The organism is Jiangella gansuensis DSM 44835, from assembly GCF_000515395.1.
GTDB classification, from domain to species: Bacteria; Actinomycetota; Actinomycetes; order Jiangellales; family Jiangellaceae; genus Jiangella; species Jiangella gansuensis.
Window position 1 is genome coordinate 2790843 of record NZ_KI911782.1, and the last position, 56775, is coordinate 2847617.

Annotated in this window: 53 protein-coding genes and 2 pseudogenes (2 of these 55 running past the window's edge); 39 read left to right on the plus strand and 16 right to left on the minus strand. The window is 71.6% G+C overall.

The genetic code is table 11. From position 1 onward, the window contains the following. The 15 genes from hisS to JIAGA_RS0113545 all read left to right on the plus strand — a co-directional run. Positions 1 to 430, plus strand: partial view of a histidine--tRNA ligase gene (gene hisS, locus JIAGA_RS0113475; RefSeq protein WP_425402786.1) — the 3' end only. It extends 770 nt beyond the left edge of the window; the window shows 430 of its 1200 coding nt (coding positions 771-1200); the start codon falls outside the window, past its left edge; its stop codon occupies positions 428 to 430. Positions 431 to 467: 37 nt separating this feature from the next. Then, positions 468 to 1994: an Rv2578c family radical SAM protein gene (locus tag JIAGA_RS35260; RefSeq protein ID WP_051426055.1), complete on the plus strand. Its 1527-nt coding sequence runs from the start codon at positions 468 to 470 to the stop codon at positions 1992 to 1994. A 227-nt stretch (positions 1995 to 2221) separates the two neighbouring features. Beyond that, a complete protein-coding gene (gene aspS / locus JIAGA_RS0113485; protein ID WP_026876068.1) occupies positions 2222 to 3982 on the plus strand; it encodes an aspartate--tRNA ligase in 1761 nt (586 codons plus the stop codon). Positions 3983 to 4205: 223 nt separating this feature from the next. Next, positions 4206 to 5843, plus strand: coding sequence for an ABC-F family ATP-binding cassette domain-containing protein (locus tag JIAGA_RS0113490; protein ID WP_026876069.1), 1638 nt, complete (start codon positions 4206 to 4208; stop codon positions 5841 to 5843). Between the two features lie 379 nt (positions 5844 to 6222). Then, on the plus strand, positions 6223 to 6957 hold the full coding sequence (locus JIAGA_RS29625) for a 23S rRNA (adenine(2058)-N(6))-methyltransferase Erm(C) (protein WP_425402787.1): 735 nt from the start codon (positions 6223 to 6225) through the stop codon (positions 6955 to 6957). A gap of 87 nt (positions 6958 to 7044) precedes the next feature. Continuing rightward, entirely contained in the window at positions 7045 to 8295 is a 1251-nt protein-coding gene (locus JIAGA_RS0113500; RefSeq protein WP_026876070.1) for a sugar ABC transporter substrate-binding protein, read from the plus strand. A gap of 31 nt (positions 8296 to 8326) precedes the next feature. Then, complete coding sequence (locus tag JIAGA_RS29630; RefSeq protein WP_051426057.1) at positions 8327 to 9232, plus strand: carbohydrate ABC transporter permease; 906 nt, start codon at positions 8327 to 8329, stop codon at positions 9230 to 9232. Further along, a complete protein-coding gene (locus tag JIAGA_RS0113510) occupies positions 9229 to 10107 on the plus strand; it encodes a carbohydrate ABC transporter permease (protein WP_035812510.1) in 879 nt (292 codons plus the stop codon). Before JIAGA_RS29630 ends, JIAGA_RS0113510 begins: the two co-directional genes overlap by 4 nt. 8 nt (positions 10108 to 10115) lie before the next feature. Then, positions 10116 to 10844: an amidohydrolase family protein gene (locus JIAGA_RS33115; protein ID WP_026876072.1), complete on the plus strand. Its 729-nt coding sequence runs from the start codon at positions 10116 to 10118 to the stop codon at positions 10842 to 10844. 97 nt (positions 10845 to 10941) lie between these two features. Next, a complete protein-coding gene (locus JIAGA_RS29640) occupies positions 10942 to 11739 on the plus strand; it encodes an amidohydrolase family protein (protein WP_051426058.1) in 798 nt (265 codons plus the stop codon). Then, entirely contained in the window at positions 11736 to 12938 is a 1203-nt protein-coding gene (locus JIAGA_RS0113525; RefSeq protein WP_026876073.1) for a DegT/DnrJ/EryC1/StrS family aminotransferase, read from the plus strand. The genes JIAGA_RS29640 and JIAGA_RS0113525 overlap by 4 nt, the downstream gene beginning before the upstream one ends. 146 nt (positions 12939 to 13084) lie before the next feature. Continuing rightward, positions 13085 to 13222, plus strand: coding sequence for a hypothetical protein (locus tag JIAGA_RS34560; protein ID WP_157553129.1), 138 nt, complete (start codon positions 13085 to 13087; stop codon positions 13220 to 13222). Between the two features lie 134 nt (positions 13223 to 13356). Next, the gene (locus JIAGA_RS0113535) at positions 13357 to 14319 is read left to right on the plus strand and encodes a type IV toxin-antitoxin system AbiEi family antitoxin domain-containing protein (RefSeq protein WP_035812512.1); all 963 of its coding nucleotides are present in this window, start codon (positions 13357 to 13359) and stop codon (positions 14317 to 14319) included. Positions 14320 to 14448: 129 nt separating this feature from the next. Then, positions 14449 to 15465 carry an NAD-dependent epimerase/dehydratase family protein gene (locus JIAGA_RS0113540; RefSeq protein WP_026876075.1) on the plus strand — a complete coding sequence of 339 codons (1017 nt, stop codon included), beginning with the start codon at positions 14449 to 14451 and terminating at the stop codon, positions 15463 to 15465. Then, complete coding sequence (locus tag JIAGA_RS0113545; protein ID WP_026876076.1) at positions 15465 to 16505, plus strand: dihydrodipicolinate synthase family protein; 1041 nt, start codon at positions 15465 to 15467, stop codon at positions 16503 to 16505. The genes JIAGA_RS0113540 and JIAGA_RS0113545 overlap by 1 nt, the downstream gene beginning before the upstream one ends. Here JIAGA_RS0113545 and JIAGA_RS0113550 read toward each other — a convergent pair. After that, on the minus strand, positions 16502 to 17734 hold the full coding sequence (locus JIAGA_RS0113550; protein ID WP_026876077.1) for a response regulator: 1233 nt from the start codon (positions 17732 to 17734) through the stop codon (positions 16502 to 16504). The two genes, JIAGA_RS0113545 and JIAGA_RS0113550, sit on opposite strands and share 4 nt — an antisense overlap. Before the next feature lie 80 nt (positions 17735 to 17814). Between JIAGA_RS0113550 and JIAGA_RS0113555 the strand changes: the two genes are divergently transcribed. The 4 genes from JIAGA_RS0113555 to thyX all read left to right on the plus strand — a co-directional run bounded on the left by JIAGA_RS0113555 (position 17815) and on the right by thyX (position 21422). After that, positions 17815 to 19059, plus strand: a complete 1245-nt coding sequence (locus JIAGA_RS0113555; protein ID WP_211239648.1) for a DegT/DnrJ/EryC1/StrS family aminotransferase — start codon at positions 17815 to 17817, stop codon at positions 19057 to 19059. Continuing rightward, positions 19056 to 19772, plus strand: a complete 717-nt coding sequence (locus tag JIAGA_RS29645) for an amidohydrolase family protein (protein ID WP_051426059.1) — start codon at positions 19056 to 19058, stop codon at positions 19770 to 19772. Before JIAGA_RS0113555 ends, JIAGA_RS29645 begins: the two co-directional genes overlap by 4 nt. Beyond that, the gene (locus tag JIAGA_RS0113565) at positions 19769 to 20503 is read left to right on the plus strand and encodes an amidohydrolase family protein (protein WP_051426060.1); all 735 of its coding nucleotides are present in this window, start codon (positions 19769 to 19771) and stop codon (positions 20501 to 20503) included. Before JIAGA_RS29645 ends, JIAGA_RS0113565 begins: the two co-directional genes overlap by 4 nt. A gap of 133 nt (positions 20504 to 20636) precedes the next feature. Then, positions 20637 to 21422: an FAD-dependent thymidylate synthase gene (gene thyX, locus JIAGA_RS0113570; protein ID WP_026876079.1), complete on the plus strand. Its 786-nt coding sequence runs from the start codon at positions 20637 to 20639 to the stop codon at positions 21420 to 21422. A 111-nt stretch (positions 21423 to 21533) separates the two neighbouring features. Here thyX and JIAGA_RS33120 read toward each other — a convergent pair whose 3' ends face one another. Both JIAGA_RS33120 and JIAGA_RS29655 read right to left on the minus strand, forming a co-directional pair. Beyond that, the gene (locus JIAGA_RS33120) at positions 21534 to 22289 is read right to left on the minus strand and encodes an NAD-dependent epimerase/dehydratase family protein (RefSeq protein WP_026876080.1); all 756 of its coding nucleotides are present in this window, start codon (positions 22287 to 22289) and stop codon (positions 21534 to 21536) included. A 42-nt stretch (positions 22290 to 22331) separates the two neighbouring features. Then, positions 22332 to 24749, minus strand: coding sequence for a ligand-binding sensor domain-containing protein (locus JIAGA_RS29655; protein ID WP_051426061.1), 2418 nt, complete (start codon positions 24747 to 24749; stop codon positions 22332 to 22334). 197 nt (positions 24750 to 24946) lie between these two features. On the opposite strand from JIAGA_RS29655, the gene JIAGA_RS0113585 reads away from it, so the two are divergent. The 3 genes from JIAGA_RS0113585 to JIAGA_RS0113595 are packed head-to-tail and all read left to right on the plus strand — an operon-like array spanning position 24947 to position 29749. Next, positions 24947 to 27379 carry a ligand-binding sensor domain-containing protein gene (locus tag JIAGA_RS0113585; RefSeq protein ID WP_026876081.1) on the plus strand — a complete coding sequence of 811 codons (2433 nt, stop codon included), beginning with the start codon at positions 24947 to 24949 and terminating at the stop codon, positions 27377 to 27379. 34 nt (positions 27380 to 27413) lie between these two features. Continuing rightward, positions 27414 to 28364: a dihydrodipicolinate synthase family protein gene (locus JIAGA_RS29660; RefSeq protein WP_157553131.1), complete on the plus strand. Its 951-nt coding sequence runs from the start codon at positions 27414 to 27416 to the stop codon at positions 28362 to 28364. 35 nt (positions 28365 to 28399) lie between these two features. After that, entirely contained in the window at positions 28400 to 29749 is a 1350-nt protein-coding gene (locus JIAGA_RS0113595; RefSeq protein WP_026876082.1) for a replication-associated recombination protein A, read from the plus strand. A gap of 7 nt (positions 29750 to 29756) precedes the next feature. On the opposite strand, the gene JIAGA_RS0113600 is transcribed toward JIAGA_RS0113595, so the two are convergent. The 3 genes from JIAGA_RS0113600 to JIAGA_RS0113610 form a co-directional block, all read right to left on the minus strand. Next, on the minus strand, positions 29757 to 30635 hold the full coding sequence (locus JIAGA_RS0113600; RefSeq protein ID WP_169738864.1) for a Gfo/Idh/MocA family protein: 879 nt from the start codon (positions 30633 to 30635) through the stop codon (positions 29757 to 29759). Positions 30636 to 30811: 176 nt separating this feature from the next. Next, positions 30812 to 32617, minus strand: coding sequence for an HNH endonuclease signature motif containing protein (locus JIAGA_RS0113605; RefSeq protein WP_026876084.1), 1806 nt, complete (start codon positions 32615 to 32617; stop codon positions 30812 to 30814). 148 nt (positions 32618 to 32765) lie between these two features. Beyond that, on the minus strand, positions 32766 to 33743 hold the full coding sequence (locus JIAGA_RS0113610) for a helix-turn-helix transcriptional regulator (protein WP_026876085.1): 978 nt from the start codon (positions 33741 to 33743) through the stop codon (positions 32766 to 32768). A 95-nt stretch (positions 33744 to 33838) separates the two neighbouring features. Between JIAGA_RS0113610 and JIAGA_RS29665 the strand changes: the two genes are divergently transcribed. From JIAGA_RS29665 to JIAGA_RS29685, 9 genes are all read left to right on the plus strand, one after another. Then, a complete protein-coding gene (locus JIAGA_RS29665; RefSeq protein ID WP_051426062.1) occupies positions 33839 to 34312 on the plus strand; it encodes a VOC family protein in 474 nt (157 codons plus the stop codon). Beyond that, a complete protein-coding gene (locus JIAGA_RS0113620; protein ID WP_026876086.1) occupies positions 34309 to 34878 on the plus strand; it encodes a YdeI/OmpD-associated family protein in 570 nt (189 codons plus the stop codon). Before JIAGA_RS29665 ends, JIAGA_RS0113620 begins: the two co-directional genes overlap by 4 nt. Before the next feature lie 79 nt (positions 34879 to 34957). After that, the gene (locus JIAGA_RS35655; protein ID WP_026876087.1) at positions 34958 to 35362 is read left to right on the plus strand and encodes a DUF948 domain-containing protein; all 405 of its coding nucleotides are present in this window, start codon (positions 34958 to 34960) and stop codon (positions 35360 to 35362) included. Continuing rightward, a complete protein-coding gene (locus tag JIAGA_RS35660) occupies positions 35359 to 35670 on the plus strand; it encodes a DUF6167 family protein (protein WP_245597179.1) in 312 nt (103 codons plus the stop codon). Before JIAGA_RS35655 ends, JIAGA_RS35660 begins: the two co-directional genes overlap by 4 nt. Before the next feature lie 2 nt (positions 35671 to 35672). Next, on the plus strand, positions 35673 to 38354 hold the full coding sequence (gene alaS / locus JIAGA_RS0113635) for an alanine--tRNA ligase (RefSeq protein ID WP_026876088.1): 2682 nt from the start codon (positions 35673 to 35675) through the stop codon (positions 38352 to 38354). Continuing rightward, positions 38351 to 38818 (plus strand): Holliday junction resolvase RuvX, encoded by a 468-nt coding sequence (gene ruvX, locus JIAGA_RS29675; protein ID WP_084469665.1) that lies wholly within the window; start codon positions 38351 to 38353, stop codon positions 38816 to 38818. The genes alaS and ruvX overlap by 4 nt, the downstream gene beginning before the upstream one ends. After that, entirely contained in the window at positions 38811 to 39959 is a 1149-nt protein-coding gene (mltG, locus tag JIAGA_RS29680; protein WP_051426063.1) for an endolytic transglycosylase MltG, read from the plus strand. The genes ruvX and mltG overlap by 8 nt, the downstream gene beginning before the upstream one ends. Beyond that, a complete protein-coding gene (locus JIAGA_RS0113650) occupies positions 39953 to 40795 on the plus strand; it encodes a shikimate dehydrogenase (protein WP_026876089.1) in 843 nt (280 codons plus the stop codon). Before mltG ends, JIAGA_RS0113650 begins: the two co-directional genes overlap by 7 nt. Beyond that, positions 40792 to 41460: a prepilin peptidase gene (locus JIAGA_RS29685; protein WP_051426065.1), complete on the plus strand. Its 669-nt coding sequence runs from the start codon at positions 40792 to 40794 to the stop codon at positions 41458 to 41460. Before JIAGA_RS0113650 ends, JIAGA_RS29685 begins: the two co-directional genes overlap by 4 nt. Here JIAGA_RS29685 and JIAGA_RS0113660 read toward each other — a convergent pair whose 3' ends face one another. The 3 genes from JIAGA_RS0113660 to JIAGA_RS0113670 all read right to left on the minus strand — a co-directional run bounded on the left by JIAGA_RS0113660 (position 41461) and on the right by JIAGA_RS0113670 (position 44517). Next, positions 41461 to 41940, minus strand: a complete 480-nt coding sequence (locus JIAGA_RS0113660; protein ID WP_026876090.1) for a phosphatase domain-containing protein — start codon at positions 41938 to 41940, stop codon at positions 41461 to 41463. Continuing rightward, positions 41937 to 42767 (minus strand): polysaccharide deacetylase family protein, encoded by an 831-nt coding sequence (locus JIAGA_RS29690; protein ID WP_051426066.1) that lies wholly within the window; start codon positions 42765 to 42767, stop codon positions 41937 to 41939. The genes JIAGA_RS0113660 and JIAGA_RS29690 overlap by 4 nt, the downstream gene beginning before the upstream one ends. An 85-nt stretch (positions 42768 to 42852) precedes the next feature. Beyond that, positions 42853 to 44517, minus strand: a complete 1665-nt coding sequence (locus tag JIAGA_RS0113670) for a substrate-binding domain-containing protein (protein WP_026876091.1) — start codon at positions 44515 to 44517, stop codon at positions 42853 to 42855. Positions 44518 to 44719: 202 nt separating this feature from the next. On the opposite strand from JIAGA_RS0113670, the pseudogene JIAGA_RS36130 reads away from it, so the two are divergent. Beyond that, positions 44720 to 45565: pseudogene (locus tag JIAGA_RS36130) on the plus strand (helix-turn-helix domain-containing protein). Positions 45566 to 45631: 66 nt separating this feature from the next. Beyond that, complete coding sequence (locus JIAGA_RS0113680; protein ID WP_026876092.1) at positions 45632 to 46213, plus strand: dihydrofolate reductase family protein; 582 nt, start codon at positions 45632 to 45634, stop codon at positions 46211 to 46213. 85 nt (positions 46214 to 46298) lie between these two features. Here JIAGA_RS0113680 and JIAGA_RS0113685 read toward each other — a convergent pair whose 3' ends face one another. Together JIAGA_RS0113685 and JIAGA_RS0113690 are read right to left on the minus strand one after the other, a co-directional pair. Beyond that, positions 46299 to 47153, minus strand: a complete 855-nt coding sequence (locus tag JIAGA_RS0113685) for an ABC transporter permease (protein WP_051426068.1) — start codon at positions 47151 to 47153, stop codon at positions 46299 to 46301. Continuing rightward, a complete protein-coding gene (locus JIAGA_RS0113690; RefSeq protein ID WP_051426069.1) occupies positions 47150 to 48124 on the minus strand; it encodes an ATP-binding cassette domain-containing protein in 975 nt (324 codons plus the stop codon). The genes JIAGA_RS0113685 and JIAGA_RS0113690 overlap by 4 nt, the downstream gene beginning before the upstream one ends. 96 nt (positions 48125 to 48220) lie before the next feature. Here JIAGA_RS0113690 and JIAGA_RS0113695 point away from each other — a divergent pair, with 96 nt between their 5' ends. From JIAGA_RS0113695 to JIAGA_RS33820, 3 genes and pseudogenes are all read left to right on the plus strand, one after another. Beyond that, the gene (locus tag JIAGA_RS0113695; protein ID WP_026876095.1) at positions 48221 to 48991 is read left to right on the plus strand and encodes a TetR/AcrR family transcriptional regulator; all 771 of its coding nucleotides are present in this window, start codon (positions 48221 to 48223) and stop codon (positions 48989 to 48991) included. A 113-nt stretch (positions 48992 to 49104) separates the two neighbouring features. Next, a complete protein-coding gene (gene gndA / locus JIAGA_RS0113700) occupies positions 49105 to 50547 on the plus strand; it encodes an NADP-dependent phosphogluconate dehydrogenase (RefSeq protein WP_026876096.1) in 1443 nt (480 codons plus the stop codon). A gap of 158 nt (positions 50548 to 50705) precedes the next feature. Continuing rightward, positions 50706 to 51502 (plus strand): annotated as a pseudogene (locus JIAGA_RS33820) (alpha/beta fold hydrolase). A gap of 53 nt (positions 51503 to 51555) precedes the next feature. Here JIAGA_RS33820 and JIAGA_RS0113710 read toward each other — a convergent pair. Beyond that, complete coding sequence (locus tag JIAGA_RS0113710) at positions 51556 to 52437, minus strand: NAD(P)-dependent oxidoreductase (protein WP_026876098.1); 882 nt, start codon at positions 52435 to 52437, stop codon at positions 51556 to 51558. Positions 52438 to 52553: 116 nt separating this feature from the next. Here JIAGA_RS0113710 and JIAGA_RS0113715 point away from each other — a divergent pair, with 116 nt between their 5' ends. After that, on the plus strand, positions 52554 to 52901 hold the full coding sequence (locus JIAGA_RS0113715; RefSeq protein ID WP_026876099.1) for a winged helix-turn-helix transcriptional regulator: 348 nt from the start codon (positions 52554 to 52556) through the stop codon (positions 52899 to 52901). A 172-nt stretch (positions 52902 to 53073) separates the two neighbouring features. On the opposite strand, the gene JIAGA_RS0113720 is transcribed toward JIAGA_RS0113715, so the two are convergent. Beyond that, positions 53074 to 53559 (minus strand): MarR family winged helix-turn-helix transcriptional regulator, encoded by a 486-nt coding sequence (locus tag JIAGA_RS0113720; RefSeq protein ID WP_169738866.1) that lies wholly within the window; start codon positions 53557 to 53559, stop codon positions 53074 to 53076. A gap of 93 nt (positions 53560 to 53652) precedes the next feature. Here JIAGA_RS0113720 and JIAGA_RS0113725 point away from each other — a divergent pair, with 93 nt between their 5' ends. Continuing rightward, on the plus strand, positions 53653 to 54042 hold the full coding sequence (locus JIAGA_RS0113725) for a cupin domain-containing protein (RefSeq protein WP_026876101.1): 390 nt from the start codon (positions 53653 to 53655) through the stop codon (positions 54040 to 54042). Positions 54043 to 54188: 146 nt separating this feature from the next. On the opposite strand, the gene JIAGA_RS0113730 is transcribed toward JIAGA_RS0113725, so the two are convergent. From JIAGA_RS0113730 to JIAGA_RS0113740, 3 genes are all read right to left on the minus strand, one after another. After that, complete coding sequence (locus JIAGA_RS0113730) at positions 54189 to 55118, minus strand: glycine betaine ABC transporter substrate-binding protein (protein ID WP_211239652.1); 930 nt, start codon at positions 55116 to 55118, stop codon at positions 54189 to 54191. A gap of 350 nt (positions 55119 to 55468) precedes the next feature. Continuing rightward, positions 55469 to 55879 carry a VOC family protein gene (locus tag JIAGA_RS0113735; RefSeq protein ID WP_026876103.1) on the minus strand — a complete coding sequence of 137 codons (411 nt, stop codon included), beginning with the start codon at positions 55877 to 55879 and terminating at the stop codon, positions 55469 to 55471. Between the two features lie 5 nt (positions 55880 to 55884). After that, complete coding sequence (locus tag JIAGA_RS0113740; protein WP_157553135.1) at positions 55885 to 56343, minus strand: helix-turn-helix transcriptional regulator; 459 nt, start codon at positions 56341 to 56343, stop codon at positions 55885 to 55887. Between the two features lie 175 nt (positions 56344 to 56518). Here JIAGA_RS0113740 and JIAGA_RS29700 point away from each other — a divergent pair, with 175 nt between their 5' ends. Further along, positions 56519 to 56775, plus strand: partial view of a TetR/AcrR family transcriptional regulator gene (locus JIAGA_RS29700; protein WP_084469668.1) — the 5' end (the start) only. It continues 331 nt past the right edge of the window; 257 of the gene's 588 nt are visible here — the first part of the coding sequence; the start codon lies at positions 56519 to 56521; its stop codon lies off the right edge, out of view.

The following is a 56775-nucleotide window of genomic DNA, read 5'->3' on the forward strand; positions in this document are numbered from 1 at the left end:
GGCGGTGGGTGGCGGCGGGCGCTACGACGGCCTGTCCGAGCTGCTCGGCGGCCCCCGGCTGCCCGGTGTGGGCTGGGCGCTCGGCGCCGACCGGACGCTACTGGCGATGGAGGCGGAGGGGCTCCCGCTTCCCGGCCGTCCCGGCGTCGACGTGTACGCCGTCCCGCTGGGCGACGAGGCTGCCCGCCGTGCGTTCGGTCTGGTGACCTCGTTGCGCCGGACCGGGGTGGCCGCCGACGTGGCCACCGGCGGCCGTGGGCTCAAGGGCGCGATGAAGGCCGCTGACCGCAGCGGCGCGCGGTACGCCGTCGTCCTCGGGGCGCGCGATCTCGAAGAGGGCGTCGCCCAGGTCAAGGACCTGGGTTCGGGCGAACAGGAGCCGGTGGCGCTCGACCGGCTCGTCGAGCACGTGGCGGCGCTGCTGGCGTGAGTTGACATGCGGGCCGAACGAATGTTCGAATTGCGTCATGCGCTGGGAAGGACAGGAGCTGGCCGTCGCCGACGGCGCGGCCCTGCCGGGTCTGCAGCGCATCGCCGGGCTGGTCCGCAGTGTGCGTACGCCGGAGTTCGAGGGCATCACCTTCCATGAGGTGACGGCCAGGTCGGCGCTGAACAAGGTGCCGGCGGCGTCGCAGGTGCCGTTCCGCTGGACGGTCAATCCGTACCGCGGGTGCAGTCACGCCTGCGCGTACTGCCTGTCCGGTCATGCGCCCATCACCATGGCCGACGGCAGCGTGATTCCGCTCGCCCGGGTGCGAGCGGGGGACCAGGTGCTGGGCACCCGCAGCGACGGCGTCAGCAGGCGGCTGGTGCGCACCGAGGTGCTCGACCACTGGCGCACAGCCAAGGTCGCGTATCGCGTCGAGCTCGACGGCGGCACCTCCATCGTCGCCAGCGGCGAGCACCGCTTCCTGACCGCGAACGGCTGGAAGCACGTGGCGCCGGCGCCCGACGGCGAGCCGGCACGGCCGCACCTCACCACCACCGACCAACTCGTCGGCGTCCGCCGGGGCGTCGTGGGGGCGGTCGTCCGCGAGCACGAGCGGTTCACCGTGAGCTATGTGCGGCCCATGGACGCCACCCTGCCGATGTACGACATCACCACCGGCACCGGCGACTTCATCGCGCACGGGGTGGTGAGCCACAACTGCTTCGCCCGCAACACCCACACCTACCTCGACTTCGACGCCGGCGACGACTTCGACCGTCAGGTGGTGGTCAAGGTCAACCTCGCCGAGGTGCTGCGCCGAGAGGTCGCCCGCCGCTCCTGGAGCCGTGAGCACGTCGCCATGGGCACCAACACCGACCCGTACCAGCGGGCAGAGGGCCGCTACCGGCTGATGCCCGGCGTCATCGAGGCGCTGGCCGGTTCCGGCACGCCGTTCAGCATCCTCACCAAGGGCACCCTGCTGCGCCGCGACCTGCCGCTGCTGACCCGGGTGGCCGAGGACGTCGAGGTCGGCGTGGGTGTGTCGCTCGCGCTGCTCGATGACGGGCTGCACCGGTCGGTGGAGCCGGGGACGCCCACGCCGCGGGCCCGGCTCGACCTCATCCGCGCGGTCCGCGCCGCCGGGCTGCCGTGCACGGTGCTGATCGCTCCCGTCCTGCCGGCGCTCACCGATTCCGAGGAACACCTCGCCGCCCTGGTCGCCGCCTTGGCCGACGCCGGCGCCACCGGGGTCAGCTACATCCCGCTGCATCTGCGCCCTGGCGCCCGCGAGTGGTATCTACGGTGGCTCGGCACGGAGCGGCCCGACCTGGTGCCCACCTATCAGCGGCTCTACCAGCGTGGCGCGTACGCCGACCAGCGCTACCGGCACTGGCTGAAAGCACGCATGGAGCCGCTGCTTCGCCGGCACGGCCTGCGTTCCCGCGACGACGAGCCCGACGAGCGCACCAGTCCGCTGCGGCGGCGCCGTTGGGGCACGCGCCTCACGGTCGGCGGCGATGCGCCCCTCGCCGGTCCCGCGGCCGCCCAGGACACCCTCTTCTGATCGCACTATCCCGGAAATGATCACGTTCGGCATGGGTGCACCCGCTGCACCAGGAATGCTTGCCTGGTGAAGCGGGAACTCGCCCAGGGTGTCACTGGCTGGGCGCGCCGGCACCGCCGCATCGTCCCGCCAGGGGGAATCACCTCGCACCCGCGCGAGCGCGTTACGTAGGATCGCTGGGTCACGCGCGTATCGCGACGCCACCGACCGATCCGAGAGGAACATCCGTGCTCCGCACCCACGAGGCCGGCACCTTGCGCGCCGGCCACGCCGGCCAGACCGTCACCCTCACCGGCTGGGTGGCCCGCCGTCGCGATCACGGGGGAGTGGCGTTCCTGGATCTTCGTGATGTGTCGGGTGTGGCGCAGGTGGTGGTGCGGGACGAAGAGGTGGCGCACGAGCTGCGCAACGAGTACTGCATCAAGGTCACCGGCCAGGTCGGGCGGCGCCCGGTGGGGAACGAGAACCCAAACCTGCCGACCGGTGAGATCGAGGTCGTCGCCGACGATGTCGAGGTGCTCAGCGAGGCCGAGCCGCTGCCGTTCCAGATCGACGAGCACGTCGACGTCGGCGAGGAGGTACGGCTCAAGTATCGCTACCTCGACCTGCGCCGCAGCGGCCCGGCCGCAGCGATCCGGTTGCGCAGCGATATCAACCGGGCCGCCCGCGACGTGCTGCTGTCCGAGGGCTTCGTCGAGGTCGAGACGCCGACGCTGACCCGCTCCACGCCGGAGGGCGCCCGTGACTTCCTGGTGCCGGCCCGGCTGCGCCCCGGCTCCTGGTATGCGCTGCCGCAGTCGCCGCAGCTGTTCAAACAGCTGCTCATGGTGGCCGGGTTGGAGCGATACTTCCAGATCGCGCGGTGCTACCGCGACGAGGACTTCCGTGCCGACCGGCAGCCGGAGTTCACCCAGCTCGACATCGAGATGAGCTTCGTCGAGCAGGACGACGTCATCGCGCTGGCCGAGCGGGTGCTCACGGCACTGTGGGCGTTGGTCGGTCACCAGATCACCACGCCGATCCCGCGGATGACCTACCTCGACGCCATGGACCGCTTCGGCTCGGACAAGCCGGACCTGCGGTTCGGTCAGGAGCTCACCGAGGTCACCGAGCACTTCGCGAACACCGGGTTCAGGGTCTTCCAGGCGCAGTACGTGGGTGCCGTGGTCTACCCTGGCGGCGCATCGCAGACCCGCAAGGAGCTCGACGGCTGGCAGGACTGGGCCAAGGCCCGCGGCGCCCGCGGCCTGGCCTATGTGCTGGTCGGCTCCGACGGCGAACTGTCCGGCCCGGTTGCCAAGAACCTGTCCGACGACGAGAAGGCCGGCCTGCCGAAGCTGGTCGGCGCCGTGCCGGGCGACGCGATCTTCTTCGCCGCCGGCGCTCGTCGCGGGTCGCAGGCGCTACTGGGCGCGGCCCGGCTCGAGATCGGCCGCCGCGCCGGGCTGATCGACGAGTCCGCGTGGTCGTTCACCTGGGTGGTCGACTCGCCACTGTTCGAGCCGGCCGCCGAGACCGACGACGTCGCCGTCGGCTCCGGGGCGTGGACGGCGGTGCACCACGCGTTCACCTCGCCGAAGCCGGAGTCGCTCGACACCTTCGACACCGACCCGGGCAGCGCGCTGGCCTACGCCTACGACATCGTCTGCAACGGCAACGAGATCGGCGGCGGGTCCATCCGTATCCACCGCCGCGACGTGCAGGAGCGGGTGTTCCAGGTGATGGGCCTCGGGCCGGAGGAAGCGCAGGAGAAGTTCGGCTTCCTGCTCGACGCGTTCAAGTACGGCGCCCCGCCGCACGGCGGCATCGCGTTCGGCTGGGACCGCATCGCCGCGCTGTTGGCCGGATCGGACTCCATTCGCGACGTCATCGCCTTCCCGAAGACCGGTGGCGGCTACGACCCGCTGACGGCGGCACCCGCGCCCATCACCGCGCAGCAGCGCAAGGAGGCCGGCATCGACGCCGTTGCGGAGCAGCCGCCGGCCTGACGCCGACCCTCGGTGTGCACCCGCTCCACCAGGCATGCATGCGTGGTGGAGCGGGTGCACCCATGCCGAACGTGATCATTTTCGAAGGGGCGATGGAAATTACGTTGCGCTGACCGGACGGGCACTGAGAGAATCGTCAGCGATGTGATCTGACGCGTGACTCCAGCCCGCGACCGAGGTGTGTACCCGGCGGGCTTCCATCGATCCTCGTCGAGGTCGTCACGTGTCTCTTCTCTCTGTTCGCGCACTGTCCATCGCCTATGCCGGCCGTCAGGTTCTCGATGGTGTCAGCTATGACGCCGGCCCAGGGGAGCGGCTGGGCATCGTCGGCGAGAACGGGGTCGGGAAGTCGACGCTGCTGCGGCTGTCCGCCGGAGCCGAAGCACCCGATTCCGGCACCGTCGAGCGGCGCGGCAGCCTCGGCCACCTCACCCAGGAGCCGGACCTGCCGGCCGGGATGACGGTCGACGGCGCCGTCGACGCCGCGCTGGCGGATTTCCGCGACATGGAGCAGCGCATGCGCGCCGCCGAGGCGAAGCTCGCCGACGGCGATCAGTCGGTGCTGGACGCCTACGGTGATCTGCTCGCGGAGTACGAGTTGCGCGACGGGTGGTCCGCCGATGCCCGCGCGGCCCGGGCGCTGGGCGGGCTGGGACTGGGCGACGTCGCGGGGGACCGGTCGGTCGACACCCTGTCCGGTGGGCAGCGCTCCCGGCTGGCGCTGGCGCTCGCGCTGGTCGAGGCGCCGGACGTCCTGCTGCTGGACGAGCCGACCAACCATCTCGACGACGACGCGATCGCCTTCCTCGAGGAGTCGTTGCGCGGTTACCGGGGCGCCGTCGTCATCGTGTCGCACGACCGCGCGTTCCTGGACGGTGTCGCCACGTCGGTTCTCGACCTGGACCCGGTGCTGACGGTGGAGCGCGACGGCACCCCGCACGTCGGGCCGGCGCGCTACACCGGCGCCTACACCGACTACCTGGCGGGCAAGGCGGCCGCACGCGTGCGGTGGGAGCAGGCCTACGCCACCTGGTCCGACGACGTCGATGAGGCGCGCGCCGCGATCAAACAGGACGCCCGCCGGATCGGCCACGAAGGCCGGGGCCGGCGCGACAACGACAAGTTCGTCGCCCATTTCCTCAGCCAGAAGGTCGACGCGGCGGTGTCACGGCGGGTGCGGGACGCGGAGAACCGACTGCGCCGGCTCGAGGAGTTGCGCATCCCCAAACCGCCGCGGCTGCTCCGGTTCGACGCGGTGCTGGGCGCGGACGTTCCCGACGGCGTGTTGATCGCGGTGCGCGAGGCCACGGTTCCGGGCCGCATCACGGCCCGCGCGTTCGACCTCACCGCCGACACCCGGTTGATGATCACCGGCCGCAACGGTTCGGGGAAGTCGTCGCTGCTGGCGATGCTGGCCGGCGAGCTGGAGCCGAAGAGCGGCGAGGTGTCGCGTTCGCGCCGGTTGCGGATCGGCTGGTTGCCGCAGACCGGGAGCTTCCCGGACCCGTCGCTCACCGCGGTGCAGGCTTTCGCCGCGGGCCGTCCCGGCCCGCCGGAGGAATACCAGGCCGAGCTGGCCGGTCTCGGCCTGCTGCCCGGCCCGGCGCTCGCCACACCGGTGGGGCGGCTCTCGGTCGGCCAGCAGCGGCGGCTGGCCCTCGCCCGGCTGCTGGTGAGCCGCCCGCAGGTGCTTCTGCTGGACGAGCCCACCAACCACCTGTCGCTGGGTCTGGTCGAGGAGCTCGAGGCCGCCGTCGACGCGTCCGGGCTGGCCGTCGTCGTCGTCACCCACGACCGGTGGGCGCGACGGCGCTGGCAGGGCGAGACCGCCGTCGTCGTGAACGGCGAGCTGCGGACGTAATCGGCCACGGCCCGCGACGCGGCAGAAACCCGATGGTGCCCGCGTGGGGCACCCCGATACAATGCGGGGCATGGGAGCGATAGGTATTGCCGCTGTGGCGTTCTGGCGGCCCCGCCTCGACGTCACGGCGTAACCCCGTTCTTCACCGGCTGAGTCCGACGCGTTCCGCGTCGCCGCCGGTTCGCGGGAGCACGCCGCAGCCGCCCGTCCCTCAGTGACACCACCTGAGGCGACGGCGCGGCTCTTCAGCGTTCACTGACGACTCCCGCACCCCGATTGGTCGTGATGGCCGATGCCTCGCCACGCCCGAAATCACTCCCGTACGACGAGCCGCGGTCGCGGCACGAAGACCGCCGAACCCAACCACGGCGGCATTCATCTGCTCCGAGACAGTTCCGTCAGCCGGCGCCTGGTGCGATCGTCCGGCGCCGGCCCCGGCGACCTCGTCGTCGAGCTCGGCGCCGGCACCGGCGCGCTGACCGGTCCGCTGGCGTCGACCGGCGCGCGCGTCATCGCCGTCGAGCGGCATCCGCGCTTCGTGGCCGCCCTGCAGCGGCGCTTCGCCGACCAGCCCGCGGTCCGCGTCGTCGCCGGGGACGCCCGCACCGTGATGTTGCCGCGCCGGTCGTTCTCGGTGGTCGCGAACATCCCGTACGCGATCTCCACCGCGCTGCTGCGCCGGCTGCTGGATCCGGAGGATACCTCGGTCGTCGGCGCGGACCTCCTGGTCCAATGGGGCTTCGCGAAGCGGATGACCGCCTCCCACCCGCGCGATCTGGAGGTGGCCTGGTGGCAGGCCCGGTTCGAGCTGAGCATCGCCGGGCGGGTCCGGCCGGCGAGCTTCGATCCCGCGCCGTCGGTCGATTCCGCACATCTGGTGGTTCGTCGTCGCGCCGACGTGTCCCGGCGTACGGCCCGGGCGGCGCGCCGGCTGTTGCAGGATCGGTACCGGACGCCCAGCCGGCCGGCTCGTGAGGTCCTGGCCGCGCACGTGCCGAAGAAGCGGGCGCACCGGTTGCTGACGTCGACCGGGATCGACCCGCCGGCGGCGGCCGATACAGTCCCGACCGGGGTCTGGCTGGACCTGGCCCGGGAAGTGTCGGCCGAATCGTGACCTCGGCGTGCCTTGACGCGTTGAACTGTCAGCTATAGTTTCGGCCCAGGCCGGTATTCGCCGGCTTCTGGGCAAGGAGGATGACCGGTGCGAGTTCGAGGCTTGGCGGTGGCGGCGGCTGTTGCGCTGACCGTGACTGCATGCGGCGGTTCCGACGACACGGCCGGCGGTGGCTCGGCCGAGGTCACCGTGTGGATGTATCCCGTCATCCCGGATCAGGACACGAGTATCGAGTTCTGGGATCAGGTGGAGGCGGACTTCGAGGCCGAGCACGACGACATCGACCTCACCATCGAGCTGCAGCCGTGGGAGGGCCGCGACGAGAAGATCGCCACGGCCATCGCCTCCGGGCAGGGGCCGGACCTCGTCCTGCTCACGCCGGACCAGACGCTGCAGTACCAGGTGACGGGCGGTCTCAAGCCGGTCGACGCCGCGGTCGAGGACTCCCGCGACGCGTACCTGCCGGCAGCGCTGGACGTGGTGACGTTCGAGGACGAGCTGTACGGCGTTCCGATCTACCACACCAGCACGACAACGGCGTACAACACCGCGGCGTTCGAGGCAGCCGGCATCACCGAGCTGCCCACCACCTGGGAGGACGTGCTGGCCGCCGCGCCGGCGCTCGCCGCCAACGGGGTGGCCGTCATGGACTACTCCGGGTCTCCGGAAATGACGCTGAACCTGAGCTTCTACCCGCTGCTGTGGCAGGCCGGCGGCTCGGTGTTCACCGAGGACGGCAGCGATGTCGCGTTCGACGGGCCGGAGGGCGTTGCGGCGCTGCAGTTCCTGCTCGACCTCCAGGAGCTCGGCGGGCTGCCGGCGGACGCCGCCACCAAGCCCAACGCCGTCGAGGGCGGCCCGGTCGGTGCCGGCACGGTTGCCATGGGCTACGCCATGGCCAAGTTCGAGATCGAGCAGATGCAGGCCGCCCTGGGCGAGGAGAACGTCGTCGCCGGCGCGCCGCTCACCGGTGAGGAGCAGGTGTCCTTCGGCATCCCAGGGGTGCTGGCGCTGACGAGCATCAGCGACGACGACGACGCGGCGCTCTCCGTCGCGGAGTACATCTCGTCGCCGGATGTCGCGGTCGGCCTGAACGAGGCCGCCGGCACGTTCCCGGCCCGCAGCGACGTGGAGCCGCCGGCCGGCGACGAGGTCGTCCAGACGCTGAACGACGCGTTGCAGTACTCCCGCCCGGGTGAGGTGACGCCCACGGCCCGCCAGGTGATGGCGGTACTGTCGTCGCAGCTGCAGGCCGCGCTGCAGGGGTCGAAGTCGGCTGAGGACGCCCTGGCCGACGCCGCCCAGGAAGCCCGCGACCTCATCGCCCGAGGCGGCTGACAGCCCGTAACCACGGGCAAGGAGACCCGCAATGACTGTGCACCGCCAGGCCGTGCCGCGGCCGTCGTGGCGGCAGCGTGCCCGCGACCCAGGCTGGGGACTGCTGTTCGTCCTGCCGATGCTCGTGCTCTTCGTGATCTTCCGGTACGTACCGAGCCTCGGCGCGGTCGGGATGAGTTTCACCGACTACCGGCTCAGCGGAGAGTTCACGTTCATCGGGGCGGAGAACTACCAACGGTTGTTCTCCGACGGCCTGTTCTTCGACAGCATGCGGGTCACCCTGATCTACGCGGTCATCTACGTCCCGATCACCGTGGTGGTCGCGCTGGCGACAGCGACGATGCTGCACCACGTGATCCGTGGACGCGGGTTGTTCCGTGGCCTGTTGTTCCTGCCGTACGTGACGTCGTTCGTGATGGCCGGCATCATCTGGACCTGGATCTACCAGTCCGACGGTCTGATCAACGGAATGCTGGATCGGATCGGCCTGGGACCGGTCGGGTTCCTGTCCGGCAACCAGGCGATGGTGCTCGGCTCCCTGGCGATCGTCTCGGTGTGGAAGAGCTTCGGCTACTCGATGCTCATCCTGCTGGCCGGGCTGAAGAACATCCCGGGCGACGTCATGGAGGCGGCGACGCTCGACGGCGCCGGCCCGTGGGGGAAGTTCCGCCGCATCACGCTGCCGCTGCTGAAGCCGGTGGTGTTCTTCGTCCTGGTCATCGAGACCATCGCCGCCTTCCAGGTGTTCGACACGATCTACGTCATGACCGGCGGCGGGCCGGCGCGGGCGTCGTACGGATTGGTGTACATGCTCTACGACCAGGGGTTCAAGTTCTTCGACTTCGGCTACGCCGCCACCATCGGCGTGGTGCTGTTCCTCGTCGTGTTCGTGATCTCGCTGGTGCAGCGGTACGTCCTGGATCGGGAGAACACGTGACGACGCTGACCGCACCGCCCGCGCCACCGCAAGCCGAGACTCCGGCCGGCGGACGGCGCCGCCGCCGGCGCACCGGCATGAACCTCTGGCTGACGCTGCTGCTGGTGCTGGCCTCGGTCTTCACCGTGGTGCCCTTCGTGGCGGTGATCGTGCTCGCGCTGAGCCCGGAGAACGCGCCGACGATCCCGCAGCAGCTGCCCGACGAGGTCACGCTGGACAACCTGTCCGCCGTGCTGTCGGCATCGTCGTTCCTGCGCTGGACGCTCAACTCGTTCGTGTACTCGATCGTCTCCGTGGTAGTCATCCTGCTGACCGCCGCCATGGCCGGGTACGCCTTCGCCCGCAAGCGATTCCCGGGCAGCAACGCGCTGATGTGGTCGTTCCTGGCCACCCTGATGGTGCCGGCCCAGGCCACGCTGATCCCGATGTTCGTGTTGGTGTCGCGGCTGGACGGCGTGAACACCTTCTGGGGCCTGATCGTGCCCACGCTGGCGAACTCGCAGGCGGTCTTCCTGATGCGCCAGTTCATCAAGGGCCTGCCCGACGACCTGTTCGATGCGGCGAAGATCGACGGGGCGGGGGAGTGGACGGTGTTCTGGCGCCTGGTCCTGCCGCTCACCAAGCCGGTCCTGGCGACCCTCGGCATCTTCGTGTTCCTGTGGCACTGGAATGACTTCCTGTGGCCGCTGGTCATCGCGCAGACCGACGAGATGCGGACACTGACGGTCGGGCTGTCCACGCTGAACGCCGAGTCGGTGGCCAGGGCGCGGATCATGGCGTCGGCCGCCATCAGCGTGGTCCCGTGTTTGATCATCTTCGGGGTCCTGCAGCGCTACCTGGTGAACAGCATCGCCACGTCGGGGTTGAAGGGCTGATCGCTGCGATGCGGGTGTTCGACGCCCACCGGGTGCTCGGGCCGGTCCCGGGTGACCTGGTGCCGTCGGCCGACGCCGATGGCCTGGTCGCCGAGCTGGACCATCTCGGGATCGACGGCGCGGCCGTCACCCCGAGCGCCGGGCTGTACGGTGACCCGACGTACGAGCACGAGGGCCTGGCGGGCCCGGTGCCGGAACGGCTCACCGTCGTCCCGGTGGTGCTGCCGGCGGTGCCCGGTGCCGGCTGGCCGGCCGGCCCCGGCGACGTCGTCGAGTCGGCGCCGGCGATGGTGCGCACCTGCCCGGTGCGACACCGCTACGCCCTCACCGGGCCGGTGGCGCTGCGCTGGTGGCGGGAGCTCGCCGCCGCCGGCATCCCGGTGGCGCTGGACGCCGGCGAGTGCGGCCTGGACCGGGTGGGTGCCCTCGCCGCCGCGGTGCCGGGCCTGCGGATCCTGGTGCTGTCGCCGGGCTATCGCTGCCTGCGCGAACTGACCGAACTCATGGACACCCACGCAGGCGTGCACGTCGAGACGGGCACGCTGGTAGCCGCCGGTGCGGTGGAGTGGCTGGCCGGACACGCCGGCGCGCACCGGCTGGTCTTCGGCACCGGGGCACCGGTCTGGGACGACGCCGGGCCGCGGTTCCAGCTCGAGCACCTGCGCCTGCCCACCGCCGACGTCGAACTGATCGCCGCGGGCTCCTTCGACCTGCTGCGCGCCGGGACGCGGTCATGAGCGGTCCCGTCCCACACGACTTCTGGAGGCTTGTCTACGCTACGAGGCCCCCTGAAAGGTGGACAAGTCTCCAGAAGTGGGCCCGAGGAGGTCCCGCATGAACCCCGTCGTGGACGCGCACGGGCACGTCGGCAGCTGGGCCGACTTCTTCGTCCCGCAGCCGGACCCGGACTGGCTGGTCGCCACCAACGAGGCCATCGGGATCGACATCGTCGGTGTCTCGCATCTGGTGGCGGTCGGCCGCGACGTCCTGGCCGGCAACGAGCTGGCGCTTGGCCTGGCGGAGCGATACCCCGGCCGGATCGGGGTCTGGCTGGTCGGCGACCCGCACCGCCCGGACGCGCCGGCGACGCTGCGCGAGCAGCTGTCCCGGCCCGGCGTCTGGGGCTTCAAGCTGCACCCGGACACGCACGGCTGCGCCGCCGACGACCCCCGTTACGACCCCGTGCTCGAGCTGGCCGCCGAGGCAGGGGTCCCGGTGCTCGTGCACGGGCAGAGCGGCTCGCCGCGCGCCGACCCCGCGCAGTTGGCCGCCCTGGCCGACCGGCACCCGGAGGTTCCGGTCCTGCTCGGTCACGCGGGCCTGTGGCCGGACGGGTTCGACCGGGCCGCCCGGCTCGCCGCGGCCAGGGCGAACCTGTACCTGGAAATCTGCGGCTCCCGGCTGACGACCCGCTGGCTCGAACGCATGGTGGCGCTGGCGGGCGCGGATCGCGTGGTGTTCGGTACCGACGCCTGCTTCCTCGACCCGCGGACGGGCCTGGGCAAGGTGCGCTTCGCCCGGCTCACCGACACCGACCGCGCTCAGGTGCTCGGTGGGACGATGGCGCGGTTGCTCGGGCCGCGGCTCGTGACACCGCTGCATCATGACGCACCCAGGAGCGACGCGAGATGACCACACTGGCCGTCGACGGCGGCGAGCCCACCCGTAGCGCGGCCTGGCCGGCCTGGCCGCCTGCGGCCTCGCCCGAGCAGCAGGCGCTGCTGGCCGACGTGGTCGAGAGCGGCCGCTGGGGTGCCACCGCCGGGCCGCTGTGCGACCAGCTGGCCGAGCGGTTCGCCCAGCAGCACGGCGCCCGCCACGGCATCGTGCTGACCAACGGGACCCTGGCGCTGTTCGTGGCACTGCGCGCGGCCGGGGTTCGGCCCGGCGACGAGGTGGTCATCCCGGCATACACCTTCGTCGCCTGTGCCACGTCGGTCCTGCTGCTCGGCGCGGTGCCGGTGGTGGCCGACGTCGACGGCGATCACCTGCATCTGACCGCCGAGACGGTGCGCCCCGCACTGAGCGCGCGCACCCGGGCGGTCATGGCGGTGCACCTGGCCGGCAGCCCGGCGCCGATGGACGAGCTGGTCGCGCTGGCGGCCGGGCGCGACCTCGCCGTCATCGAGGACAGTGCCCAGGCACACGGCGCCGCGTACCGGGGCCGGCCGGTCGGCGGCCTCGGCACCGCCGGCACCTTCAGCTTCCAGTCCAGCAAGGCCATGACCGCCGGTGAAGGCGGCCTGATCGTCACCGACGACGCCGGCCTGGCCGAGCGCGCGTGGTCGGCCTGCAACGTCGGCCGGACTCGCGTCGGCGCCTGGTACCACCACGCCGACATCGGCTGGAACCTCCGGATGACGGAGCTGCAGGCGGCCCTGCTGCTGCCGTGGCTGGACCGGCTCGGCGAAGAGGTGGCCGCGCGGGAGGCGTTCGCCCAGGACGTCCAGCTCGGCCTCGACGCCTGGGACGGTCCGGTGCGGGTGGTGCCCGACCCGCCCGGCACGACGGCGAACTCGCGGCATCTGCTCATGCTGCGGGCGGGCACGGGGGAGCGGCGGGCGACAGGTGAGGGCGCTCCGGACCGCGAGTGGGTGCTGGCCGCCATGGAGGCCGAGGGCGTGGCGCTGGACGCCGGCTATCCGCCGCTGGGCGGCATGGCGTCGCTGCGCGGCCAGGTGCGGGCGCTCGCGGCGCCGGGCACCGAGGCGGCCGCACGGGAGGTGTTCTGGGTGCGCCAGCCGTACCTGATGGCCGGCCCGGACGGCGCGGCGGACGTCGTGGCGGCGGTGCGGCGGGTGTTCGGCGATCGACGCGCTTGGCTGCGCTGACGCGCGGCGGCAGACCCGCATTCCGGCACACACGCGACAAAGCCACGGCCGGCGTCCCTCAATGTGAGACTTTCGGTTGCGCTTGACCGGGGGCCGTGACTGATCATGGTCGCAAGCGTTGTCCCACCACACTGGCAGGAGTGGCGATGGGTCAGAAGCTGGGTAAACGGTTCATGATCGCGTTCGGTCTGGGCCTGGTGTTGGCCCTGATCTTCGACCATTCAGCCGCGGGTTTCGCCGTGGGATTCGCCATCGTCTTCGGGGGCGGCCTGGCCGCGGAATGACTGTCCCGTGATCATGTTCCCTCGCGGGCACATGCGGCCCGTTAGAGGACATGATCATGGGGACAGCGCGAAGTTGTCCACAGATCGGCTGACCCCACTCGCACACAGTGGCGCCGGGACGGACGATCGCGGTCATGGATCTACCGTCGAAGCTGCGCACGCCAGCCGCGGTCGGGTTGCTCGAGCGCCAGTCGGGGCTCATCAGCATCGTCCAGCTCCGCACCCTCGGGTTCGACGGACGGTCGGCTCGGCGGCGGGTGACGCGAGGGCGCTGGCAGCGGCCGTTCCGCGGCGTCTTCGCGACCTTCAGCGGCCCGCTCGACCGCGACGCGCAGATCTGGGCGGCGATCCTCGCCGTCCATCCGGCAGCGGTCGCCAGCCACGCCACGGCGGCCGAGCTCGATGGTCTCACCGGGCGGGTCGACGATCGGATCCACGTGACCGCTCCGGTCAGCCGGCGCGTCCGCGGCTGCCTGGACGGCGTCGTGGTGCATTACGCCCATCGGCTGCAGCTGTCCCGGCACCCGGCCGCGAACCCGCCGCGCACCAGGCTCGACGACACCGTCCTGGACCTCGTGGACACCGCACGACGGGCCCGTAGCGTCGAGTCGTACGTCACCATGGCGGTGCAGAAGCGCCTGACGACACCGGCGCGCCTGGCGGCCTCGCTGATGGCGCGCAAGAAGATCCGCTGGCGGTCCTTGGTCGAGTCGATGCTGGCGGACGTCGCCGACGGCGCCCATTCGCCGCTGGAGCTCCACCACCTGCGAGCCGTGGAGCGTGCACATGGGTTGCCGAAGGGTGTCCGGCAGCGCCGTCGCGCCGGCGCCCGGGTCGTCTGGATCGACGTCGACTACGAACGCTTCGACACCAGAGTGGAGCTGGACGGCCGGCTCGGCCACGAGGGCGATGGCCGGTTCCGGGACCGGCGCCGCGACAACGCCGGTACGGTCGGCGGCGCGTGGACGCTGCGCTACGGGCATGCCGAAGTCTTCGGCCAGCCGTGCCAGGTGGCCGTGGAACAGGCCAAGGTGCTGCGGGACCGGGGCTGGGCCGGCCGGCCCCGGCCGTGCGGGCAGACCTGCCCCATCCCTTGATCATGTTCCCTCGCGGGCGCGTACGGACCCCCGAGGGAACATGATCAAGGGATGGAACGGCACATCTTGACATCGGAGCTCGCGACAAAATACGGTCTGGACCGTAACTGTTGCGAGAAAGGATGCCGGGTGCACAGCATCGAGGAGCTGGACGAGCGGTTGTCGCGGCCGCGGCCGGGGCTGGTCGAGGACCTGCGTCGCCTGGACGGCGATATCGTCGTCCTCGGCGCGAGTGGCAAGCTCGGGGTGAGCCTGGTGCGGCTGGCCGTCCGAGCGGTCGCGGAGGCCGGTACCAACGCCAGGGTGACCGCGGTGTCGCGGTTCACCGCCCCCGGATCGTTCGAGGCCATGCAGGCCACCGGCGCGGACGTGGTGGCCGCCGACGTCGGCGACGACGACGCGCTGGCCGCACTGCCCGACGCCGCCAACGTCGTGTACCTCGTCGGGGCGAAGTTCGGCACCGACGGTCACGAGGCAGGCACGTGGGAGACCAACGTCTACCTGCCCGGCCGGGTGGCGCGGCGCTACGCGGGCTCCCGGTTCAGCGCGCTGTCCACCGGCAACGTGTACCCGCTGGCCTCCGTCGGCACCGGGGGTGCCACCGAGGACACCCCGCCCGGCCCGGTGGGGGAGTACGCCATGTCGTGCCTCGGCCGCGAGCGCATCCTGCAGGCGGCGTCCGAGCGCGACGGCACGCCGATGGCCATCATCCGGCTCAACTACGCCGTCGAGATGCGCTACGGAGTGCTCGTCGACCTCGCCCAGACCATCGCCGCGGGGGAGCCGGTCGACCTGACCACGGGCCACGCGAACGTCGTCTGGCAGGGCTACACCAACGAGGTGACGTTGCGCGCCCTCCTGCACGCCTCCACACCGCCCTTCGCGCTCAACCTGACCGGTCCCGAAACGTTGTCGATCCGGCAGGTCGCCACCGACCTGGCCGCGGCCCTCGGCGAGCCGGTCACCTTCACCGGAGCGGAGGCAGCGACGTCGCTGCTGTCCAACGCCGCGCGGTGCCACGGCCTCTTCGGCTATCCGGACGTGACGGTGCCCGAGCTCGTCGAGGCCACCGCGCAGTGGGTCCGCAAGGGGCTGCCGACCCTCGGCAAGCCGACCAAGTTCCAGCAGCGCAACGGGAAGTTCTGATGACCATCTCCGCCCTGGAGCGGTTCCGGGCCGGGGGCGTCGTCCCCGCCCACCCGCTCGCCCTCGACGACGACCGCAAGCTCGACGAGCGTCGACAGCGGGCGCTGGCCCGCTACTACATCGAGGCCGGCGCCACCGGCCTGGCGGTCGCGGTGCACACCACCCAGTTCGCGGTGCACGAACCCGGTCGAGGGCTGCTGGCCCCGGTGCTCGAACTGGCCGCGGGCGTCGCCGACGAGTACCCGCAGCAGCGTCCGGTCATGGTCGCGGGCCTGGTCGGCCCGGCCGAGCAGGCCGTCGCCGAGGCGGAGCTCGCCGCCGGGCTGGGATACGACCTCGCGCTGCTCACGCCCTACGGCGTCGGCAGCGCCAGCGAGGACGAGCTGATCGAGCGGGCCCGGGCCGTCGGCGAGGTGCTTCCGGTCATCGGGTTCTACCTGCAGCCGGCGGTCGGCGGCCGGGTGCTCGGCCGGACGTTCTGGCGGCGGCTGGCCGAGTTGCCGTCCGTCGTCGGCATCAAGGTGGCGCCGTTCGACCGCTACGCCACCCTCGAGGTGGTGCACGGCGTGGCCGCTTCGGGCCGGGCCGGCGACATGGCCCTCTACACCGGCAACGACGATCACATCGTCACCGATCTCGTCACCACGTACCGGGTCGACGGCCAGGAGCTGACGCTGGTCGGCGGCCTCCTCGGCCAGTGGGCGGTCTGGGTGCGCGGGGCGGTCGAGACGCTGGCCGCGGCGGAGCGGGCCAGGGCGGGCGACGACGCCGCGCTGCGCCGGCTGCTGGAGCTCAACCCGGTGCTCACCGATGCCAACGCGGCCATCTTCGACGCCGCCAACGCATTCCGTGGCTGCGTGCCCGGCATCCACGAGGTGCTGCGCCGGCAGGGACTGCTGGCCGGCGTCTGGTGCCTGGAGGAGGACGAGGTGCTGTCGCCGGGTCAGCTGGCCGAGATCGACCGGGTGTGGGCGGCCTACCCGCAGCTGCGCGACGACGACTTCATCGCCGAGCGACTGGACCGGTGGCTCAACGCCTAGAGGGTGACCCGGTACAGCGTCAGCGGCCGGCCGATGGTCCCGGACTCGAGGCTGCCGGACCGTTCGGCGCAGCCGGCCAGCTCGAGGCGCTGCAGCATCCGCCGCGCGGTGCGCAGCTGGACCCCGAGCCCGTCGGCGATGTCGCGGGTGGTGAGCGGGCGGTCGCCGCTGGCCGCGGTGATCTCGCGCAGGCGGTCGAGGGTGGCCACCGACAGTCCCACCCGGCTGGCGACGACGGCCCGGCTCTGCTCGGACACCGGAGCCTCGGCCGGCGCCACGGCCTCCAGCAGGATGTCGACGTCGTTGCGCGAGGACACCACCGCGGCGACGTCGCCGTGGTTGCGCGCGCGGGCCAGCGCGCGGCGGGCCAGCCGCTCGGCCTCGGCTCCGCTGTGCCCGAGACCGAAGCCGATGCGGACGACGTCGTGCCGGGGGCTCAGCCGGTGCAGCAGCGGCAGCGCGGTGAATCCGTGCGACGCGTCGTGCAGTGGCCCGCGGGTGGTGACGATGAGGGACATGGTGTCGGAATACCGGGACAGCGAACCGCCGAGCATGCCGACCTCGCGGGCTAGGTCGGCATGGTCGTTCGCCGTGGCCGGGCTGAGTTCGACCAGCCCCAGCGCCACCTGGGAGTCCTCCTGGATCTGGCTGGTGGCGGTCAGCAGCAGCTGGCGCAGCGCACCACGCACAGACTGCGGCGACGGCGCCAGCCGGAACGCCGGCAGCTCGCCGGCGAGCTCGTCGTGCACCGACGCCAGGCAGGTGACGGCGACGGCCCCGGGGTGGCGGGCGACATGACGGCGGTGGAACGCGACGAAGTCGGCCGCCGTGGCACCGGGCCGGTAGGGCATGGTGCGCACGCCGCCGGTCGGGACGCCCGCATCGGTCAGGGTGTCGTGGACCTGCGCGGTGTCGAGGGTGTCGACCGACAGCGCCGTCACGTCGGAGCCGTCGCGCAGCAGCCGCACCAGTGCCTGCAGCAGGGTCGAACCGCTGTAGTCGACGAACGTCGCCGGGCGGGTCAGCGCCTCGTGCGCGATGGTGTACGGGACGATGCCGGTGAACAGCCAGGCGTCGACGCCGGATGCATGAGTGGTGACCAGGCCGGGCGCCTGGGTCTCGTGGTCGTAGTCGAACCGGTGCACGCGTACGCCGGCCTGCTCCTCGCACACGGCCGCGACGCTGTCGACCAGGTCATGCGGGCCGACGACGCCGATCGAGGTGTCCATGCGACCACTTTAACCAGCCGTCCACCATTTCGGGCGGGGCCGATACGATGTACGTACCCGAAAAGGAGCTGACACCAACCGTGGACGTCCTCGCGATCGACGGCGGCAACCCGATCCGGCCCGCCGACAGGCCGCTGCCGTCGGCCACCGACCCCGCCGGGCGGACCTTCGGCCCGGAAGAGGAAGCCGCCGCTGTGCGGGTGCTGCGCAGCGGCATGCTCTCCGGCGTGTGGGGGAGCGAGGTGCCGGCCCTCACGACGCAGTTCGCCCAACTCGTGGGTTCGCCTCATGCCGTCGCGTGCAGCAGCGGCACCGCCGCCCTGCACCTGGCCGTCGCCGCCGTCGACCCCGACCCGGGTGACGAGATCATCCTCCCGCCCATCTCCGACATGGGCACCGTCGCCCCGGTGATCGCGCAGAACGCCGTCCCGGTGTTCGCCGACGTCGACCCCGCCACCGGCAACATCGACCCGTCGTCGGTGGCCGCGCTCATCGGGCCGCGCACCCGCGCCGTCATCGCCGTCCACCTGTTCGGCAAACCGGCCGCGGTGGAGCGGCTGCGGGCGATCACCGACCGCGCCGGCATCACCCTGATCGAGGACTGCGCCCAGGCGTACCTGGCCCCGGTGCGCCCGGGGGAGCCCGACGGACCGCTTGTCGGCACCGTCGGACAGCTGGGCTGCTTCAGCCTGCAGCAGTACAAGCACGTCACCACCGGCGACGGCGGCCTGGTCACCACCGCCGACCCGGAGCTGGCCGCCCGGATGCGCCGGTTCGCCGACAAGGGTTGGCCCCGCGAGACCGGCGAGCGCGCGTACCTCTCCTTCGCGCTGAACTACCGGATGACCGAGCTGGTCGCGGCGGTGGCTCGCGAGCAGCTGCGCAAGCTGCCCGGTGTGGTGGAGCGCCGGCGGGTCACCGCGGCCGAGGCGACGAAGCGGCTGGCCGGGCTGACCGGGCTCGGCCTGCCGGCTGACATCGGCGACCACGTCTACTGGTACTACCCACTGCTGGTCGAGGGCCTCGACGAGGCCGGGCTGGCCCGGTACGCCGCCGCGCTGAGCGCCGAGGGCGTCCCGGCCGTCGGCGGCTACCTCGCCCGCCCGCTGTACGCCGAGCCGGTGTTGCGTGAGGCGCGCACGTACGGCACCTCCGGCTACCCGCTGCGCGACCGGGCCGGCTACCCGGACGGGTTGTGCCCGGTGGCGGAGGACCTGGTCTACCGTCGCCTCGTGGTGGTGCCTTGGAACGAGAACTACACCGCGGCCGACGTCGACGACATCGCCGCGGCGATCGCGAAGGTCCACGCGGCGGTGGCGCCGTGAACGGTGAGCTCCTCGACTGCGACCTGCTCATCGGCCGCGACATCCGCACCGCCGTCCGGGTCACCGCCGGCGAGCTGGCCGCCACGCTGGCCGGCACCCGCATCTCCGGCGGTGTGGCCGGCTCGCTGCGGGCGTTGCTGTTCGACGCACCGAGCGGCAACGACGAGGCGGCCGCGGCCGCTGCGGACCACGGATGGTGGCCGGCCGCCGGCGTGGACCTGCGCGACCCGTTGACCGCGCTGGCCGAAGTGGAACGGGCGGCCGCCGCCGGGGTGCGGGCGATCCGGCTGGCACCGGCGCGCCAGGAGGTGCCGCCGACGGTGCCGGGCCTGCGCGCCGTCGTCGCGGCGGCGGTGGCGCACGGGCTACTGGTGCTCGCCGAGGGCGACCTCCGGCTGGTCGGGCCCGCGCTGCGCGGTCTCGGTGCGCGGGTCGTCTTCCTGGACGCCCACTTCTACCACCTGGGCGACTTCATCCTGCTGGCCCGCGAGGAGCCCGGCTTCCACGCCTCCACCCGGCTGCTCGGCAACCCGGACGGCTGGGAGCTCGTGGCCGGCTCGGTGGGTGCCGAACGGCTGGTGTTCGGCAGCCGGCCCGGCTGGTTCGAGGCCGGCGCCGTGCTGGCCCGGCTGGACACCGCGCGGCTGTCCCCGTCCGAACTGGACCTGGTGACGGGGCAGAACCTACGCCGGCTGCTGGAGGGGGCATCGTGATCGTCGACGTGCACGGCCACTGGGGCCCGTGGTTCTTCTCCAGCGATGTCGGTGACGCCGCCGAGAACCTGCGCGTCATGGACACCTATGGCATCGACGTGCAGCTCGTGTCGGCCGTCGAGGCGGTCGTCTACGACCCGTCGAGCGGCAACGAGGCCTTGATCCCGGTGCTGCGCGCACAGCCGCGGCTACGCGGGCTGTTCGTCGTCGACCCGCGTGATCTCGACCTCGCCGCGCGGCAGCTGGCCGAGCTGCTGCCGACGGGGTTGTTCGTCGGCGCGAAGATCCACACCCACTACGCCGGCACACCCGGTGGCGCACCGGGCATGGCCGCGGCGCTGGAGCTGCTGGCCACACACGACCTGCCCGCGCTGGTGCACACGTGGGGCGAGGAGGTCGTCGGCCTGGCCGACGTCGTGGCCGCGGTGGAGGGCGCCCGGGTAGTGGCAGCACATCTCGGCGGGCCGGCCTGGCCGCTGGTCCCCGAGGCGGCCGAGCGGACCGACCGATTGTGGTTCGAGCCGTGCTGGTCCACCCCCGCCGCCGGCCGGGTGCGCTGGGTGCTGGACCGCATCGGCGCGCACCGGCTGATGTTCGGCAGCGACGCCACCCTGATCGACCCGTCGGTCACGCTCGCCGCGGTACAGGCGGCGGAACTCACCCCCGCCGAGGAGGAGCTCGTCATGTGGCGCAACGCCGTGGACGTCTTCCGCCTGCCGCCCCCGAAATGATCACGTCCACCATGGGTGTTCCCGCCGCACCAGGAATGCTTGCCTGCTGAAGCGGGAACTCGCCTGAGGGTGTCGGGGCCGCCGCGCCACACGCACCCTGGCAGACTGGACGACGACCAACCAGGAGGCCGCCGTGCGCACCGTCGAACCCGAAGTCCACCTCATCGCCCGTCCCGATTTCGACTACGACGAGGTCGCCCGCTACCTCGCCGACGTGGGCGGCGAGAACTGGCTGGAACGGGTCGACCGCGGCGAGCTCGACGACGCGCAGAACCTAGCCGAGTTCGCCGGGCGCATCTGCTACCGGTCGTGGGAGCCGGGGCTGAACCCGAACGTCAGCCGCATCCGCAGCGACCAGACGCAGTACCTGCAGAACATCCTGTCCAGCGCCCACGGCTCCGTCCTCGAGCACGTCAACTTCTCGTTCGTGCTCCACAACGTCAGCCGCGTCGCCACCCACGAGCTCGTCCGGCACCGCGCCGGCGTCGCCGTCTCGCAGGAGTCGCTGCGCTTCGTCCGTCTCGACGACCTCCCGTTCTGGTTCCCCGAGTGGGCCCGCGAGGACGACGAGCTGATGAAGCGCGCCACCGCGCTGCTGGATCAGATGGAGCAGTTCCAGCTCTGGATGGCCGAGCACTTCGGGCTGGACGAGGAGGGCGTGAAGTTCAGCGAGAAGAAGGCGAAGACCTCCTTCATGCGCCGCTTCGCCCCGGAAGGCGTGGCCACCGGTTTGGTGTGGACGGCGAACGTGCGCACGCTGCGGCACGTCATCGAGAACCGCACCGCACCGGGCGCGGAGGAGGAGATCCGCCTGCTGCTCGGCAAGGTCGGCGACATCATGGTCAAGGAAGCGCCGGCGCTGTTCGGCGACTACACCGTCGAGGAGGGCGTGTGGACGCCCGGCTGGCGGAAGGTCTAAGGCCGTCCGGCGCCGTCTGACGCGGTCGGACGCCCCCGCCTCGCCCGGGCGTGTTCCCGCGGCAACAGGCAAGCATTCCTGGTACGGCGGGAACACCCATGGTGGACGTGATCATTCGGGGGCCAGGACGCGGGCCGGCTTCCAGCCGAGAACGTGCTGGGTGTCGTCGGGGACGACGGAGGTGCCGGCGACGTCCGCGGTGGCGGTGAAGGCGCGGTACGGCCCGGTGTAGGCCAGCGCGCAATCGATCGCGCCGGCCAGGTCGCTGGTGGCCAGGGTCGCGATGGGGGTGCGGCCGTCGCGCATGGTCATGGGCCGCGGAGGCGTCCCTTCGGGCGCGCGCCACAGTGGCCAGTCGGCGTCCGGGGTGGGGTAGATCAGCCGCAGCGAACAGGCGGTGATGCCCAACTCGGGGGCCAGCGCGCGCACCACCTGCTCGCCCAGCCGCTTGGTCAGCCCGTACGGCTGCACGGCGTCCGGGGTGGCGGCCAGCGGATCGATGACGTCGGTGCCGTAGCGCCGGAACACCGACATGGTGCTGATGTGCACGAACGCGCGGACGCCCGCGGCCGCCGCCAGCGACATCGCCAGGTGCAAGGATGCGACGTTGACCTCGTAGGCGGCGTGAACGGTGGCCGGGTCGTACTGCTCGGCGCGCGGCACGACCGCGGCCATGTGCACGACGCCGTCGACGCCGTCCACCCCACGGGCGACGTCGTCGGCGGAACGGGCATCGCCCTCGAGCCATTCGACGCCGTCCGCGGAGACCGGCCGCCGGTCGAGGACCCGCACCCTGTGGCTGCCGGCCAGGTGCGGGACGGTGTGGCTGCCCACCATGCCGGAGCCGCCGATCACCAGTACGTTCATGCCAGTTCCCTTCCGCGGATCATCGCGCCCGGATGCGCGCGATCACAGCGTCGCACACTGGCCGGTGCGCGAGCCGCGGACCTCGTTCGCGACACCGTCGTCGGTGGGCGGTTCGGCATTGCCGGAGCACGACAGCGACCCGGTGATGGTCGTTCCGGACACGACCGGCGCCGGCGCCGGGCTGTCGTCGATGGTCACCGAACCCCTGATGGTCGTGCCGACGATCTCCACCGGCGAGGCGCCCCGCACGGTGATCGACCCGGTGACGGAGCCGCCGCTGACCCGCAGTCCGGCGCCGGCGCCGACGGTCACCGACCCGAGCACCCGCGCGTCGGTGAGGCACAGGGTGCCGGAGCCGGCCACCAGGGCGCCGCGATGGGTGCCGGTGACGGTCGTCGTGCAGCGCGGGGTGTAGCGCAACAGCTCGTGTCCGGAGGAGAGGTAGACGTCGCCGCTCGAGTGCGCCGCCAGGTGGGACACCGTGCCGGTGTGCAGGATGGTGCTGGCCAGCGTGGCCGGGTCGATCCCGACCAGGCGGCGGTTCCCGGGGGTGGCGTAGAGGTGCCCGTCGACGGGGTTGAACACGAGATCGCCGGAGCTGCTGGTGGACGAGCCCAGGCTCACGCGTTCCACGACCTGTGCCGTCGCGACGTCGATGGCGAACAGCTGATCGCCGGAGATGCCCCACAGGCGGCCGTCCGCGTCGAACGTGAGCGCGCCGATGCTGGGCTTGCCGGGCGCGGCCGGAAGCTCCCACAGCAGTTCCCGGTCGGCCACCGACCAGGCGAAGACGGTCGCCTCCGGCTGGGTCGGCGGGGTGGCGCTCTGGCCGCCGTAGATGCTGGTGGAGCCGTAGACGACGCCGTCGCGGTAGGTGAGCGCGACGATGCTCTCGTCCGTCACGAGGTTCCGTTCGGCGTGCACCAGCTCGCCGGTGCCGGCGTCGTACAGCGCGAACACCCCACCCAGCTCACCCAGGTCCGGCATGGTGCCCACGGCCAGGTGGTTGCCGGCCGATGCCAGCGCGCGGGGACGGATCTGCCGGTCGGCCGCGAAGTCGAAGAGTCGCCGCGGATTGTCGGCGACGCCGGGATCGGGCGACGGCGAGTACTCCGGGCTGTGCCACGGCAGGGCGGGGTCGTAGGCGTAGACGCGCGCCTCCGGGTAGGCGCCGATGTACAGCCTGCCGGCGTGCTGGGTCATCGCCTCGCTCTGCGAGAAGGTGTGGAACTCCTCGCGCTCGCCGGTGTCCGGGTCGATCGCGGCGAAGCCGCCGTTGAGGAATCCGCCGGCGTAAATCCGCCCGTCGGGACCCTCGGACAGCGCGGTGATGTCGATGGGTTCGCCCTCGATCGTGGTCTGGACGAACGAGTGGGCGCCGGTGGCGGGGTTGTACCGGAACATCAGGCCGCGCCAGAGCAGCCCGACGATGCTGCGCCCGGGATAGTCCGGCAGGCCGAGCTCGGCCCAGCCGATGCCCCGGGTGTTCGCGACCCGGCCCGTGACGGGCATGCCGGTGGCGGCGACGCTGCCGTCGCGCGGGTCGTAGCGCACCAGCTCGCCGCCGGCGATCAGGTGGACGCGGCCTTCGTCGTCGGCCGGGGAGGGCTCCAGACCGTGAGCGGCATCGATCCGGTCGACCCAGGTGCCGGCGGTGATGTCCCAGACGAACAGGGGGCTCGGCGACGCGCTGCCGAAGCGGACGTACAGGTGGTCGCCCACGACGTCGACGTCGTACGCCCAGGCCGTGCTGAGGTCGATGCCGTCCGGCGGCGGCAGCGCGACGGTGGCGCCGGTCGCCCGGTCGACCTGGAAGACGGCACCGGGGTTCTCGGTGCCGGCGAAGACCGAGTCACCGTGCACGGCGACACTGCGCACATAGCTGTGGGTGTCAGACAGCCGCCCGTAGTCGCGGAAGGCGCCGGTGGCCGGGTCGAAACCGAAGAGCTTGCCGCCCGGTGACGTGCCGCCGTATACCCGGCCGTCGGGAGCCACCGAGACGTCCCAGACGAAGGTCTCGCCGGCGACGGGGTTGCCCAGCGCCTCCACCCCGTTCGCCGCGGTCCATCGATACAGGCCGGCGTCGCCGTACGTGCCGACGTAGACCTCGCCGTCCGGGCCTGCGTCGACGGCCCACGAGCCGCCGGCGCCGGGGAGGTCGAACCGGCCGATCGCCGTGCCGGTGGCCGGATCGACGGCGTTGAGGTGCGCGGGCACGCCGGATGACGCGCTCCAGAGGGCCGCCGGTTCGCCGCCGGGTCCGGGTGCGACGGTGCCGCCGATGAGCAGGACGTCCTGCAGCGGCGTGCCGAGCGAGGTGACGTCTCCGGAGAGGGTGCCGTCCGCGGCAGACGCGGGCCCAGCGGATTCGGCGGGCTCGGCGGCCGGTGCGGCGGCGGCACCCGCGGTCGCGACGACCGCGAGGACGGCGACGGCCGAACCGGACAGGAGTGTTCTCATGCCGTGACCTCCGGTGGGGGACGGGGCGGTGCTCCGGAGGGTAGCGATCCTCACGATATCGGGCAAGGCCGTAATCACGAATCAGCTCAGGACACGTCGGGGTCTTGCCGACATCTGGGCCCGCCTGCCAGGATGACGCATGAAACGGGCGGGACCGAAACTCTGTCGTTGACGATCCTGATGCATGAGGAGGCCGGATGAACCGGAACCGAACGCCACTCGCCGTGGCGCTGGCGGTGGTCGCGTCGTTCCTGACGATAGTGCCGCCTGCGGCGGCCCAGACACCGGCCCAGGCGCCGGTGCGGGGCGCGGAGGAGTCGCTGGGGTATCCCATCGCCAGCCGGGTGCTGTCGCAGGACCAGTCGCAGGGCGTCGACGCCGAGGGCAGGCCGCAGGCGTACTGGGTGACGGCCGGCAACAACGAGATGCCGGGGATGTTCCAGGTCACTGACATCCGCAGCGGCGAGGTGGTCTTCGGCGAGCGGCTCCCGTCGGGCGCCAACAGCTGGGCCAGCACCTTCAACACCGTCGACGGCACCGTCTACTTCGGCATGACCGAGGGGGACATGTACTCCTGGACGCCCGGTGACGACGCCGTCACCGCGCTCGGAGTCCCATACGCCGGCGAAGGCATCTGGCGACTGGCCGCCGCACCGGACGGCATCGTCTACGGCGGCACCTACCCCGGCGGCGAACTGTTCTCCTACGATCCCGCCACCGGCGAGTTCACGAACCACGGCCAGGCCGTGCCGGGGGAGACGTACGCCCGATCGCTGGCGGTGGACGAGGACAGCGTCTGGGTGGGCACTCAGCCGCGGGCCCGGCTGACCCGCTTCGACCGCGCCACCGGCGAGTTCCACCAGGTGGCGCTGCCGGCCCAGTACGAGACCCACGAGGTCGTCTACGACATGACGCTGGCCCGCGACTACCTGCTGCTGCGGGTCCAGCCGTCCAACGACCTGCTGGTCTACGACACCGTGACCGGCGAGTTCGTGAACATCGTGCCGGGCATCTCCGGCCGCGCCATCTCACCACCGGATCCGGCCGGCAAGTACGTCTATTTCCGCATCGCCTCGCAGGGTGTCGTCGCCTACGACCTGGACACCCACACCTACGCGCGGGTCGGTTGGGGTCCGAACGCCTTCCCCGGCACCTGGGCGTGGATCGACATGGACGACCCGGACTTCCCGGGCCTGTCGCTGTCCATGACGTACTACTACGGGCGCATCTACGTCTGGAACCCCGAGACGAAGAAGTCCGCCTACATCGGCGAGGCCGACCTCGAAGGCGCGCCGAACCCCATCACCGCGCTCGGCAGCGGCCCGGACGGTGCCGTCTACGTCGGTGCCTTCCTGTCCCCGCCGGGGATGGCCCGGTTCGATCCCACCAACGAGACCACCACGCTGCTGGCCGGTGCCGGCCAGATCGAGGGCTTCGGAAGCTACGGCGACCACTTGGTCTATGGCCGGTACCCGAACGCCGGACTGCTGGACTTCGACACCACCCGGCCGTGGAGCATGGGCACCAACCCCGGCCCGGCGGCCGTCATCGACGACGAGCAGGACCGCCCGCAGGCGTTCGTCCAGGTCGGCGACAGGATGGCGGTCGGTAGTGTGCCGAAGTCGGGTCGGCTGGGCGGAGCGCTCAGCCTGTGGGACCCGGCCACCGGTGAGGTCGTGACGCATCGCGATGTGGTGCCGGACCAGAGCGTCGTGTCACTGGCCGAGCGGGACGGGCTGCTGTACGGCGGCACCTCGGTGAACGGCGGCTACGGCATCGACCCGGTCGCCACCGAGGCCGAGCTGTTCGTGGCCGACCCGGACACCGGCGACGTGCTGGAGCGGCTGGTGCCGGTGCCCGGCGGGAAGGCCGTCAACGGCCTGACCTTCGACGCCGACGGCCTGCTGTGGGGCGTCTCGGACGGCACCCTGTTCACCTACGACCCGGCGACGAGCACCGTCACCCGCGCCGAGCAACTCTTCCCGCGCCGCACCAACATGTACGGGCACGACCGCCACCTGCTCTTCCACGAGGACGGCCACCTCTACGTGACCAGTTCCGGCAGCCTCTGGCGGGTTGACCCGCGGACCTGGGCGGTCACCGAGCTGGCGTCGTCGGGCGTCGGGTCGCTGGCCCAGGACGGCGACGGCGACCTGTACTACGCGCGCGGCGCGGCACTGTACCGGTGGAACTTCGCCCTGCGGCCGGAACCGGTGTGCGATGTGACGGTGACGGGTCCGCATGCCGGCCCGCTGACCGTCGAGGCCGGCACGACCTGCCTGGACGGCGCCACGGTGTCCGGTCCGGTGCAGGTGAGCCCAGGTGCGGTGCTGGTGGCGTCGGACTCCGCCGTGACCGGCCCGCTGCGCTCGGTCGGCGCCGGCGGGGTGAGTCTCGACGGCGTGACCGTGACCGGCCCGCTGTCGGTGACCGGCAGCGTCGGCGAGGTGTCGATCACTGACTCCACGATCGACGGCCCGGTCGGACTGCGCGACAACACCGGCGGCACCCGCTTCGCCGGCAACACCGTCACCGGACCGCTGGCGTGCCACGGCAACGACCCGGCCCCTGTCATCGAGCAGCCCAACGACGTCGACGGCCCGGTCATGGGGCAGTGCCGGATGTCCTGACGAACCACGACCGCCGTCTGGATACGCTGCATCGGTGGCGAACTCTCGAGACGTGACGGAGCTGACCGGGCGGCTGCGGTGGTCGCTGGTGGCCGCAGCCGCCACCCCGATGCGGCCCGACGGGCGCACCGATCCGGACGTCTGCGAGGCATATTTCCGGCACCTCGTCGGCTCCGGCGCGAGCGCGCTCGCGATCGGAGCGCACACCGGCCGCGGCGCCCGGTTGGACGTCTCCACCAAAGCGGAGCTCGTCCGCCGGGCGGCCGCGATCGGGGTGCCGGTGGTGGCGGGCGTCGGCGGCAGTGTCGACGGCCCCGACGCCGACCTGGAGTGGGCCGGCGCCGCCGCGGCCGCTGGCGCCGACACGCTGCTCGTATCCCCGCCCATCGACCTCGACGCCGACGCCGTCGTCGCGCACTACGACCAGCTGTGGGAGGCCAGCGACCTGCCACTGATCGCGTTCGACCTGTATTCGCAGCCCTTCACCCCGGCGCTGCTGGACCGGCTGCTGGACCACCCCGGCGTGGCGGCGTTCAAGCCCGCCCGGCTGTTCGACGCCGTCGCCTGCCAAGAGGGCATCGCCGCCGCCCGCGCCCGCGGCCGGCTGGTGCTCACCGGCGAGGACCGCATGTTCGGCCCGTCGCTCATGTGGGGTGCCGAGGGGGCCTTGGTGGGGCTCGCGGCTGCCGCGGCGCAGGTGTCCGCGGCGGCGGTCGAGACGTTCGCATCGGCCGTGCACACGTCGGCCCGGGATGCCGCCGCGCGCTTCCTGGAGGTGTCGGCCGTCGTGGACGAGCTGGCCCGGGTGACCTTCCGGCCACCGTACGACGGATACGTGCAGCGGATGCTGTGGCTGGCGGTCGACGAAGGTGCGGTGCCCGAGGAGTTCGCCATCGACCCCTACCGTCCCGCTGAACTCGAGGACGCCGAGCGGGACGAGGTCGTCCGCGTCGTGCGGCAGTGCCGCGACCAGGTGCGCCGGTGACCGTGTTGTCACGGTGAACGCGTAGGGTCGCTCGCATGGAGCAGGAGGGTCTCTTCGGCGGCGCGGCGCCGGTAGTGCCGGCCGGCTCGTTGTCCGGTGCGGACGACGACGTCGCGGGCAAGCCGCTGGCGGTACGGATGCGTCCGCGCACCCTCGACGAGATCGTCGGGCAGCAGCAGTTGCTCGGCGCCGGCACTCCGCTGCGCCGGCTGGTCGAGCAGGACCAGCCGATGTCGCTGGTGCTGTGGGGGCCGCCGGGCACCGGCAAGACCACGCTGGCCTATGTGGTCAGCCGGGCCACCAAGCGGCGGTTCGTGGAACTGTCGGCGGTCACCGCCGGGGTGAAGGACGTGCGTTCGGTCATCGACGGCGCCCGCCGCGAGCTGGTGCGTTCCGGCACCGGGACGGTGCTGTTCGTCGACGAGGTGCACCGCTTCTCCAAGACGCAGCAGGACGCCCTGCTGCCGGGGGTCGAGAACCGCTGGGTGTCGCTGGTGGCGGCCACCACCGAGAACCCGCACTTCGCGCTGATCAACCCGTTGCTGTCGCGGTCGCTGCTGCTGACGCTCGAACCGTTGGACGACGACGCCATCCGCGAGGTGATGCGCCGCGCGCTCACCGAGGAACGCGGACTGGGCGGTGCGGTCACCATCGACGACGACGCCCACGACCACCTGCTGCGGCTGGCCGGTGGCGATGCCCGCCGGGCGCTGACGTACCTGGAAGCCGCGGCCGGTGGCGCCGAGGACGGCACCATCACGCTGGAGGTGGCCGAGCGGGCGGTCGACCGGGCCGCGGTCCGCTACGACCGCGACGGTGACCAGCACTACGACGTCACCAGCGCGATGATCAAATCCATCCGGGGCAGCGACGTCGATGCCGGGCTGCACTACCTGGCCCGGATGGCCGAGGCGGGGGAGGACCCGCGGTTCCTGGCGCGCCGGCTGGTCATCCTGGCCAGCGAGGACATCGGCATGGCCGACCCGACGGCGCTGCAGACCGCCGTGGCGGGCGCGCAGGCGGTGCAGCTGATCGGCTGGCCGGAGGCGCAGATCACGCTGGCGCAGGTGGTGATCGCGCTGGCCCTGGCCCCGAAGTCGAACAGCGTGGTGCGGGCCATCGGCGCGGCCGTCGCCGATGTGCGGGCGGGGCTGTCCGGCGCGGTGCCGCCACACCTGCGCGACGCGCACTACTCGGGGTCGAAGAAGCTCGGTCACGGCACCACGTACGCCTACGCCCACGACGACCCGCGTGGCGTGGTCCGCCAGCAGTACGCACCCGACTCCGTCCAGGACAAGCAGTACTACGAGCCGGGCACCCGCGGCGCGGAACGTGACTACGCCGAGCGCTACACGCGGCTGCGGCAGATCGTCCGCGGGGAGTGAGCGCGCCTCACCCGTCGAGCCGGGCGGTGATGGCATCGAGCAGCACGATCGGCGCGAGCAAGGCGTTGTCGGCCACGGGTGAGACCCCGTCCTCGACCGCCCGCAGGAACCGGTCGAGCACCGGGGCGTTGTAGTCCGGGCCGAGTGTCAGCGGATACGTCTCGATCCCGCGGGTGCCCACGACGGTGACGTGGAACGGCACAGCCTCCGACTCGGCCGCCGGCACGAAGGTGAGGACGACGTGTACGTCGGCGACCGTGGTCGTGGCGACGACGGCGATTCCCGCCCGCTGGACGTGTACCGGGCCTGGCGGGTCTGCCGCGCCTGGCGCGCCTGCCGCGCCTGGTTCGCCGATGACCTGCAGGGCGGCTTCGGCATGGTGAACGCCGTAGAAGTACAGGCCGGCGTACGGGCTGGCGGGATCGGCCGGCCCGGTGACCTGTACCGAGGTGAGCGGGCCGATGCGATCGGGCGCCGCCGTCAGTGCCGCCATCTCCGGCACGAACCGCAGCGCCGACGCGGACACCAGCGGCACGCCACCGCGCCGGGCGGCCGCCACGATCGCCTCCGCGTCGGTGGCCGAGGCCGCGAGCGGCTTGTCCACCAGCACGGGGATGCCCGCCTCCAGCAACGGCACCGCGTCGGCCCGGTGGGTGCGGCCGTCGCGGCTGGAGACGATGACCGCGTCGGCCAGCCCGGTGAGATCACCGGCGGACTCCACGACCGTGTCGATCCCGCCGACCGTCGCCAGCGCCCGATTGCGCTCTGTATCGCCGCCGGCCAGAGCCACCACCCGGGCCGCCCCGTGCCGGTGTTCGACGTTCAGGAAGCGTACGAAGTGATCGACATGGCTGTTCTCGGTTCCCACGACCCCGATGCGCGTCACGGCCAGCCAGGGTACTGCCCGCGCGGGGGTCGACGCGGTCTCGTTCACATCACGTTCGCGCCGGCTTCAGCGGCTCGATCGCCATCACCGAGGCCGGGCGGCGTACCGGCCCGTGCGGCCGGATACGGCGCGCCGGGCTGGGCCTGCCTGCCGACTCCGGCGCCGGGCTCCCGTGGTCAGAAGGGTGGTGGATCGTCGGCCTGCTGCGGATCGGGTGATGGCTCGGGGATGGGGCCGACCTGTTCGGGTGGCTTGACGTAGGCGTGGCCGGTGGGGCTCGTCCACACGGTCGCGCCGCTGACGTGCCTGTGAACGCGCCAGCCGCCGTCGTGTTTGAGCAGGTGGTGTAGCCGGCACAAGGCGTGGCAGTTGCATGCGCTGGTTGGGCCGCCCCGTCTGTACGGGCTGCGGTGGTCGATGTCGCAGCCGACGGCCGGACGGTGACAGCCCGGAGCGCGGCAGGTGCGGTCGCGGAGGACGACGTGGTCGATGAGCGCCTGTGGCGGCCGGTACCTTGTGGTTCCGTGGTCGAGCACCCGCCCGGTAGCCGGATCGGTGCCGACCCACTGCCAGACTCCCGCGGCGGCGAGGTGCCGGGCGACCGCGGCCGGGATGGGACCGTATCCCTCGAGATAACCGGGCTGGTCGTCCAGCCCCACAAGTGACCGGAACGCGAAGGTGACGTTCACCGCGACCGGCCGACCCTGTGCCGACGAGAGCGGAATCCGCACGGGATCCTGGGGAGCGGACGGTCCATCGTGATCGGCCGGCGTGACGTGGCCGCCGTCCGTCCGGCGAGGACGGCCCGTGTGGTCGTCGCCGCAAACGTGGACGTCGGCGGGAAGGCTGCCGAAGGTGCAGGTGCAGGTGCAGCCGGGCCGGTGGGCGACGGGAGCCGGGTCACCGCCGATCTGCTGGGTACTCAGGGCGGCCCAGGCCAGTGCGGCCAGGGCGTCGGCGCGCCGCTGCCCGGCGGTTCGCGGTTCCTGCCCGGCCGCCGCGTCCTGTCGCTTCAGTGTCTGGGCGGCGGCGCTCAGCACCGACGTCACCGCCACGGCGTCCTCGGCGGGGAGGTAGGCGTCCACGTACGCCATCCCGTCCTCAGCGGGGGTCATGGTGACGTCACGCCGCTCCCGCGCCTGCTGGCAGCGCTGCTCCGTCTGCAGCGGAGCCAGCTCGAGGAGAAGCTGCCGGATCCGCCGCCGCAGCGCCACTGAGTCGATGGATGCCGCGGCGGGAAGGACGGCGGCCTCGACGCGGCGGCGGACCCCGGCATCCTGGCCACCGAGTTCGGCGGTGATCACCTTGGCACGCCGTTCGTCAATGGCACCGGCTTCCAGCGAACGCAGCGTGGCCGGGAAGTCCTGGGCGAGCTGAACGGCGTGCCCGACGAGGTTCTCGGCCTGGCGGGACGTGAGCTGGGTGCGGCCGGCCACCTCCACCGCGGTGTTCGTGACCGGGTTCACCGACCGGTAGCCGGTGTCGGCCGGCCGCAGCTCCGGCCGGGCGGCCAGGGCGGTGAGCACGACAGCCTGGCGGGCAGCGACCCAGGCAGCGAGCCTGGCCCAACCCGCGGCCGCCTCGACCAGGTCGTAACCGTCGGCCGTCGCGGCGTCGAGCCCCGCCAGCACGGCGGCCAGCTGCGCACCGACCGGCACATCGGCAACGTCCACCCGCTCGGCATCGTCAGAGGCGCCCGTGCCGTCGGAGACGCCGGGCGCGTCGGAGGTGTCTGCGGTGTCGGTTGAGCCAGCGCTGTCGGGGAGGCCGGGCGCATCTGTGAGACCGGTGCCGTCGGCCAAGCCAGTGCCGTCGGAGAGGCAGTCGGTTGAGCCGGCGACATCGCGGTAGCCGGTACCGTCGACGAGGCCGGCGGCCGTCGTGTCGTCGGGAAGATCCCCGTGGCCGTAAGTGACCCACGCGCCAGAGCGAGGGCCGCGTGCGACCCCGGACCCAGCACTCCACGAAGCGTTCTCGAACATACGAACTATCCTATCCCGCCCCTCCGACAACCTCCGGAGCCGATCGAGAGCCGGGCCATCGCCGCCGGGTCCGGGTCGTCATCGCGGCTTTCGGCCCCGCACGGTTCGCGGCCACCGGCCGCCCGGCTGGACCGATGCCTCCGAGCGATCAGCCGGTCCGCTCGCCCTGGGGAGGGGCCGACGCCGCGGCGTAGCGCTCGGAGAGCTCCCGCAGGTGGGTGCGCAGCTCCGGCGGGTCGAGCACCTCGAATCCGACGCCCAGGCTGCCCAGGTAGCCGGCGAGGTCGTGCCAGGAGTCGCCGCCGGTCTGCAGGAGACAGCTGCCGTCGTCGAGGACGGTGACCAGCCCGCCCATCGCGGTGATCTTGTCGGTGACCACCTCGACCGGTGCGTCCAGCCGGACCCGGGCCTGGTGGCGATATGCCTGCGAGCCGACGCCCCGCAGCACGTGCGCGACGGCGTCCCCGCCGGGTGGCTGCCGGGGTTCGAAGCGCGGCCCGGTGGGGATCCGGGGGCGGATCCGGTCCGCGCGGAAGGTGCGCCAGTCGCCGCGGCCCACATCCCACGCGAGCAGGTACCACCGCCGGCCGGTGTAGACGAGCTGGTGCGGCTCCACCGTGCGCACCGACGACGCGCCCTCGTGGCCGACGTAGTCGAACCGCAGCCGCTCGTGCCGGTGCGCTGCCGCCGCGATCTCGGTCAGCGTCGCTGCGTCGACCCTGGCGCCGACGCCCGCCGCGGACGCCGTCGCCGACCGCAGCGCGTCGAGCCGGTGCCGCAGCCGCGACGGCAACGTCCGCTCCAGCTTGGCCAGCGCCCGCAGCGACGTCTCCTCGATGCCCGTGACGGACCCGGCCGCCGCCGCCCGCAACCCGAGGACGACGGCGACGGCTTCGTCGTCGTCCAGCAGCAGCGGCGGCAACGCCGATCCAGCGCCCAGCCGGTAACCGCCGGCCGGCCCGGTGGTCGACTCGACCTCGTAGCCCATGATTCGCAGCCGCTCGATGTCGTTGCGGACGGTGCGCGTCGTGACCTCCAGCCGCGAGGCCAGGTCCGCGCCCGACCACTCCCGCCTGACCTGCAGTAGTGACAGCAGCTTCAGCAGCCGCACCGAGGTGTCCAACATCCTCGTGAGTCTGCCAGCAATTGCGGAACCGGACGTTCCACAACGGCCAGTAGCGTCGTTCCCATCAGCACAAACACCCAGGAAGGACCGGAACGATGACCATCCAGCTGCGCGGCTTCTGCACCCTGAACTTCTATGCCGACGACATGGGCGCCGCGCGGCGGTGGTACACCGAGGTGCTCGGCACGGAGCCGTACTTCGAGGCCGTCGACCCCACGTCGGGCCGGGTCGGCTACTACGAGTGGCGCATCGGCGACCACCAGGACGAGTTCGGGATCATCAACCGGGCCTGGGCTCCGGCCGGCGAGCCCACCGGGCCCGGGCGCCCCGGCGGCGCGGTCATGAACTGGCATGTCGACGACCTGGACGGCACACTGGAGCGCCTTCTGGAGCACGGCGCCACCGTGCACCAGCCGCGCGTCGACCGCACCCACGGCTTCGCGAACGCGTCGGTCGTCGACCCGTTCGGCAACGTCCTGGGTCTCATGTACAACCCGCACTGGAAGGCGTTGGCGGACGGAACCGACGGGACCGACGGGACCGACGGGACCGACGGAGCCGGCGCGTGAGCGCCCCGGCCGACCCCGAGGTCCTGGTGTTCGACGACGCCGCCGGCTGGGAGCGGTGGCTGGACGAGCACCATGCGACCAGCGGCGGGGTCTTCGTCCGGATCGCCAAGAAGGGCGCGCCGCAGCCGTCGCTGACCATCCGCGAGGCGTTGGAGGCCGCATTGTGCTTCGGCTGGATCGACAGCGTGCGCCGCGGGCTGGACGAACACCACTACCTGCAGCGGTACTCGCCGCGCCGGGCCGGCAGCGCCTGGTCCAAGGTCAACGTCGAGATGGTCGCGGCGCTGACCGAGGCCGGGCGGATGCGCCCGTCGGGGCTGGCCCAGGTCGAGGCGGCCCGCGCCGACGGACGCTGGGACGCCGCCTACGCCCCGCAGCGCGAGGCGACCGTGCCGCTGGAGCTGGCAGCCGACCCGGACGCCGCGGCAGCCTTCGAGGCGCTGGGCCGGTCAGCCCGCTACGCCGTGCTGTTGCCCGTGCTCAAGGCGCGGACGCCGCAGACCAAGGCTGCCCGGGCCGCCCAGGCGGTCGCGGTACTGCGCGGCGGCCGCCCGCGGGAGCGATAATCGAGGCACCCACGCCGCGCCCGGCGCGGTAGGGTCAGACGCTTGAGACCACCGCTCCCGTAGAGAGGCTGCTCCACCCATGTCCGTAGGCGAGATCGCAGGGTTGCTGGCCGCCGTCGCCTTCGTGGCGCTGGTCGGTTTACTCGCCGTGCCGATCCTGAAGCTGGGCCGGACGGTGGACGAGTTCACCCGCGTCGTCCAGGACATCCGCTCCGAGCACGTCGCGAAGACCTCCACCACCGTCGACGAGACCAACGAGCTGCTGGCCTCCACGAACGCGCAGTTGCAGCGGATCGACGCCATCACGTCGAACGCGCAGACCGTCACCACCAACGTCGCGGCCATGTCGTCGCTGTTCGCCGCCACACTGGGCGGCCCGCTGGTGCGTACGGCCGCGTTCACCTACGGGGTGCGGCGGGCGCTGGCCGCGCGCCGCGACGGCGGGGGGCGCGGCCGGCGCTTCCGGCGGGGGGGCGGGGCATGAAGCGGCTGTTCTGGGTGGCTCTGGGGGCCACCGCGGGTGTCCTGGTGGTCCGCAAGATCACGCAGGCGGCGGACAGCCTCACCCCGGAGGGCGCGGCGGACCGCGTCGCCGGCGGGGTCCGCGAACTCACCGCGGCCATCCGCGACTTCGCCGACGAGGTCCGCGCCGGCATGACCGAGCGCGACGCCGAACTGCGCTACGCCCTGGGCATCGCACCCGACGGCACCGGCGCAACCGGAAAGCCGGGCCATCCAGATCTTGACGCCGTCGACGATCTCATCCGCACCAATCCGAGAGGCACGTACTGATCATGGAGACCGCCGAGATCCGGCGCCGGTTCCTCGACCACTTCGAGAAGAACGGTCACACGGTCGTCCCCAGCGCCTCCCTGATCTCCCCGGACCCGTCGCTGCTGTTCACCGTCGCCGGCATGGTGCCGTTCATCCCGTACCTGACCGGGCAGCAGACGCCGCCGTGGCAGCGCGCCACCAGCGTGCAGAAATGCATCCGCACGCAGGACATCGAGGAGGTCGGCAAGACCACTCGGCACGGCACGTTCTTCCAGATGAACGGCAACTTCTCGTTCGGCGACTACTTCAAGGAAGGCGCCATCGCGCACGCCTGGGAGCTGGTCACCGGTTCGATCTCCGACGGCGGTTTCGGCTTCGACCCGGGCTCGGTCTGGGTCACCGTCTTCCATGACGACGACGAAGCCGCGGCGCTGTGGAAGAAGGTCGCCGGCCTGCCGGACGAGCGCATCCAGCGCCGCGGGTTGCTGGACAACTACTGGCACACCGGCCAGCCCGGCCCCGGCGGCCCGTGCAGCGAGATCTACATCGACAGGGGCCCGCAGTACGGCCCGGACGGCGGCCCCGTCGTCGACGAGGACAGGTTCCTGGAGATCTGGAACCTCGTCTTCATGCAGGAGCAGATCACCGACGTGAAGGCGAAGGACGACTTCGTCGTCGTCGGTGAGCTGCCCAGCAAGAACATCGACACCGGCATGGGCCTGGAGCGGGTCGCGTACCTGCTGCAGGGCGTGGAGAACCTGTACGAGATCGACCAGGTCTTCCCGACCCTGCAGAAGGCGGCGGAGCTGGCCGGCACCCGGTACGGAGCCGACCACGGCGACGACGTGCGGCTGCGGGTGGTCGCCGACCACATCCGCAGCTCCCTCATGCTCATCGGCGACGGTGTCACGCCGTCCAACGAGGGCCGCGGCTATGTGCTGCGCCGGCTGCTGCGGCGCAGCGTCCGGGCGATGCGGCTGCTCGGCGTCCAGGATCGCACCCTGCCGGAGCTGCTGCCGGTCAGCAAGGACTGCATGAAGGCGGCCTACCCGGACCTGGAGTCCGACTTCGCGCGCATCTCCTCGGTCGCCTACGGCGAGGAGGACGCGTTCCGCCGGACGCTGCAGACCGGCACCCAGATCTTCGACCTCGCCGCGGACGAGACCAAGTCGAAGGCCCTGACCGCGCTACCCGGCGACACCGCGTTCAAGCTGCACGACACCTACGGCTTCCCGATCGACCTCACCCTGGAGATGGCGGCCGAGCAGGGCCTGTCCGTCGACGAGGCCGGGTTCCGCCGGCTCATGACCGAGCAGCGGGAACGGGCGAAGGCCGATGCGAAGGCGAAGAAGACGGGACATGCAGACACCGGCGCCTACCGGGAGCTGCGCGAAGCCGGACCCACTCCGTTCACCGGGTACGAGGGGCTCGAGACCGACAGCCGCGTGCGCGGGCTGTTGCTCGACGGCGTCTCGGTGCCCGGCGCCAGCGAGGGCGAGACCGTCGAGGTGGTCCTCGACCGCACTCCGTTCTACGCCGAGTCCGGTGGTCAGGACAGCGACGCCGGCGTCATCACCGGCGACGGCTTCGAGCTGGAGGTCCTCGACGTCCAGCGCCCGGTCAAGGGCCTCGTCGTGCACAAGGTCCGCGTGCTCAAGGGCGAGGTCATCAGCGGCCAGGAGGTCGCGGCCAAGGTCGACCGCGAGTGGCGCATCGGCGCCTGCCAGGCGCACTCGGGCACCCACATCGTGCACGCGGCACTGCGCCAGGTGCTCGGCCCGCAGGCCCTGCAGAGCGGTTCCTACAACAAGCCCGGCTACCTGCGCCTCGACTTCGCCTGGGGGCAGGCGCTCGGCGCGGCCACCCGCAGCGAGGTCGAGGAGGTCGCCAACCTGGCGATCCGCCGCGACCACCCCGTCAGCGCCACGTACATGCCGCTGGAGCGGGCCCGCGAGCTCGGAGCGCTGGCGCTGTTCGGCGAGACCTACGACGAGGAGGTGCGGGTCGTCGAGATGGCCGGCTCCTGGTCGCGTGAGCTGTGCGGTGGCACGCATGTGGGCCACTCGTCGCAGGTCGGGCTCGTCACGCTGACGGGGGAGAGCTCGGTCGGTGCCGGTAGCCGCCGGGTCGAGGCGTTCGTCGGCATCGAGGGCTTCCGGTACCTCGCCACGGAGCGGGCGCTGGTCAGCCGGCTGGCGGACCTTCTCAAGGTCCAGCCCGACCAGTTGCCCGAGCGCATCGAGCGGCTCGTGGCGCAGGTGCGCGACGCGGAGAAGGAACTGTCCAAGGTCCGCGCCTCCGCGCTCGGCGCACGGGCGGGCGAGCTGGCGGCGTCCGCCCGTGACGTGTATGGCGTGGCGTTCGTCGGTTACGAGGCGCCCGCGGGTACCGCCGCCGACGACCTGCGCTCGCTTGCGCTGGACGTGCGTGGCCGGCTGGGCAACGAGAAGCCCGCGGTCGTCGCGGCGTCGGGCGCCGGCGACACCGGCCGGCCCAGCGTCGTCATCGCCGTCAACGAGCCGGGCCGCGAGTGGGGCGTGAAGGCCGGCGCGCTGGTCAGGGTGGCGGCGCAGACGCTGGGCGGCGGCGGTGGCGGCAAGGACGACGTCGCGCAAGGCGGCGGCACCGACGCGTCGAAGATCGGCGACGCACTGACCGCGGTCGAGCACGCCATCGGCGAGACCGTCACTCGCGGTTCGTGACGGTGCGCCGCGGCGTCAGACTGGGGGTTGATGTCGGATCCGTCCGCATCGGGGTCGCTTCGTGTGACCCCGGCGGGCTGATCGCCACACCGGTGGAGACCGTTCGGCGCGGCCCCGGTGACCTGCGGCGACTCGCCGAGTTGGTGGCTGAGCGCAGTCCTATCGAACTGGTCGTGGGTTTGCCGCGTAGTCTCGATGGGAAGGAACATGCCGCGGCCCGGCACGTGCGGGCGTTTGGTGCGGATTTGGCTCGGTATGTGGCACCATGCCCGGTACGGCTGGTCGATGAGCGCTTGACCACCGCCGTCGCGACGCGGGGAATGCGAGCCAGCGGTGTCTCGTCCCGGGCGGCGCGCCCGGCCATCGACCAGGCCGCGGCGATGGTGATCCTGCAAGACGCGCTCGACGCCGAACGAAGCAGTGGCGAGCCGCCTGGAGAGGTGCTGACGGTGACCGATGACTGACCTCGACACGTCGGAGGAGATCGTGCGCCCCCGACGGCATCGGCGCCGCCGGCGCCGGCGAAGCCGGTTCGGCTCGTTCGTCGCGGTCTTCCTCTCTCTCGTCGTCGTGGGCGGCCTGATCGGTGGCATCTACTACGGCGGAAGCGCCCTGCTCAACAGCATCAACGGCGTCTTCGGGGACGCCGAGGACTATCCGGGCCCCGGCAGCGGCGAAGTGTCGGTCACCATCGAGGAAGGCGCCAGCATCCGGTCCATGGGTGCCACCCTGTTCGAGGCAGGGGTCGTCGCGAGCCAGGACGCGTTCATCGAAGCCGCGGACGGCAACCCGCAGGCCACCTCCATCCAGCCCGGCAACTACGTCCTGGCCCGCGAGATGCGTGCCTCCGACGCCGTCGAGGCCCTGATCAGCGGCGAGGGCGGGCAGCGGGTCTCGCTGCCGGAGGGTTACCGGGTGCGCCAGACCGTCACCCGGCTGGCCGAGGAGTCCGGGTTCACCGAAGAGGAACTGCAGGCGGCCATCGACGCCGCCGCGCTGCCGGAGTACGCCGAGGGCGACCCGGAAGGCTTCCTCTACCCGGCCACGTACGACCTCGGCGGCGACACCACGCCGGAGTCCCTGGTCGCGGCCATGCTCGACCGGTTCGACCGGACTGCGCAGCAGCTCGGTCTGCTCGACGGCGCGGCGGCGCTGAACCGGACACCTCTCGAGGTGGTCACCGTCGCCAGCATCGTGCAGCGCGAGGTCAGCCGACCCGAGGACATGCCGCGGGTTGCCGAGGTCATCTACAACCGGCTCTCCGGCGCCTGCCAGGCCAACGGGGTGCCGGAACAGCGGCTGCAGATGGACTCCACCGTCCACTACGCCGTCGACGACTACTCCAGCGTCTACACGTCGCCGGAGATGCGGCAGGTCGACTCGCCGTACAACACCTATCGCGTGAGCGGGCTGCCGCCGGGGCCGATCGCGTCACCGGGCGACGACGCCCTCACGGCGGCGCTCAACCCGGCGAACGAGGGCAACTGCTACTTCGTCGCGGTCAACCTGGAGACCGGCGAGACGGCGTTCGCGGTCACCGCGGCGGACCACGCCGCCAACGAGGAGCTGCTGCGCGCCTACTGCCGGGAGAGCGACAGGTGCTGAACCGGCACTGCGGCGTCCTCGGGTCGCCCATCGCCCATTCACTTTCGCCGGTCATCCACCGCGCCGCGTACCAACACCTCGGGCTGGGCTGGGAGTACTCCGCACACGAGGTCGACGAGGCCGGGCTGGCGGCGTTCCTCGGCTCGCTGGACCCGAGCTGGCGCGGCCTGTCCCTGACCATGCCCCTCAAGCGGGTGGCCCTCGAACTCTCGGCGACGGCGTCCGATGTCGCCCGGACCGTGGGTGCGGCCAACACGCTGGTACGGCTGGACGACGGGAACGGCGACGGCTGGGCGGCCGACAACACGGACGTGCCGGGCGTCGTGGCGACGCTCGGCGAAGCCGGCGCCGGCACGGCCACGCCGGTCTGCCTGTGGGGTGGCGGCGCGACGGCGGCCAGTGTGCTCGCCGCGCTCGCGTTCCGCGGCAGCGGCCCGGTGCACGTGCACGCTCGGTCCGCGACGCGTGCCGGAGCGGCGCTGGCGGTAGCCGCGGCCCTGGGTCACCCGGCCGAGGCGGCGCCGTGGGCCGTGCTCCCGGTCTGCGCGGCGGCCGGCTTGGTCGTCTCGACCGCGCCCGCCGGTGCGGTGGACGTGCTGGCCGGTGAGCTCACAGCGGCAGGCGCCGACGCCCGCCGGGTGCTGTTCGACGTCGTGTACGACCCGTGGCCCACCCCGCTCGCCGCCGCGTGGCTCGCGGCCGGGGGAGCGGTGGCCAGCGGCCTGGACCTCCTGGTGCACCAGGCGCTGGGCCAGGTGCGGCTGATGACCGGTTCCGACGTGCCGGTCTCGGTGCTGCGCGAGGCGGCGCTGGCGGCGATCGGCACCCGCGCGTGACGCTCGTGCTCGCCGTGGCCGCCGCCGGGCTGGTCGTCGGCGCCCTGCTGCCCACCGCTATCGCCCGCATCCCGGACCGCGCACCGCCCGGCGACTCGCCGCCCCCGACGCCGTACCGAGAGCTCGCCGCGGCGCCCCGGCTGGCGTGGTGGCTGGCCGCGGCGACCGCGCTGGTGTGGGCGCTGCTGGCGGTGGCGCGGGACGACTCCCGGGCGGATCTGCCGGCGTACCTCGTCGTCGGCGCGCTGGGCGTCGCGATGGCCTACGTCGACCTGCGCGAGCACCTGCTTCCCGACTGGCTCACCTACACCTCGCTCGCCGCCGCCGCCGCGCTACTGACCGTCGCCGCCGCGGCGACGCAGGACTGGGGCGCGTACGGCCGGGCTTGGGCGGGCGCCGCCGCGTGCCTGGTGTTCTACCTGCTGCTGGCGCTGCTCCGGCCCGCCGACCTGGGTCTCGGCGACGTCAAACTGGCCGCGGTGCTCGGGCTGTTGCTGGGCTGGGTCGGCTGGTACACGGTCGTGCTGGGAGTGTTCCTCGGCTTCCTCGTGGGCGGCGTCATCGGCATGGTGCTGCTGGCCGCCGGCCGGGGACGGCGCACCGCCCTGCCGTTCGGCCCGCCGATGCTGGTGGGCGCCCTCGCCGCGGTGTTCCTCGCGACCTGATCAGGTGCGGCCGTCGGCCTCCTGGGCGGCGAACAGCGTGGGGTCGGGCCGGCTCCACTCCGCCTCGTAAACGGCGAACCCCGCGGCCCGCGCGGCCGCGCATACGGCGGGATCGTCGTCGACGAGGACCGCCACCGGGCGCTGCGCCGACAGCCGCTTCAGTACACCGACCTTGAACAGCCGGGCCGGACGGCGGTCGTCGTCGGGCCGCAGCAGTACCCGGCCGGCCGGTGCGCGGTGCTCGGACAGCCATTCCTGGGTGACGGTGCGCGTGCGCTCCGGCCGGCCGCTGAGGTAGAGGATGTCGTGATCCTCGGCCACCTTCCGGACCAGTGCGAAACCCTCGGGATACGGCGCATCGTCACCCATGCCGGCGAAGAAGCCGGCCCAGTTCTTCGGCCGGCCCTGCAGGTGGTGAAGGCGGTGGCCGACGTCGGCGAGCACGCCGTCGATGTCGATGACGGCCAGCGGTCGGATCATGAGTCTCCCGGCAGGACGGTGCGATAGCCGGCGGCGTCGAGCCCCGCGAGGATCTGCTCGAGCGCCGCGACGGTCTGGGAGCGGTCGCCGCCGCCGTCGTGCAGCAGGATGACCGCACCGGGACGGATCTGACCGAGCACGTCCTGAACGATAGACGTCGTCCCGGGTCGCGACCAGTCACGGGGGTCGACCGTCCAGTCCAGCGGCCGCAGCCCGAGGTCGTCGAGCACCGGCTCCACCTCCGGCTGCACCGCGGTGTTGGGCTGGCGGAAGTACGGTACGTCCGCCTCGCCGCCGAGCGCGGCCTCGATCGCCTCGTCGGCCTCGGCGATCTGCCGCTCGATCTTGTCCCGGTCGCGGTCGGCGAGCTCGTCGTCGTGCGTGTCGGTGTGGTTGCACAACGCATGCCCGGCATCGACCACCTGCCTCAGCACCTCCGGGTGCTCACGGACCCGCTGACCGACCACGCAGAACACCGCGGTCGCGTCGTGCTGCTCCAACAGGTCCAGCACCTGTGGCGTGTACACCGGGTGCGGGCCGTCGTCGAACGTCAGGGTGACGGCGTAGTCGACCGACGCGCCACCTGTGTCCGGGCTGGTCTCACCGCCGGAGCCACCGTCGCCGCCCTCGGCGCCCTCGTCGCCGGCGTCACCGCCGGAGCGGCCGTCATCGGCGTCGCCCGTGGCGCCGGGTTCCGACGGTGCCGCGGTCGCGCCGTCCGCGATCGATCCGCGACGTTCTTCGTCGGCCGTGCGCTCGGCAGCCACCGCCACCAGGCCCAGCATGATGCCCAGCAGGATGGTCGCGGGCCACGACAGGTTGTTCATGGCGACCTCCTGCCCGCGCTCACCGACCCATGATCATATGAACGGGTCCCGAAATCGGACAGGCGCGCCCATGCGCAGCGTGTCGTCAGCAGTTCGGCCGGCACTGCCGTTCGATCATGGCCTGCACGAACACGCTCTGGATGTCACGCGGGTCCTCGGCCTGGTAGGCCTGGGTGCCGGTGGCGGCGGAGATCTGTTCCAGAGCCTCCATGTCGGCCTCGGGTCCCATCCCGATGGTGATGACCGGCACCGGGTTCGCGGGGTCGAACTGCGCGGTCAGCGTGTTGAGCAAGGTCTCCAGGTCGATGCCGTCCGGATCGTCCTCGTTGCGTCCGTCGGTCAGCAGCACCACCGAGTTGACGCTGCCGGCCTGGTAACTGCTGCGGACCTCCTGGAACGCGGCGAGGACGGTGTCGTAGAGCCCGGTGCCGCCCTCGGCTCGCGACGGCAGCGACTCCAGTGCCGCGACCAGCGCCTCCTGCCGGGTGCCGCCGTCGACCTCCTCGTCCATCGGGCCGATCTCGACCAGCTCGATGTGGTCGCTGGGCGGGTCCTGCAGGATCGAGAACGCCCACAGCCCGACGGACGACGCGGGCGGGAACAGGGAGAGCGCTTCCAGGGCGGCGTCGCGCGTCAGCTCGATGCGGGTGGCACCGTCCTCGACCTGCTCGTTCATGGAGCCGGAGACATCGATGACAGCGAGCATGCGCATGTCCAGCGACAGTGCCGCCCACTGCCGGGTGAGCTCGGCGACCACGGCCGGATCGGGGTCGGGCAGCAGGTCCGGCATGGCCGGGCGGGTGCCGTCGACCACTCCGGCGTCGTCGTCGGCGGTGCCGTCGGGGCTGCGGAACCCGGCGTCGCGGATGCTCTCCTGGGAGTCGACCGAGCCGAGGAAGGTGACGAAGTCCGCCGCGGCCGAGCGGGCATCGTCGTCGTCGGCACCCTGCACGGCCAGCGCCGGGAAGTCGAAGGCGAGCGTGCCCTCGGCCGGATAGAGCGCGTTGACCGGCACCTCCGGGCGAGTGCGGTTGAAGGCGACCACGGACTGCTCGGTGGCCGTGAACGCGACCGGTGTCTCGCCGGCCGCGGTGGCGTACGCGTCCTCGACAGTGGGCACCGCGGCGCGGGACACCTCGGTCATCAATGACACGAGCTCGGACTGCTCCAGCGTCTCGCCGAGCGCGGCCCGGACGGCCAGCAGGCTGGCCATGCCCTCGTCGTTGGCGGCCGGGTCGGGCAGGACCGCCACCGCGTCGCCCTGGACCACCGCCGACCAGGGGACGACCGACTCGTCACCACCGGCGGCCTGCGCCGCAGGTCGCGGCATGATCACCACCAGCGGGGAGACGGCGACGCTGGCCAGCTGATTGACCTGCTCCAGGTCGACCGCGGGTCCGTAGTCGAGGCTCTTCGGCACCCACAACTGCGGCGCGTCCGGCGTGCCGATGGTGGCCGCAGCCTCAGCGGCGGAGGTCGCGGTCACGTCAACCTGCACGCACCGGTCGCCGACAGCGGGCTGACCCTCCTGGTAGCGGTCGGCGAGCTCGGTGAGCACCGGCGCGATGGTGGCGTCGGCCGCGACGGCCACGGGCAGAGTGCCGGAACACTCACCGCCGCCGGAGTCGAGGACGGACACCGCGCCCAGGCCGGCGGCCGCGATGACCGCGACGGCCGCCACGGACAGGCCCAGCCGGCGCAGCCAGGGAGACGGCGTCGTCGTCCGCGCCGATGCGTGGCGTCCTGTCATGTGGGCAGCTCCGGGCAGGTCAGGGGATTGCAGACTAACCGGGAGCATTCCGACTCTGGTAGTCCCCTGCCCCGCGTGTCACACCCGGACTGGAGAATCAGGCTCTTCGACCGGGGCCACCATCGAGTGCGAGGCCTACAAACGGGCTCTCCGCCTGGACTCCGGTTCGCTCTTCCGGGATCGGCGGGGCGTCGGCGATGCTGTGGGCGTGGAGTACGTGTCCAGAGTGCCGCGACCGCCGTTGGACGGGCTGATCGACGACCTTTACTACCTGGAAGGTGCGTCGCCGTACGCCCGGCTGACGCTGCCGCCGATGCCGGGGGCGTTGCTCATCGTCAACCTCGGGGCGCCGTTCCGCATCCGCGCCGGGACCGACATCGAGCCGGCCGAGTACGCCGACGGCTGCGTGGTCACCACGCCCACCCGCGCGTTGGAGTTCGGTTACCCACTCCGGACCCGGTCCGTCGGCGTGCACTTCAAGCCGTGGGGGCTGGCGCCGTTCCTGCCGATGCCCGCGGCCGAGCTGTGTGACCGGCCGGTGACGGTAGAGCAGGTTTGGGGCCGGCGCGGCATTGCTGAGCTGCGAGACCGGCTGGCCACTGCAGACGGACCGCTCGAGATGCTGACGCTGCTCGAGGAGGAGCTGATGTAACGGCTGTGCGAGACCGCCGGCCTGGGACTGGTCCGCCATACGAGCAGCGTCATCGCGGCGACCAGCGGGGCGGTGGCAATCGGCGACCTGAAGGTGGCAGCCGGTGTCAGCAGCACTCACCTGGCACAGCGGTTCAAGGAGCTCATCGGCGTCACGCCGAAGCGGCTGGCCCGCACCTACCGCTTCGCCGCCACCGTGTTCTCGATCAACCCCGCCGAACCGATCGACTGGGGCGACCTCGCCGGTGGCGCAGGCTACTTCGACCAGGCCCACTTCGGCCACGAGTTCCGGGCGTTCACCGGGCTCACGCCGACCCGGTACGTCGAAGTCCGGCGGCAGTTCCTGCGCGAGCATCCCGGTCACGTGCTGGACAGCTGGCCGCTGCCGGCCGATTGATTTCTTACAAGAGCGACAGCCCACGACACGCCAATATGGGGGTATCCCAAAGCAGAGGAGCGCCCCATGGGCAAAGTAGTCATGTACAGCTCGGTGTCGGTGGACGGCTTCGTCGCGGACGAGAATGACCAGCCCGGACCGCTGTTCGACTGGTTGTCCAGCGGTGACGTGCCGTTGGACGAGAGCGGCGAGTTGAAGGTGTCGCAGACGTCCTACGACTACACCCGGCCGTACTGGGACCAGATCGGGGCGACCGTGGTCGGCCGCCACGTCTTCGACCTGACGGACGGCTGGGACGGGAAGCCTCCGGGCGGGGTCGACCACGTGGTCGTCGTGACGCACCGGCCGGAGCCTGAGGGCTGGGACACCGAGGCGCCGTTTCACTTCGTCGACGGCGTCGAGGCAGCCGTGGCCAAGGCGCAGGAGCTCGCGGGTGACCGCATCGTCGAGGTCGCCGCTGGCGACGTCGGTGGCCAGGTGCTTGCCGCAGGCCTGATCGACGAGGTGCGCATGGACGTCGTACCCGTGGTGTTCGGGTCGGGCAAGCGCTACTTCGGGTCGGTCCACGCGCAGCACCTGCTGGAGGATCCTGACGTGGTGATTCAGGGCAACCGGGTGCTTCACCTGCGCTATCGGGTGCGCCGTTGACGAGGCCGAACTCATCCAGGCGGCAGAACGTGGACGGGTCAGGGCAGCCAAGGCAGCGTCAGGCACACCGACCTGCCCGGCAGCCTCACCGGCTGAGCCGCTGGTAGCGCCGCACCGACAACGGCACGAAGACGGCCAGGATCACCAGCGGCCAGACCACGGCCATCAGGGTCGCGTTCTGGGCGATCCACGAGTCGCTGCCCAGACCGGGATTGCCGAACAGGTCGCGCGCGGCGGCCACCGTCGACGACAGCGGGTTCCACTGCGCGACGGCAGCCATCCAGGCCGGCATCAGGTCCGGTGCGACGAACACGTTGGACAGCGCGGTGAGCGGGAAGGCGGCCGGGAAGACGATGACCCCTACCATGTCGGCGTTCTTCACGATCAGGCCCAGGTAGATGCCGATCCAGGTGATGGCGAACCTCAGCAGCAGGATGAGCGAGATCGCCGCGACGGCTCCAGGGACTCCTTCGCGCCACTGCCAGCCGACCAGCAGCCCGCAGACGATCAGCGTCGTCATCTCGAGCACCGCCCGCATCACATCGGCGGCGCTACGGCCGACGACGAGCGCGGAGCGGGCCACCGGCATGGAGCGGAACCGGTCGATGACGCCGCGGTCGACATCGAAGGCCACGGCCGTCGCGGTGGCACCGAGCCCGTAGACCATGGTCATGACGAACACGCCCGGAAGCAGGAACTCGCGGTAGCTGCCGCCGTCCGGGACGGCCATGCCGCTGCCGAAGACGTACCCGAAGACGAGCACCATCATGATCGGGAGCGTGAAGTAGATGATGACCTCTTCCGGCGCCCGGACGACGTGCGCCATGTAGCGGCGGGTCATCACCCAGCCGTCGGCCACGGCCCAGCGCAGCCGGGGGAGCGGGGAGCGGGCGCTCGCGGACGCCGGCACCGCCGGGCGGTCGGTCAGGGTGGCGCTCATGCGGCACTCTCCTCGGTGGTCGGTGCGGCCGGGTGGCCGGTGAGCTGGAGGAACGCCTCGTCCAGGGTGGGCCGGCGCAGGCCGACGTCCTCGGCGTCGATGCTCTCGCGCTGCAGTTCACCGATGACGGCGCCGAGCGCGGCCATCCGGTCGCTGACGGGGGCGCTGACCCGGCGGATGTCGGTGTCGATCTCCGGGCGAGCGCCCGCGACCCGGCCGACGACGGCGGCCGCGGCGGGCAACTGCGTGGCGTCGCGGACCACGACCTCGATGCGATCGCCACCGATCTGCGCCTTGAGCTGGTCGGGAGAGCCCTCGGCCACCACCCGGCCGGTGTCGATGACGGAGATGCGGCCGGCCAGCTGGTCGGCCTCCTCCAGGTACTGCGTGGTCAGCAGCACGGTGGTTCCGCCGGCGACCAGTGCCCGCACGGCGTCCCACACGTCATTGCGGCTGCGTGGGTCCAGCCCGGTGGTGGGCTCGTCGAGGAACAGCACCTCCGGGGCGAGCACAAGACTGGCGGCCAGGTCGAGTCGGCGCCGCATGCCGCCGGAGTACGTACGGGCGGAGCGGTCGGCGGCCTCGGTGAGCGCGAACTGCTCCAGCAACTCGTCCGCCCGCCGCTGGGCGCCACGGACCCCGAGGTGGTAGAGGCGGCCGAACATCACCAGGTTCTGCCGACCGGACAGGGTCTCGTCGACGGCGGCGTACTGGCCGGTGAGGCCGATACGGCCGCGCACCTCGGCCGCCTCGCGCACGACGTCGTGGCCGGCAACCCGAGCGGTTCCGGAGTCGAACCTGAGCAACGTGGCGAGGATGCGTACGGCCGTGGTCTTGCCGGCGCCGTTCGGGCCGAGCAGGCCGTGGACCACCCCGCGTGGCACCTCGAGGTCGAAGCCGTCGAGGGCGTAGGCATCGCCATACCGCTTGCGCAGCCCAGCGGCGACGATGGCTGGATCAGTGGACGTCACGACAGCCTCCAGTCGAAAGTGTTTATGGTGTATACGTCGATATACGTTGTACACAGTTCTAGGATGAGCGTCAAGCCGGGCGACCTAGGGGAGTAGATGCCGACGGAGAACCAGCGGGCCGATCCGAACCGGACCCTCGACCTGCTCTGGGGTGCCCAGCCGCAGGCGACCCGGGGCCCGAAACCCGGCCTGAGCGTGGAGCGCATCGTCAGCACCGGCATCGAGATCGCCGACGCCGAGGGGCTGGCGGCGGTATCCATGCGCCGCATCGCCGACAACCTCGGCGTCACCACCATGTCGCTCTACAGGTACGTCCCCAGCAAGACCGACCTGCTGGAGCTCATGGTCGAAGCCGCGAGCGAGCCGGAGGCGCCACCGCCGCAGCTCACCGGCTGGCGCGAGCGGCTGCGCTGGCACGCGCTGGCGATCGCCGACACGTACCGTCGCCGGCCGTGGGCGCTCGACGTGCCACTGAACGCCCCGCCGATGGGACCTGCCCAGATCCGCCGCATGGAATACCTGCTGCAGGCGCTGGACGACACCGGCCTCAGCGGGCCGGAGATGCTCGGCATCCTGGTGATGCTCAGCGGTTACGTCCGCGGACACGCGCAACTGGCGTTCACCATGTCCGGCGTGGAGAACCGCACCGGAGCGCCGGAGGGGGAGTGGGACGCCGCTTACGGGCGGATGCTCACCACGTTCGTGACCGCTGAGCAGCACCCCGTCCTGGCCCGCATCGTCGCCCGGGACAGCTTCGACGGCTACGCCGACCCCGACCCGTGGCTGGGCGACGACTTCGCATTCGGTCTGGAGATCGTGCTGGACGGCATCGGCGCCTACCTCGAGCGTCGGACGCACCAGAGCTGACTGCGTGTGATCCGGACGGGGTGGGCGCCGGCCGGCAGCGCAGGGGAGGGGACGATACTGAGGTGTCGGCAGGCGCCGGCACTTCATCTCCAGATTCGCGACAGGAGCGGCAGATGGCTGGTACGGCTCAGATCGGCGTGACCGGGCTCGCGGTGATGGGCCGCAACCTGGCCCGCAACTTCGCCCGCAACGGCTTCGCGGTCGCGGTTCACAACCGCACCGCCAGCCGCACTCGTGATCTCGTCGAGCAGTTCGGCCACGAGGGCACGTTCGTGCCGGCGGAGTCCGCCGAGGAGTTCGTGGCCGCGCTGGAGCGCCCGCGCCGGCTGGTCATCATGGTCAAGGCGGGTGCACCGACCGACGCCGTCATCGAGGAGTTCGTGCCGCTGCTGGAGCCCGGCGACGTCGTCATCGACGGCGGCAACGCCCACTTCGCCGACACTCGCCGCCGTGAGGCGGCGCTGCGCGAAAGCGGCCTGCACTTCGTCGGCACCGGCATCTCCGGGGGAGAGGAAGGCGCACTGCTGGGACCCAGCATCATGCCCGGCGGCTCGGCGGAGTCGTACGAGTCGCTCGGCCCGATGCTGGAGATCATCGCCGCCAAGGCCGCGGACGGCACACCGTGCTGCACGCACGTGGGCGCCGACGGGGCCGGCCACTTCGTCAAGATGGTGCACAACGGCATCGAGTACGCCGACATGCAGCTGATCGCCGAGGCGTACGACCTGCTGCGGCGGGCCGCGGGCTACCAACCAGCCGACATCGCCAGGATATTCAAGGGCTGGAACTCCGGCCGCCTCGACTCCTACCTCATCGAGATCACCGCCGAGGTGCTGGCACACGTCGACGCCGCCACCGGCCGGCCGTTCGTCGACATCGTCGCCGACCAAGCGGAGCAGAAGGGCACCGGGCGCTGGACCGTGCAGCTCGCGCTGGATCTCGGCGTGCCGGTGAACGGCATCGCCGAGGCCGTGTTCGCCCGGTCGCTGTCCGGCCACGCGGAGCTTCGCGCCGTGGGCCGCGACCTCGCCGGCCCGGCGCCGGCCACGCTGGCGCCCGACGACGCCGAGCGATTCGCCGGCCAGGTCGAGCAGGCTCTCTACGCCTCGAAGGTCGTCTCGTACACGCAGGGTTTCCACCAGATGCAGGCAGCCGGCGCGGAATACGGCTGGGAGCTCGACCTCGGCGCCATCGCCGGTATCTGGCGGGGCGGCTGCATCATCCGCGCGGCCTTCCTCGACCGCATCACCGCCGCGTACGCCAAGGACCGCGCCCTGCCCAGCCTGCTGGCCGACGAGCAGTTCGCCGCGGAGATCGGCGCCGCTCAGGAGGCCTGGCGCACGGTTGTGGCGACGGCGGCACGGCTCGGCATCCCGGTACCGGGGTTCGCCACCGCGCTGTCGTACTACGACGCCCTGCGTGCCGAGCGGTTGCCGGCGGCGCTGACGCAGGGCCAGCGCGACTTCTTCGGCGCGCACACCTACCGGCGGGTCGACCGCGACGGTGTCTTCCACACGCTCTGGTCGCAGGACCGCAGCGAGGAGCAGCAGTCCTGACGCAACATCCATGACCCGCCCGCCCCAAATGATCACGTGCAGCATGGGTGCTCCCGCTTCACCAGGAATGCTTGCCTGGTGAAGCGGGAGTAGGCCTGGAGGGAGCACTCCGTCAATCATGGTTGACACGGGCCAGGCGTCAACATACGTTGACACCCATGAGACGGACACGGCGCACGGTGAATCACGACGGGGTCCGGCTCGCGGTCCGCGACAGTTCCACCCCCGGCGGCGACGACTCGGCCCGCCCGGCCGTCGTCCTCGTGCACGGCCTCGGGACGACCCAGCGCTCCTGGGACCTGGTCGCGTCGCGACTGGCAGAAGAGTGCCGAGTGGTCGCCTACGACCACCGAGGCCACGCCGGTCATCCGAATCGGCGACGGGGGAGTACACCATCTCCGCGCTGGTCACGGATCTCGTCGCGGTCCACGACGCGCTCGGGCTGCGCGAACCGGTGCTCGTCGGACATTCGCTCGGCGCGACGGTGGCGGTCGAAGCGGCCGTCCGCCGACCCTGCGCGGGCGTCGTCACCGTCGACGGCGGACTGCCGGTGAAGCTGCCGGCGGCCCTTGACGACCGCGCCACGTTCGATGTCGAGCTGCGCCGCCCACTGGTGCGGCTCGCGGGGTGGCTGGCAGCCCGGGCCGGCCACGGCCACCACCTCACAACCGACCAGTTGTGGCAGCTCACGCAGGAGCTGCGCCGCCGCGAGCGCGACCTCGACGCCGTCTACGAGCAGCTCACCGCCCCGGTGCTCCAGGTCCTGCCGGGCCGGGCCGACCCAGTGCCGTGGGGCGCGCAGGTGCACGCAGCCACCGACGCCGCGGCGAGCCGGTTCCGAGCCGCGCATCCCGGCGTGACTCAGCTGTGGCTCGATGCGGGGCACGCGATCCCACTGGAGCAACCGGCCGAGCTGGCCGCGGAGATCCGCCGGTTCGCGCTGGTCGAGCGATGAGCGCGCAGCGGTGAGCGCGCAGCGGTGAGCGCGCATCCGCCGGGGGAGTCGCATCACTCGGGGCGGCGCAGCACTTCCACCAGTGCGGCGACGCTGTGCTCCCCATGACCGGCCGCGGCCGCCCGGCGGATCAGGTCGTGCAACGGCGCCTGCCAGGCCGTGTCCACGCCCGCCTCGCGGCCGAACTCCTCATCCCAGGCGATGCCGGCGAGGAACAGGTTCACCGACGACGCCGCCGCGGAGTAGTCGCCGCTGTCGATCTCCTCGGCGAACGTCGGCAGCACCGATCCGATCATCTCCAGCCACGCGACGCTGTACGGCACGAGCGCACTCACCGGCAGTCCGCGTGCCTGGGCCGCGGCGGCACCCTGGAAGAAGCCCACCAGCGCCGGCAGGAGAGTGGCACCGACCGCCGACTCGTAGAACACCGCGAGATCCGGTTCGTCGCCCAGGAACTCGGTGCGCCCACCGAGCACCCGGAGCGTGTCTGAGTGTTCGTCGAATGCCGACCGGTCGCCGCCGTAATAGATCAGCGTGTCCGCGGCGCCGACCGCGGCCGGCACGTTCTTTACCGCCCCGTCGAGCACACGCGCGCCATGACCGGCGGCCCAGACGGCGAAATCGCGCGCGCTGGCCGGAACGCCGCTGTTCAGCGGCACCAACACCCTGCCGGACAGGGACGCCGTCGCCGGCTCCAGGGCCTGTCGGGTGTCGTCGTAACCGGTGAGGCACGTGACCACCAGCGGGCCGGCGCGCACCGCGTCGTCGACGGAGGCGGCGAGCGTGGCTCCGCGTTCGACCAGAGACGCGGCCTTGGCCGCGGTGCGGTTCCAGACGGTGGTGGGATGGCCGGCATCGAGGAACGCCTGGGCCAGCGCGGCGCCCATCGAGCCGAGGCCGACGACGGTCACCGGCGGGCGGCCTTGCGCGGTCATGGGGACTCCTGTCGTGGTGGTGATCGGGACACCGCCATCCTGAGCCGTTTACATGCAGTTCTACAAGTACCTACACTTCTGTTCGGTACCCACAGATGTGTATGTCAGGAGGTCAGATGGCCGAACGCACCTTCACCTGCGGCCTCGACGCCGCCGTCGCGGTGATGGGCGGCAAGTGGAAGGGCCTGATCCTGTTCATGCTGGCCGACGGGCCGCTGCGGTTCGGCCAACTACGCCGGGCGGTCGCCGGCATCAGCGAGCGGATGCTGATTCTGCAGCTTCGGGAACTGGAGACGGCTGGCCTGGTGCACCGGGAGTCGTACCACGAAGTGCCGCCGAGGGTCGAGTACTCGCTCACCGAGTTCGGCCGGTCGCTCAACGCCGCGCTGGCGCCTCTCGGGGAGTGGGGCGAAGACCACATGGACCGCATCGAGGCCATCGAGTGGGACGCGATCCGCGGCTGAGGGAGGGGCGTCAGACCCCTCCCGGCCCTGGATCGTGACTAGTTGACATAATGTGCATTATCGGCGACCTGGTGATGAGACGATGACTGGCCACTGATCTGGCGCATCGTGCCAACTACATGGCGGTTCGCGTGGCGGCGCAAGCCTCTGGCCCGACCTACACAGGCAATGCCTACTGGCGTTCATCTTTCGTCCAGGACCACTGGGTGAGCCAGCCAGGAAGATCGCCGACCGTCCCTTCGCCGGCCACGTCGGCGAGTGCCTCGACCATCGTGTCGAAGCGGGCAACGCCGAGCTGGCGCCGCCAGCGGTCCATGACGTGGTCGAAGACGGCAGCGCTGGCCGCCAGCAAATCCTCGGCGCGGGACGTGCGACGCAGCAGTACCGCACGTCGATCCCCCGGCACCGAGTCCCGTGCGACGTACCCAGCCCTCTCCAGGCCGGCCGTGGTCTTGGCTGCCGCCTGCTTCGAGACGCCGAGACGCTGACCGAGCTCGTTGATCGTGCACCCGTCGGGACCGATCGCCTGGAGCACGAATCCGTGCAGCGGCCGAGCTTCGGGATGACCCTGCGCGGCGAGCTCGCCGTGGAGCGCGTCGACGCCGTCACGGAACGCACCGGCCAGGAGCAGGACAACGCGCCATCCAGGCTCGCTCACCAGCGCACCTCCGCAATCGTCAACCTGGTTGACGATATCGCATCCGGGCCTTACGGTGCTAGACAACCACGTTGTCTATTCCAGGGAACCGATATGACCGCCGCCAGAATCGCTCTCTCGGGTGCCCGCCTCACCGAGACGCCGAACGCCTCCATGATCACCCTCGCCTCACCCACGCAGGGCGGCACCAAGACGCTGAGCCTGTGGCGCGTCACCATGCGCCCCGGCCAGCGCGGCCCCCAGCACACCTTCGACGTCGAGCAGGCGTGGCACCTGCTCGACGGTACGGCGACCATCGCCGTCGACGCTGAGAGCATCGACCTGACGTCCGGTGACACCGTGGTCCTCCCCGCCGGAATCCCGCGCCAGGTCGGCACCGATTCCGGCGCCGTGTTCGTCGTCACCGGCCTGGCCAGCGGATCGGCCACCCCGATCTCACCGGACGGGCCCGGAGAGCCGGTGTCCCCCGCCTGGATCGCGTGACACAACCGCCGCGCTTCGGACAGCGTGCGAGCACCGGTCCGAGGTCGGATGTGCACCTGGGCCGTTGATCTCGGAGTAGGCCGGCCATGTCCTGGCAATTGTGCCCTCAGCCGGCGGCCCTACTCCGAGATCAACGCGAAGTGGCGTCAGCCTCGCAGGGATTCGACCCAGTCCGGGTTCTGCTCCAGCCAATCGGCGACGGCCTCGGCCTCCTGGCCCTCGCCGTACTCGTTCACCACGAGGTTCTCGAGCGAGCCGTACTGTTCGTCGTCGAGCTGGGCGTTGCTGACCATCTCGGCGAGGTCGGCGAACTCCGCCTTGAAGTCCTTGCTGCTCAGCGCATGCAGGCTTTCCGGTTCGCCGAGCGCGCCCTGCGGGTCTTCCAGGTCTTTGATCGGGAACGCGTTGTTCGCCCAGAAGGGCCGCCACAGGGTGACCACGATGTCCTCCTGCGCCTGGATGGCGTTGTCCAGCTCAGCCAGCATCGCCGGAGTCGAGGACGTGACGAGCTCGTAGTCGCCATCGAGTCCGTACTCGGGCATGACGGAGTTCTGGGTGACCTCGGTGAGCCCGGCACCCGGCTCGATGCCGACGATGCGGCCGCCGAACTGGGCGGCGTTGCCGGTCAGATCCTCGATCGAGTCGATGTCGGTGTACTCCGGAACGGCGAACGTGAGTGTTGCCCCGTCGTAGTAGGTGCCGAGGTCCTCGATGTCGTCACCGTACTGGTCCATGTACTGGGCGTGAGTGACCTCCGGCCACGCCGACGGCATGAGGTCGATGTCGCCGTCCGCGATAGCGGTGTAGAGCGGCCCGTTGTCCGCCAGCTCCCTGATCTCGACCGTGTAGCCCTCGTCCTCGAAGACGTCCTTCCACAGGTAACCCATCGATAGGTAGTCGGTCCACGAGGAGATGATGCCGATGGTGATGGTCCCACCGCCGCCGGACTGATCACCGCCGGAGGCAGCGCCCCCTTCGCCGTCTCCGTCGTCGCTTCCGCACGCGGCGAGCGTCAGGCCGAGGCCCAGCGCCGTCGCAGCTGCAGCGATCTTCTGTCGAGTCCGTATGGTCCGCAAGGGCATCCCTTCTCGTAACGTGCAGCCGCGCCGCACACCGTCGTGCGACCCCGTAACGATGTGAGACTCGCCGGTTCGAGGAGCACATCGCGCATTTCGAGGGCGAGCCGGGATGGCAGCGCGCGACACGACACACGCCGCGAACTCGAACACCGTCGGCACTCGCCCCGGCCGCGTCACCGCGAGTCCGACGCGTCCACTGAGCGGGCATGCGGTGACCGAATGGGTCAGCAGCCTAACAAAACCGCCATCTACGGGCCGTCATCGGCTGCCGCTCGCCGCTGGAGAAGGAGGTCTGCGGCTCCCCTGGTCCCCGCTGGAGAGAACCCGCGGCGCCGGCGTGGGAGGCCTCAGCGCAGCTGCTGGATGCGGACCTCGTTGCCGGCGGGATCGCGGAAGGCGCAGTCGCGCGCACCGTACGGTTGGTCGATCGGCTCCTGGACGACCTCAGCGCCGCTGGCCTCCAGCTTCGCGAAGGTCGCGTCGACGTCGGGCGTCGAGAGGTTGACGCCGAAGTAGCTGCCCTTGGCGATCAGCTCCATGAGGGTGCGACGCTCGTCGTCCGTGAGGTTCGGGGTGGCCGCCGGCGGGTTCAGCACGATGCACGTGTCCGGCTGATTGCGCGGGCCGACGGTGATCCAGCGCATGCCCTCGTAGCCCACGTCGTTGCGGACCTCGAAACCGAGGACGTCGCGGTAGAACGCCAACGAGGCGTCCGGGTCAGTGTGCGGCAGGAAACTGGCGTGAATGAGGATGTCCATGCCCGTCACGCTAGTTGCGGCTCGTCGACGGTGGCTTCTCGATTCCTGATCGGTCGGGTGATCCGCCTGGCGATGCACGGCAGCATGCCCGCCGTCGCCTCGGCGCCGTGCTCCCGATAGACGCTCGGCGGCACACCGACCAGTTCGGTGAAGCGCGTGCTGAACGTGCCCAGCGACGAACAGCCGACCTCGAAACACACCTCGGTGACGCTGAGATCTCCCCGGCGCAGCAGCGCCATCGCACGTTCGATGCGCCGCGTCATCAGATACGAGTACGGCGACTCGCCGTACTCGAGCCGGAACTGCCGGCTCAGATGCCCGGCCGACATGTTCACACCGCGAGCGAGCGCCTCGACCGCCAGTGGCTGCGCGTACTCCCGGTCGATCCGGTCGCGAACGCGGCGCAACCGGGCCAGGTCACGCAGCCGCTGTTCCTCGCTAGGACTGCTGGTCACCTGCTCCATCGTGCCACGTCACACCGGAGCTGCCCAGCGTTCGACGATGCCGCGCCGCCGCGTTGGCATCGATGCCAATCAGGCGATGACATCGATGCCAACCAGCGCTTTTGGCCGGTTCCGAGGCGACAAGCGAGGATATCCCCGGATCATCCGTGGAGGTCCCCGAAAGGAGCGTTGTGCGATGCGGGCGGACGGACGGCGCAATCGCGACGCGCTGCTCGCGGCCGCCGAGCAGCTGATCGCTGAGAAGGGGGCGGACGTACCCCTGGACGAGATCGCACGCCGGGCCGGCGTCGGCAACGCCACCCTCTACCGCCACTTCCCCACCCGGCGGGACCTCCTGCTCGCAGTCACCGCCGATCACGTCACGGCGCTGCGCGAGTACGCCGAGTTGCTGATCGACCAAGACGCGCCGGCCGAGGCTCTGATGGCGTGGCT

Coding starts and splice junctions, on each gene's coding strand:
- JIAGA_RS33120 (WP_026876080.1), bottom strand. CDS start 22,289: ATGAACGTACTGGTGATCGGCGGCTCCGGCATGGTGGGCAGCCACACC.
- JIAGA_RS0113525 (WP_026876073.1), top strand. CDS start 11,736: ATGACCACACTGGCCGTCGACGGCGGCGAGCCCACCCGTAGCGCGGCC.
- JIAGA_RS0113740 (WP_157553135.1), bottom strand. CDS start 56,343: ATGGAGCAGGTGACCAGCAGTCCTAGCGAGGAACAGCGGCTGCGTGAC.
- JIAGA_RS35260 (WP_051426055.1), top strand. CDS start 468: ATGCGCTGGGAAGGACAGGAGCTGGCCGTCGCCGACGGCGCGGCCCTG.
- JIAGA_RS0113545 (WP_026876076.1), top strand. CDS start 15,465: ATGACCATCTCCGCCCTGGAGCGGTTCCGGGCCGGGGGCGTCGTCCCC.
- JIAGA_RS29655 (WP_051426061.1), bottom strand. CDS start 24,749: ATGAGAACACTCCTGTCCGGTTCGGCCGTCGCCGTCCTCGCGGTCGTC.
- JIAGA_RS0113685 (WP_051426068.1), bottom strand. CDS start 47,153: ATGAGCGCCACCCTGACCGACCGCCCGGCGGTGCCGGCGTCCGCGAGC.
- JIAGA_RS0113680 (WP_026876092.1), top strand. CDS start 45,632: ATGGGCAAAGTAGTCATGTACAGCTCGGTGTCGGTGGACGGCTTCGTC.
- gndA (WP_026876096.1), top strand. CDS start 49,105: ATGGCTGGTACGGCTCAGATCGGCGTGACCGGGCTCGCGGTGATGGGC.
- JIAGA_RS0113585 (WP_026876081.1), top strand. CDS start 24,947: ATGAACCGGAACCGAACGCCACTCGCCGTGGCGCTGGCGGTGGTCGCG.
- JIAGA_RS34560 (WP_157553129.1), top strand. CDS start 13,085: ATGGGTCAGAAGCTGGGTAAACGGTTCATGATCGCGTTCGGTCTGGGC.
- JIAGA_RS29665 (WP_051426062.1), top strand. CDS start 33,839: ATGACCATCCAGCTGCGCGGCTTCTGCACCCTGAACTTCTATGCCGAC.
- JIAGA_RS33115 (WP_026876072.1), top strand. CDS start 10,116: ATGCGGGTGTTCGACGCCCACCGGGTGCTCGGGCCGGTCCCGGGTGAC.
- JIAGA_RS0113725 (WP_026876101.1), top strand. CDS start 53,653: ATGACCGCCGCCAGAATCGCTCTCTCGGGTGCCCGCCTCACCGAGACG.
- JIAGA_RS0113735 (WP_026876103.1), bottom strand. CDS start 55,879: ATGGACATCCTCATTCACGCCAGTTTCCTGCCGCACACTGACCCGGAC.
- JIAGA_RS29690 (WP_051426066.1), bottom strand. CDS start 42,767: ATGAACAACCTGTCGTGGCCCGCGACCATCCTGCTGGGCATCATGCTG.
- JIAGA_RS29640 (WP_051426058.1), top strand. CDS start 10,942: ATGAACCCCGTCGTGGACGCGCACGGGCACGTCGGCAGCTGGGCCGAC.
- JIAGA_RS0113695 (WP_026876095.1), top strand. CDS start 48,221: ATGCCGACGGAGAACCAGCGGGCCGATCCGAACCGGACCCTCGACCTG.
- JIAGA_RS0113670 (WP_026876091.1), bottom strand. CDS start 44,517: ATGACAGGACGCCACGCATCGGCGCGGACGACGACGCCGTCTCCCTGG.
- JIAGA_RS29630 (WP_051426057.1), top strand. CDS start 8,327: ATGACTGTGCACCGCCAGGCCGTGCCGCGGCCGTCGTGGCGGCAGCGT.
- JIAGA_RS35655 (WP_026876087.1), top strand. CDS start 34,958: ATGTCCGTAGGCGAGATCGCAGGGTTGCTGGCCGCCGTCGCCTTCGTG.
- JIAGA_RS0113535 (WP_035812512.1), top strand. CDS start 13,357: ATGGATCTACCGTCGAAGCTGCGCACGCCAGCCGCGGTCGGGTTGCTC.
- JIAGA_RS0113605 (WP_026876084.1), bottom strand. CDS start 32,617: ATGTTCGAGAACGCTTCGTGGAGTGCTGGGTCCGGGGTCGCACGCGGC.
- JIAGA_RS0113595 (WP_026876082.1), top strand. CDS start 28,400: ATGGAGCAGGAGGGTCTCTTCGGCGGCGCGGCGCCGGTAGTGCCGGCC.
- JIAGA_RS0113550 (WP_026876077.1), bottom strand. CDS start 17,734: ATGGACACCTCGATCGGCGTCGTCGGCCCGCATGACCTGGTCGACAGC.
- JIAGA_RS0113715 (WP_026876099.1), top strand. CDS start 52,554: ATGGCCGAACGCACCTTCACCTGCGGCCTCGACGCCGCCGTCGCGGTG.
- JIAGA_RS0113710 (WP_026876098.1), bottom strand. CDS start 52,437: ATGACCGCGCAAGGCCGCCCGCCGGTGACCGTCGTCGGCCTCGGCTCG.
- alaS (WP_026876088.1), top strand. CDS start 35,673: ATGGAGACCGCCGAGATCCGGCGCCGGTTCCTCGACCACTTCGAGAAG.
- JIAGA_RS35660 (WP_245597179.1), top strand. CDS start 35,359: ATGAAGCGGCTGTTCTGGGTGGCTCTGGGGGCCACCGCGGGTGTCCTG.
- JIAGA_RS0113610 (WP_026876085.1), bottom strand. CDS start 33,743: ATGTTGGACACCTCGGTGCGGCTGCTGAAGCTGCTGTCACTACTGCAG.
- mltG (WP_051426063.1), top strand. CDS start 38,811: ATGACTGACCTCGACACGTCGGAGGAGATCGTGCGCCCCCGACGGCAT.
- JIAGA_RS0113660 (WP_026876090.1), bottom strand. CDS start 41,940: ATGATCCGACCGCTGGCCGTCATCGACATCGACGGCGTGCTCGCCGAC.